Source organism: Proteus sp. STS61-E (genome assembly GCF_040932335.1).
In the GTDB taxonomy this organism is placed as follows: domain Bacteria; phylum Pseudomonadota; class Gammaproteobacteria; order Enterobacterales; family Enterobacteriaceae; genus Proteus; species Proteus mirabilis_B.
Genome location: NZ_JBFQGE010000003.1, coordinates 1 through 57,671, shown reverse-complemented (window position 1 = coordinate 57,671; position 57,671 = coordinate 1). Strand labels below are relative to the sequence as shown.

Sequence of the window (57,671 nt, the reverse complement as noted above, 5' to 3'; positions counted from 1 at the left end):
GCCCCTAGCGGAGATTGTGCATACACAACTCTGTCCCCTTCTTTTAGTGAAGTCACTTTAGCACCTGTTTTAATAACAATGCCTGCGGCTTCAGTACCTAATCCACTAGGGAATTGGCTTACAGGGTATAACCCGCTACGTACATAAGTATCAATATAGTTAATACCAATTGCCTTGTTGGCAACCTGAACTTCGTGATCACCAAGAGAAGCTGGTGTGAATGTTGCTAGTTCGAGAACATCAGCACTGCCATGAGCTGCAAATTGAATACGTTTAGCCATTGCTATCTCCTTATAGGATGAGAGGTTAAATAAGCGAGCTCTAAAGACCTTTAGAGATAATGACAAAGGATAGCTATTTCTACAAGGCACAGATAATTGGGTTAGCGTATACTAGAGCGTACTGACACTTTTTCGATTTTTATGCAGGATTTATGGCCAGAAATAAGACCACTGACAAGCTGATGTCTGATATCAAAGACCGACAAATGGAGGGATTAAAGCTACCTCCCCATTCGCTGGAAGCAGAGCAGTCCGTGTTAGGCGGTCTGATGATAGATAATGAACGTTGGGATAATGTTTCTGAACGTGTCACCGCAGAAGACTTTTATAGTCGACCTCATCGTACTATTTTCTCGCAAATGCAACGCTTGCTGGAATTAGGTAAACCTATCGACCTTATTACGCTATCAGAAGCATTAGAACAAAATGCCGAGCTAGACAGTGTGGGTGGTTTTGCTTATTTAGCTGAGCTTTCAAAAAATACGCCAAGTGCAGCAAACATCAATGCTTATGCGGATATCGTCCGAGAGCGTGCAGTGGTTCGCGATATGATAAAAGTCGCCAACGAAATTGCAGATGCCGGTTTTGATCCTCAAGGGCGCACCAGTGAAGATCTACTCGACTTCGCTGAATCAAGAGTGTTCCAAATTGCTGAAACTCGTGCCAATAAAGACGAAGGCCCAAAAGCGATAGAGGCAATTTTAGAAGAGACCGTTGAGAAAATAGAACAGCTCTATCAAAAACCTCATGATGGTGTCACAGGGGTTTCAAGTGGTTATCAAGATCTTGATAAGAAAACCGCAGGATTACAGAAATCCGATTTAATTATTGTCGCCGCACGTCCTTCAATGGGTAAAACCACATTTGCCATGAACTTATGTGAAAATGCGGCAATGACAGAAGAAAAACCTGTACTTATCTTCAGCTTAGAGATGCCCGGCAACCAGATCATGATGCGTATGTTGGCGTCATTATCCCGCGTTGATCAGACAAGAATTCGTACTGGTCAGCTTGATGATGAAGATTGGGCACGTATTTCAAGCACGATGGGTATTTTGCTTGAAAAACGTAATATGTATATCGATGACTCGTCGGGCTTAACACCAACAGAAGTACGCTCTCGTGCTCGTCGAATTTATCGTGAACATGGCGGTTTAAGCCTTATCATGATTGACTACTTGCAGCTAATGAGAGTACCTTCATTATCTGAAAACAGAACACTAGAAATTGCTGAAATTTCTCGTTCTTTAAAAGCGTTAGCTAAAGAATTACAAGTTCCCGTGGTTGCTCTATCACAGTTAAACCGTAGTTTGGAACAACGTGCTGATAAACGCCCTGTTAACTCCGACTTACGTGAATCAGGCTCTATTGAGCAAGATGCTGACCTTATCATGTTTATTTACCGTGACGAGGTTTATCACGAAAGTAGCGATTTAAAAGGTGTTGCAGAAATCATCATCGGTAAACAACGTAACGGCCCAATTGGTACGGTAAGGCTTACCTTTAACGGTCAATGGTCACGCTTTGATAACTATGCTGGCCCTGCTTACGACGATGAATAATCACTAACCTTGACTTAATTAAAGGAAGTATTGGAATAATATGAAAGCGGCAACCGCAGTGATAGATCGCCGCGCTCTGCGTCACAATTTTCAGCATGTGAGAGACTATGCCCCACATAGCCACCTGATAGCTGTCGTGAAAGCAAACGCTTATGGTCATGGGTTATTAGAAACAGCATATACCTTAATGGATAATGCTGATTGTTTTGGTGTTGCACGTATTGGTGAAGCATTAACCTTACGAAGTGGGGGTATTGTAAAACCCATTCTTCTGTTAGAAGGCTTTTTTGATGTCGTTGACCTACCGATTTTAGTCGTCAACCACATTGAAACCGTTGTTCATAGTCAAGAACAATTAGAAGCATTAGAACAGGCTGATTTAGATGAACCCGTTAAAGTATGGATGAAAATCGATACGGGTATGCATCGTTTAGGAGTACGTCCTGAAGACGCACAAGCCTTTTATTTACGGCTTTCCGCCTGTAAAAATGTACAACAACCTGTCAATATTGTGAGCCATTTTAGTCGCGCTGATGAACCTGAGGTTCCTGAAGCGACACAAAAACAAATCTCACTATTTCAAGATTTTATTCAAGATAAAGCCGGTGATAAGTCTATCGCAGCTTCTGCTGGTATTTTATTTTGGCCTCAAGTCCATTATCAGTGGGTTCGCCCCGGCATTATCACTTATGGTATCTCTCCTACTGGTGATGAAAGAACGGGTAAAGACTTTGGTTTAACCCCTGCAATGACGCTAAAAACAAGCCTTATTGCTGTTCGTAAGCATAAAGCTGGTGAGCCTGTTGGTTATGGTGGCACATGGATAAGTGAAAAAGACACTTATCTTGGTGTGATCGCGATTGGCTATGGTGATGGCTATCCTCGTAGCGCACCTTCAGGTACTCCTGTGTGGATCAATGGTCGAAAAGTGCCTATTGTTGGGCGTGTTTCGATGGATATGATCAGCGTCGATTTGGGCACTGAACTGATTGATAGTGTTGGTGATGAAGCTATTTTATGGGGAGATGTGTTGCCCGTAGAAGAAATTGCCAAATATAGTGGTATTAGCGCCTATGAGTTGATTACCAAATTAACCTCGCGCGTCATCATGGAATACCTAGACGAACAATAATACACACGATATTGTATCCCTATGACACACTAAAAGTGATTGGAGAAGAAGCCGTGTTTCAACAGGTTGAAGCGTTTCCGGGAGATCCGATTCTCTCATTGATGGATGTTTATAACAAAGACCCACGTCAGGATAAAATTAATTTAAGCATTGGTCTTTATTATGACGAAGAAGGCAAGACCCCTATTTTAGGAACAGTTTCAGTTGCACGTCAGCAACTCAATGCCATGACACCCACCGCAACACTTTATTTACCAATGGAAGGGCTGGCGCCTTATCGTAGCGAAATTCAAGATCTCCTTTTCGGTGCAGATAATCCTCTAATTGCAGAAAAGAAAATTGCCACAATCCAAACATTAGGTGGATCAGGTGCATTAAAAGTGGGTGCTGATTTTCTGCATCGCTATTTCCCAGGATCAGAAGTGTGGATAAGTGATCCAACTTGGGATAATCATGGTTCTATTTTTGCGGGCTCAGGTTTCAAAGTGAATCACTACCCTTACTTTGATCCTGAAACCAAAGGCGTAAAATTTGAAGCTCTGTTAGATTGCTTTAAAAAACTGCCTGAAAAAAGCATTGTATTGATGCACCCTTGTTGCCATAACCCAACCGGCTCTGATCTGACTAAAGATCAATGGGATCAAGTCACTGAAGTATTAAAAGCTCGCCAAGCAATTCCATTCTTAGATATTGCTTATCAAGGCTTTGCCGAAAATTTAGATGAAGATGCTTATGCTATTCGTACTATGGCAAAAGCAGGACTACCGATACTTATCAGTAACTCTTTTTCAAAAATATTTGGGATCTACGGTGAACGCGCAGGCGGATTATCCATTGTTTGTGAGAATGCCACTGAATGCGAACACGTACTGGGTCAGCTAAAAGCGGGTGTACGCCGTATCTATTCAAGCCCTGCAAACTATGGTGCACAAATTGTCAATAAAGTGCTATCAGACCAAGTTTTAACTGCACAATGGCAAAAAGAAGTCGCACATATGCGTGACCGTATTAAAGAGATGCGCGTGACTTTAGTCGAAGCTTTAAAAGTTGCCCTACCTGAAAAGAATTTTGATCATCTATTAACTCAACGCGGTATGTTTAGCTATACCGGCTTTACACAAGCACAAGTTGATAGATTACGTGACGAATTTGGTATTTATCTTGTCGGTACAGGTCGTGTTTGTATGGCAGGTGTTAATACAGGTAATGTTCAACGCATTGCTCAAGCCTTTGCCGCTGTAAGTATCTAAGCTAATCAACGTGATTTCATGATAAAAAAATACCTGCCTATTCTCATAAGCAGGTATTTCTTTTTACTGCATAACAACATCACTGTCGCTTTAGGTTTTCGCCTTTTATATATTGACAGCTTGCTTCTTTTCCCCAGCATTACGACGCGCTTTTTCTTCCATAATCTCAATGATTTGAATATCTGTATGTTGCATTGCACGGCTGGCTAATGCACAGAGATTCGCTATTGAGCTATCGACATCGTCACTGACAATACCATCAGTACCCGCAACACTTTGATTTTGCATCGCCATTAATACCGCTTTATAAGCACTCGCTGCACTACTTGATACTTTCATTGCACAGCTATTCGATGCACCATCACAGATAATGCCACTGATATCACCAATCATACTGTTGATAGACATACTGACAGTGGTGAAATCTTTTGTGAGTAACCATGCCATTCCTGCGGCTGCCCCCATTGAAGCGGTTGTTGCAGCACAAAGGGCGGAAAGAGGTGGAAAATGGCTATGAACATAGATTGCCATTAAGTGAGATAAAACCAACGCACGCAGTAAGGTTTCATCATCTGCTTTGATAAATTCAGCAACAACCATCACAGGCAATGTTGCGGCAATCCCCTGATTACCTGAGCCTGAATTACTCATTGCAGGTAATACCGCTCCACCCATGCGAGCATCAGATGCAGCGGATGCTCTGATCATGATTTCATTAAGTAAATCTTTACCTAACAAACCCTTCTCTTGTTGCAGAATTAAGGTACGACCAATGGCTAATCCATAGGTGTTTTGTAGCCCCTCTTCTGATAAAGCACCATTTAAACGAGCGGCATTGAGCATAAACTCAATTTCACTCACTGGCACATTAAGTGCAAAGTTGTAAATATCTTCAGCACAAACATCAGTAAAAGGTTTTTCATCAGTACATTCGCAATTATTGGTAAGCGCTGATTTATCTTCCTCAAAAACAACGTTACCGTTACATTCACAACGAACAACGTGTGTATGTTCTCTTGCGATACTGACGATGGCATAACCAGATTGGCTATACACTTTCGCTTCAGAGTAAAGAACATCTTCACAAGGTGCTTTTACACCCACTGTGACTTTACCTTGAGCAACCAGTGTCTTAGCTTGAGCAACTGCATCTGCGGATGCTTTTAACAAGACTTCCAGCCCTGCATCAGGATCTCCTCCTGTCGCACCCAATGCTGCTGCAATAGGTAGCCCAGCCATTCCCGTTCCCGGCACTGTTACGCCCATTCCGTTTTTCATCAAGTTTGGTGAAACCCAAGCTTCGACACGAACAACAGGCTCGCCTAAAAGTGCGGTTGCTTTCGCGGCTGCCAATGCTAATGAAATCGGCTCAGTACAACCTACTGCGGGCTTAACACCTTCACGTAACTGACGAACAAACTGTGACCATAAATGAGAATTTTTGTTCTGGCTCATAATCTAACACCTTGGATTAATTTAGTTTTTAAAAACAACTCCTAACTAGAACCGAAGTTGGCGACTATGAGAATGCCAAGAACGGAGAGATAACGAGCAGTAAACCGGTAAAGATAATCAGGTAAAGTGACGCACCTTTGTATTTATGTAACATCGGTACTTTGTACACTAAGTATGCAGGGATAAGACAACCCACCATACCGAAGATTGGACTACAAATTGAAGTGAAGCTCAGCACTGGCGCATTAAGGATGATTGCACCCCATGCCAGTAACACAGCGAAAATCATGATGCCGTTTTGTACCCATTTTTGGTTGATTTTCTCTGCTGGGATATAACGTTGCAGGATGTTCATCACAATCCCTTGTGTCGCTTCACGGAAACCTAAGTAGACACCAAAGAACGCAGTCATTACGGCGAAGATGTTCAGCATTACGCTTACAACCGTTACCCAACCACCAGGGAAGAATTTCGCAGCAATCGCTAATGCAGAGATATTTTGCTCATACGCTTTAACCGCTTCATCATGACCCATTGCTAATGTGAATGAGATTGCATAGAAGAAAACAGTACAGAACAACACACCGAAAGCGATGTTCATTGCACGTAGCGCTTTATGACGAGCAACTTCACGGTTTTTATTACGACCACGGTAAGAGATAACCATTGGACTTAATGTTTGGATAAACAGAATTGAAGTCAGTGTAAAAGGTAATGTAATGATTGCTTCTTTGATTAAACGTCCAGCTGGTGGTAATGCACCTACGTTATAAAGATGCCACATACCAATCATGGAGATCCCTAACGCTGCAACAACAAACAGTTTAGTCAGTACCATAAAGCTTGATACTTTAAACAGTAATTGTTCACCACGAGAAGAGATAGCCACTAACGCACAAATCAGGATCAAACCATAGAATGGGTTTTCTGACAGTAAACCTTCAGTAACACCAAATGTTTGTAAGTAAGAAGCACTGTCATTAGTGATAGCTGTTGAGTAAACAAACATCCAAATGACTAACATCACAAAGTAGAGCGCACCTAATAAGATACCCCAGTTTTTACCGAGATAACCGGTGATAACGCTTGGGTAGTCTTTACACTCTGGAGATTCAGCCAACGTATTAATAAATAGACGTTGGAAAAGGTACATAGCCGGATAACCAATGATCGAGGATAGTAGGAAAACCCATAATCCCATCAGACCCACCTGCACAGGCAAAAACACAATACCTGCACCGATAGCCATACCGATACTCATGATAACCCAGCCCACATCATTGCCGTCGAATTTAATTGCCGCACGCCATTCTTGTTCAGTCATACCTGCGCGGCGAGCGCCAGCACTAGTTGCGGGATAGCTTGTGGTCTCTGTTTTTGAGGAAGCCGTTTCCATATTAGTACTCACTTTTTATATTGTAATTGTTAATAGCAAAACGAATTTTTGGGGGTAAAAAAGTCTATCTAACATTGCGATGTCGAAATAGCCTTACTCTTTGCAGGTATTATTTATTATGGGGTAAATGATAGGGAATATTACGGAGAAAAAAGTTGTTATAAATCGTGATAGCCCGAAATGATTTGGAAAAAAATTCTATCGTAAGGAGAAAAGTAGGATTATCTGTTCAAAGAGCACAGTAAATAATAACCTTCCCTCTATTGTAACCTTCATAAAGATACAACGTGTTGATTAATAATGAAAAAGACCTATTGTTATACAATAATAGTCAAGTATAACAATTGAAACAAATCACCAAATAAACTGTGCTGTCCATCACGATATACTATGATAATCCTTTCTATTTAGCTTTGTTATCTCGTATTTGGTTAAAATACTGTTACAAAACAGCATAATTAACCATTTAATCTGCTTTTTATCAAAAAGAGCGATTAATAAGATAAAAATAGATAAGGAAGTGTATAACCAAAAGAGAATGCTTTTTTCGATAGAATTAAATTCTATCATCCTCCACAGATTTACTTTTCTTGAAGAAAGCGCGCTACAAACAGTAAAGCGTTTATTGTCTGTAGCGCTTAGATCATAAGGGAATAAGTGATGTAATCTTAATAACCACGCTCTAAGATTGGTTTTAAGAATCTTGCCGTATGTGAGCCTTCAAACTCAGCAACTTGCTCTGGTGTGCCTGATACTAAAATTTGACCACCACCACTTCCGCCTTCAGGACCCAGATCGACAATCCAGTCCGCGGTTTTGATCACATCAAGATTATGCTCAATAACAACAATGGTATTACCTTGGTCACGTAACTGATGAAGAACTTCAAGCAACAATTCAATATCAGCAAAGTGAAGCCCTGTTGTAGGCTCATCGAGAATATAGAGAGTCTGTCCCGTTCCACGTTTTGACAACTCTTTTGCTAACTTAACCCGCTGAGCTTCACCGCCCGATAAAGTCGTAGCTGATTGTCCTAAACGAATATAAGAAAGACCAACATCAATCAATGTTTGTAGTTTACGAGCTAATGCAGGTACGGCATCAAAGAACTCTCTCGCCTCTTCAATGGTCATATCCAACGTTTCGTGAATATTTTTTCCTTTGTATTTAACTTCAAGGGTTTCACGGTTATAACGCTGACCTTTACATTGATCACAAGGTACATACACATCAGGTAAGAAATGCATTTCAACTTTTAAGACACCGTCGCCTTGGCAAGCTTCACAACGACCACCTTTGACGTTGAAACTGAAACGACCCGGCGTATAACCACGAGTACGAGATTCAGGTACACCCGCAAATAACTCACGAATAGGTGTAAAGACACCGGTGTAAGTTGCAGGGTTTGAACGAGGAGTACGACCAATTGGGCTTTGGTTGATATCAATAACTTTATCGAAATACTCTAGCCCTTCAACATCTAAATAAGGCGCCGGTACACTATTTGTAGCCCCATTTAATTGGCGTTGGGCAATAGGGAATAACGTATCGTTGATAAGCGTTGACTTACCTGATCCTGAAACACCTGTAATGCAGGTAAATAAACCTACTGGTAATTTCAGATTTACATTCTTTAAGTTATTGCCTTTTGCGCCAAGGATAGTCAGCATTTTTTCGCGATCAACAGGTACACGTTGCTCTGGAATTGCGATACGCCGCTCACCACTTAAGAATTTCCCCGTTAATGAATTCGGGTTATTAATGATATCTTCAAGAGTCCCTTGAGCGACAATTTCACCACCATGAACACCTGCACCAGGTCCAATATCAATAACATGATCAGCGGCACGGATAGCATCTTCGTCATGCTCAACGACGATCACAGTGTTACCCAAATTACGTAAGTGGATCAGCGTTTCAAGTAAGCGATCGTTATCTCGTTGATGCAAGCCAATTGAAGGTTCATCCAGCACATACATAACACCAACTAATCCCGCACCAATCTGGCTTGCTAAACGAATACGTTGTGCTTCACCACCTGATAATGTTTCAGCTGAACGAGAAAGTGTGAGGTAATTTAATCCCACATTTACCAAGAATTTTAGTCGGTCACTAATCTCTTTTAAGACTTTTTCTGCAATCTTCGCGCGTTGACCGCTCAATTTCAGATTTTGGAAAAAGGTCATTGCATGACCAATGCTGTAATCGGCTATTTCTGGTAATGTTGTATTTTCAACATACACATGACGTGCTTCTCGGCGTAAACGTGTACCACCACAAGAGGCACATGAGCGATTACTAATATATTTAGAAAGTTCTTCACGCACCGCACTAGATTCTGTCTCGCGGTAACGGCGTTCCATATTATTTAATACACCTTCAAAAGGATGATGACGAACAACAACATCGCCACGATCGTTTGTGTATTTAAATTCAATATTCTCTTTGCCTGAACCCGTTAAAATGACTTTCTGGATATTATCTGGTAACGAATCAAATGGCGCTTCAACATCAAAATGATAATGTTCACCCAATGAGCGAAGCATCTGAAAATAGTAGAAATTACGACGATCCCATCCTTTAATTGCGCCACCAGCAAGAGAGATCTCTCTATTTTGGATCACTAATTCAGGATCAAAAAATTGCTGAACACCTAAGCCATCACAAGTTGGACAAGCACCAGCGGGGTTATTAAAGGAGAATAAACGAGGCTCTAGCTCGCTCATGCTGTAACCGCAAATCGGGCAAGCAAAGTTTGCAGAAAAAACAATATCATCTGCATTGCTATCATCCATATCAGAGATAACGGCGGTACCACCAGAAAGCTCTAATGCGGTTTCAAATGATTCAGCTAAACGTTGAGCCAGATCGTCACGAACCTTAAAGCGGTCAATAACCACTTCAATGGTATGTTTTTTCTGTAATTCTAATGTTGGTGGATCAGAGAGATCGCACACTTCACCATCAATACGAGCACGAATATAACCTTGAGCTGCAAGATTATTAAGTAACTTAATATGCTCGCCTTTACGCTCTTTCACCACTGGTGCTAAAAGCATTAAGCGCTTGCCTTCAGGTTGCTCAAGTACATTATCAACCATTTGGCTGACCGTCTGAGCGGCGAGCGGAATGTCGTGATCAGGACAACGAGGTTCACCAACACGTGCAAATAAGAGACGTAGGTAGTCGTGAATTTCTGTAATCGTTCCCACCGTCGAACGTGGGTTGTGCGACGTAGATTTCTGCTCAATCGAAATAGCGGGAGATAAACCTTCAATATGGTCAACGTCAGGTTTTTCCATCAACGAAAGAAACTGACGAGCATAAGCAGAAAGCGATTCCACATAGCGTCGCTGCCCTTCTGCATAAAGCGTATCAAAGGCTAAAGAAGATTTACCTGAACCAGAAAGCCCCGTAATAACAATCAGTTTATCGCGAGGAATGATCAAGTTGATATTTTTTAGATTATGGGTGCGAGCGCCCCGTACTTCGATTTTATCCATGAATATATCCCGGATTGAGAGAGTCGCCGAAAAAGAAAGAATCGGATAATTATGACACAAAGTTAACTGAATGGATATACAGTATATATAGTGAAATTGAATGGTGATGTAACTCTGTCATTTTGAGACAGAAAAATTTCGACAATGTTCACAATTGAGAAATTCATCACACGTCATATTCAAATTTTAGCGTACGTGATAAACTTATTCGCTTATGATTTCAAAAAATTTACTTTCGCAGGAGTACCTCACATGGCGAGCAGAGGCGTAAACAAAGTTATTCTTATCGGTAATTTAGGGCAGGATCCAGAAATCCGTTATATGCCAAGTGGCGGTGCAGTTGCCAACTTAACACTGGCAACATCAGAAAGCTGGCGCGATAAACAAACCGGTGAAATGAAAGAAAAAACCGAGTGGCACCGTGTGGTAATTTTCGGCAAATTAGCTGAAATTGCAGGCGAATATCTGCGTAAAGGTTCACAAGTGTATATCGAAGGTCAATTACAAACACGTAAATGGCAAGACCAAAGTGGTCAAGACAGATATAGCACTGAAGTTGTCGTTAACATCGGTGGCTCAATGCAGATGTTAGGTGGCCGTGGTGGTCAAGATGGCGCACCTTCTCAAGGCGGTCAAGGCGGTTGGGGTCAACCACAACAGCCACAAGCATCACAACAATTTAGCGGTGGTGCACAATCTCGCCCAGCACAACAACCTGCTGCGGCACCAGCGCCAAATAATGAACCACCAATGGATTTTGATGACGATATCCCGTTCTGAATGATATAAAGAAATTATTGTTAAGTAGCTTTTGAATTTGTTTATTTAGCTAATTGTTTTTTAAGTAAACGAGTGGAATGAAAAGCCCTTTGAGTGTGTAAACATTTAAAGGGCTTTTTTGTTTTCCTCAGCTTTGTTGTTATATAAAATCGTATAAATAATAATCTTGTAAAGATAGAGTTTCGTAGCTATTCTTATTTTGTAAATAAGGGTGGTGTAATGAAAATAGAGCTAATCACACACGAAACGGGCGAACAGATACCAATGATGCTGGATGATTCTGGTATGCCAGTTGTCTTACCTAATGAGTTTATTCTTGCCAGACGCTCACTCAGTACAAATACATTGGTTCGGAATTTGAGAGAGTTGTCAGTGCTCTATCATTGGCTGGATAAATCAAATTGTGACTTGCCTGCGAAATTGCTGGCTCAGAACTCATTCAACGAAGCAGAATTAAAAGGTAGTTTGGTCGAAGCGTTAAGAATCGATCAAGCAAATGGGCGTATAAGTGCAGTAGCGCCTAATACCTTCAATCAACGGTTAACAACTATCCGACAATTTTTCAGTTGGTGCATGGACGTTCTGACTAGTCAGCTGCCCCTATCTTCCTTAGACTATGAGCGTTTAAGGGAGCGAAAGTCATTTTTGCTTAAAATGCTTGATGGTAGCTTTATGTCTGCCACACCAATAAAAAAGAGTTTTCGAAAGGGCCTAAACGAGACAGAAGTTGATTTCTTGTTTGCGGTATTGAACCCCGATGCTGAGCAGGGTTATGGGCAAGATTCTGCTGTAAAATTTAGAAATTATGTATCTGTTGGGCTGATGCTATTTTGTGGTTTAAGGCCAGGTGAGCTGCTTAGCCTCAGGGTAGAAGATGTCCAGGTTGGTGCGATTTCGGCGATAAAGGTTGAACGTAGGCCAGCGGACCCACTAGATGTAAGACGACCGAGACCTCAAATAAAGCGCAATGGCCGAGTCATTCCGATTGAGAATAGGCAGCTTGCATTTGCTTTGAATGAGTACATTGTTACTTGGCGTGAAGTGCTTGAAAGTAAAAGCCAAGAGGAATCAGACTATTTAATCTTGAGTGATAAGGGTTCGCCTTTGTCTCAATCTTCAATTACACAGTTCTTTCAATTGTTGCGCTCGCAATACACTGACCATCTTCCTGAAAACTTAACGGCCAAGTCTCTAAGGCATGCATTCTCATCCCGGCTTGAACGGGTGTTACGTGTTTCAGGAATGGATGAGCAGCGCAGAAGAGAAGCCCTAGCCTTGCTTCGTGGCGATAGTAGTTTGGATTCACAAGATACTTACATAGCTCAGGAAGTGGAGGAGCAGGCAATCAAGTCACTGAAGCGATACCAGGCTGAAATAATGTCAGGGAGGATGCCGGAGTGAACACTAAATTATTGAAACTACAGGCCGTCGAGTGGCCTTGGCCTGAAATAGAGAAACTAATTACCCGTGAAGGAAAGGAAGTTGATATATCCGGTGATACTTGGAGATTGCCGTATTCTGCGAGGGATAATTCAACTCTGAATTTCACAAAGATAATTAACTCCGGAATCAGAGACGCGTTCAAAGAGCATGTTGCCGACCGACTCAAACGAATATCTACCCATGCGGGTTATGCTGCGTATCAGGATGTTTGGAGAGAAGTTCTGAGACATTGGGGGAACGCAGTATTTCAAGTTGATACAGAGTCGCACTTAATTGGTCTGTTTGAAACGGCTATCAATCGCGCCCGCTCACGAAAAAGGTTGTGGGCAATGTACAGGCCCATACAGTGGTACATTTGGAGTGCGGACAACAAGCCAGAATGTGGCTTTTCGGAAATTTATGCGCAAGAACTTGAGGCATTAGAGTTGCCAGGAAATCCGAAAGGTGAGGCTGTTCGGATGGAAGATCCTGAAAGTGGTCCTCTGCACAAGTCTCTTGAGCTACCTCTGTTAATCAATGCACTTAAATCGGATGAGGGGCGATCATTAGAGTATTTGCAACAGAGGGTTGTGGTTGCTCTCTCAATAGCATTTGGACGTAACCCAGCTAACTTAACTTTTCTGCGTGAGTCTGATTTTGAATGTCTGGCTCCTAGAAGTGAGGACCCCTGCTACATAATTCACATGCCGAGAATTAAAAAGCGATTTGTAAATCCGAGAGACGATCTTTTGGATGAATATCTCGATCCGCATTTTGGTGCCATGATTGAGCAGCTGATAGAAATCAGTAAGTTGGTACCGCTGAGCTTTGCAGATAGGACCTTTTTGAATCCGGAAGAGCGACCATTGCTTATTAACAGGAATGGAAACAAATCGGCCATTTTATCCAAAGACATTGATAACGTATTTAATCTGACAAGCAGCGATATAGCACGTTTGCTTAGTGCGTTCGTAAAACGTCACAACATTATCTCGCCGCTTACTGGCGAGTTAATGCGCGTTACGCCAAGGCGGTTGCGCTATACCTTGGCAACTGGTTTAGCAGCTGAGGGAATCAGTAAGCGTGAGCTGGCCAGAATTCTGGATCATACCGATACCCAGCACGTGAATGTCTATTTTGAGATGGCTGGTAGAATAGTTGAGCACCTAGACAAAGCAACCGAGAAAGGCTTCTCGAAGTACCTTAATTTTTTCAAAGGCAGGCTAATCGATAGTGATGAAGATGCCGTCAATGGTGAGCGAGATGACAAGCACCTAACGTTTGTAGATGATCAAAACCCTGCCGATCAAGCAGATATTGGTGTATGTGGTGAATCCAGTGTCTGCCATCTTGATCCCCCTTACTCATGTTATTTGTGCCCCAAGTTTCAGCCATATCGTCATGCCGATCATGAGCATGTCTTGGAGTGCCTGCTGGCCGGTCGCAAAGAGCGTTTAAAAAAGTACGAGAATGCGCGATTAGGCATACAGCTTGACGAGGTGATCGCTGCGGTCGCACAAGTGGCCAAACTCTGTGAGGAAGGGGGTCGCAATGTCTGATGGTCGCTCTAATCGTAAGGCCAAGGTCATCCCTTTCCTCGATCGTCTGGAGTGTGACAGGAATGAAAACCTAAAATCTTTAATCGACAAAGCAAAGCTAATGAAGCTTGAAGGGTTCGAGTCGGTTGTTTGGGATGACCCCGAGTGGCAAGTCAATGCAGGGCGCCTAATCAAGTTGACTGGTAAAAACACGGAATCAGCTTCTTTTGGTTTTTCGCTGTCACCGAGGCTGGGTTCTGAGCCACTAGTCGGTTGCTGGGAACTGGTTGCCAAAGCGTTGTTTGTTCTCAGGTTCCACAGAAAACATCAATCAGCACCGAATCAGCGCAATTTCATAACCACGCTTGGATATGTCTCATTTGCAGCTAAACAGTTAGGGCAGGAGTTAGTTGGGCTTACGCCAGAGGCTCTGGATAATGCGTCCGGTTTAATCTCAAAACACTACAGTGAAACCACCGCCTACAACCTTCACAAACATGTTGCAGAGTTCGCAGCGCATTGTGATTCGAATGGTCTATGTCGGGTTTTATTGCAGTACAAATACGCTAGGATGAGGCGGCCAGCGAGCACGGGAGGGATAAATCACAAAAGGTTGGATGATCCAGAGATTCTGGAGACGAAGTCGGACAAGCTTGTCGATTCCGCTGTGTTTCGAGTCATTGGTGAACTCTACTTAAACGTTCCCCAAGATCATAAGTATCGCTTCTATATTCTGATGTTGACGCTACTTGCTTGCACAGGCAGACGATTCAGTGAGGTTTCACTATTACCCAATCAGCAGCTGTCTCTTGATGAAGAGGGTAACGCCTATATCGAATACTTCCCGCGAAAGGCAAGTCGTGGTGACGTTTTCACACCTAAGCGTAGACTTTATTTGCCGTCAGAAGTGACCCCCATCGTTGGTGATGTGCTCGTTGAGTTAGCGGAAATTACATTTGAAGCGCGTTTAACAGCGGAAGAAATTCACAAAGTTGGTGAGCCTGATCTAAGGTTTCTGGATGGCATACCTGAAGATAAAAAGCTCTACGCGGCTGATTTAACTGAATTGGGGATAAGTCATACTGTTTTGAGCACAACTGGCTGGCTCAGGAAGCAAAACCTCGTTTGGCCAGATCATAGCGCATTAACCAAGCAGGGAATTAAGCCTGCAAACCCCATTTTTTACACTTACAAAAGTGGATTGGTTGAATACTGTTTCCGTGATTTCTCGGGAGCATATTTATCGGCTCTTCATACGGACCAATTTGGTAAAGAATACTACCTAAAAGATCTTTTATTCATTCGTTCTCTTGGACTTTCCAGCGGAAGCTACGCTCATTGGCTGGCCACAAGTTGTAGCCAGTCCATGTTTACTACATTTCTCCGCTATTTCCCTGCGCTCGCCGCCGAATACGCCTCCAGCAGTATCGAGGTAGACTTCACCAGTCATCACTTCCGCCATACGCTCAATACTCTGCTTGATGAGGGCGGGTTAAGTGACCTGCTGCAAACTGAATGGTTTGGTCGAACGAACCCAAGAGACACCAAAGCCTATCAGCATACATCCCGTGAAAAACGAGCACTGATGCTCCGTGAAGACATCAAAAAAGGTTTGGTTGGAGGTCAGTTAGCTGAGCAAATCAAAGTGGTTCCGGTAGAAGTACAGGATGCCATTCTGAAAGCACGAATTCAGGCCGTACATGATGTCGGTACAGGTATCTGCATCCACAATTTCTCTCAAACCCCCTGCGAGCGCCATTTGCAGTGTTCGGCGGACTGTAAAGACTACGTGTGGGCTAAGGATGATAAGGGTCGTCTGGACGAACAAAAACGCCAATATGCGCTTACTGCTCTAGCCCGAAAAAAAGCTGAACAGCAGTTGGATAGCACTAAGCCAAAAAAGAGTGCTGACTGGCTGGCACACAACGATAAAAAACTGAAAACACTGGCTGCCCAACTGGCCGACAACGGGGTGGAGCACTTTGATCCCGAACAATATTTACACGAGGTAGAGCATGGTTAAGCGCTTCAGACGCATGTCCGACAGTGACATCAATACAATCGTTGCCGATTTGGATCGCTGGGCGTTGGGTGAGCTTGGATCAAAACTCACCTGGGCTGTGCTAGAAGAGCGCTTTGGCTTTAGTCGCCAGTCGCTCCAAGCTAAATCTGAGATCAAGGCCGCCTATGACAACGCCAAGCGAGCATTGTCGGGCGGATTGGTGAAAACCAAAGAGCAGGCCACTAAAGAGGCCGAAGAGCTTCAGGTAGAGGTAGATCGCCTCAAAGCGGAGCTAGATGCCTACAAGCGAAAAGAAGAGCTATGGCTGCGCCGCTGGCAGCAAATCGCCTTTCATGTGCGGCAGAAAGGGATACAGATGGCTAGCGTTGATAAGGCCCCACCAGAAGGGGCTGAGCTGCCCTCAAACACTGAAACCGCGCAGATACTCCGGCCGTTTGATAAGGAAGTTCCACCTTCAGGGAGGGTTTAGTAGGCACTAGTCTGGAGATTTTAAACTTGACAAAACTTGACTGCGGCATATACTTCGCGCATGCAAAAAAGACTAAATACAGATAAAGCACAGCAGGCGATCGATAAGGCAGGGTTAACCCAAACTGCCGTCGCGGATGCTCTAGGCGTAACCAAAGAAGCCGTTTCCCAGTGGCTTTTGCACAAGTCTTTTCCCCGACCTAACAAGCTACTTCAGTTAGGCAAGTTGTTAAATCTCTCTTTTGATGATTTGGTCATCAAGGAAGATCCGCACGCCCCGAAAGTGGCATTCCGCAAAATGCGCGGTACCAAAACCAAGGATTACCATATCGAAAAAGCGCAAGAGATTGGTCGCTTTTTGCGTCACCTCGTGCCCTATTTGCCGTTTGACACCTTTGAAATGCCGCCGGTACTCAAGTCGCCGAGCTGTGATTATGACTATCTTCGAACGGTAACAGCAAAAGTCAGAGAAGATATTAATCTTGGCCCGGTGGAGTGTGTGGATTTCACGCATTTGATTCGCCGCTTCAGCGAACTACAGGCCGTTGTGGTCCCAGTTATGTGGGGAGCAAAGCAGCGTCATGAAAATGCAGTACACATACACCTTCCTGACTCGGGCAGCACATGGGTATACCTGAATCTGGATACCAATACCCATGACTTCAAGTTCTGGATGGCACATGAGTTGGGGCACTGTCTTTCGCCAAGCCTTGAGGGTGATGACGCGGAAGACTTCGCCGATGCTTTTGCCGCGAGCTTGCTTTACCCTCATGAATTAGCGGAGCAGGCCTACGAAGTGTTGGTTAAAAAGCCGTCGACTGCTGCAAAGATCAATACGTTAAAGCAGATGGCAGAGCAGCAGGTAATTTCCCCAAATACTATCCTTCAGCAAGTTAACAAGTACGCAAAGCGGCTTGATAGAGCTGAAATTATAATGGGTAATTCCTTCTTTGGTGCGGTAACCAAATTTAACCAGCAATTCCTAAATATCAGCGAAGCCCTGTTCGGTGATAATGAGCTGGACGAATACGGCAAGCCAAGCGCGCGCGACTACATCGAAAAAGTAGAAGGCGCTTTCGAAACTCCTTTCTTCGATATGCTTCGACAATATCTGAAAGAGCACGATAAAGGGCCGGGTTATGTTCAAACTGTGCTGGATATGCCACTCCTCGATGCACGGAGTATCCACGCAGAGTTGACCTGATGCCGCAATCGAAAATCCTCGTTGATACCAACGCCTACCTAAGGTTGGCCAAAACCGTACGCCCCTTACTGTTTGTGCCCTTTGGTGACAACGAGTATTGCCTGTACATTCTGCCTGAACTCAATGAAGAGCTGGCGGGTAGGAAGCTGCAAAGTAAGTTCCCTTGGGTAGATGACGAGGAATTCGCCGAGAATCGCAAACACTTCCCCCAAATCGGCAAAAAACAAAAGAAGTCCATTCAGCAAACCTTCGAATACGTGTGGGATCATGTGCAAACCGAGTTGCCGGGTCCGTTCAAGGTGGATACTTGGTATGTCGCCTATGCATTGGAGTTGGGTGTACCGGTGGTGACGGACGATCAGGATATGACTGATTTGGCCAAAGCCTTCGATGCGCAGGTCATGCCAACCTTAGAGCTGCTCAAAATCATGCTGGACTGTGGCCATACAGACATGAAGACCATCAATGGCCTGGTTGAGTACTGGAAGTACTTTGCAGACATGCCTGCCAACTTCAAGCCCGACTACCAGCGCCTGTTTGGTGATCAATAAGCCTGAAAGCTTTTCTTACTTGATCTCCCTCCCAGATCCTATATATTGACAGTCTTGTACTTTTTCGACACCTCCGACATAGCTGAGATACCTCGTCATGAGTGACCCCATATTGACCATCAAAGACGTGGCCGATTACCTCAAGGTGAATGAACGGACCATATACCGGTTGGCTGCAAGCAGCGAATTACCGGGCTTTAAAGTGGGTAACTCCTGGCGATTCAAACAGAGCGAGCTGGAGCAATACATCGCCGCCCAGCACAACCGCGCCGGTGTCAGCGAAGCAATGAAATCACCAAACAGTAAATCAGAAGATAACTAGGAATCCGGCCCCATGGCACAACTGGAAAACATCGAAGCAATTGAAAAACGCCTGTGGAAATCGGCTGATACCCTACGCGCCAACTCCGAGCTGGCCAGTAACGAATACTTTTTGCCGGTGATGGGGCTGATCTTTCTGCGCCATGCCTACAGCCGCTATCTGGCGGTGAAAGACGAGATTGTCGCAAACCTGCCCAGCCGTGGCGGTAAAACCCGCGAGCTTACAAAAGAAGATTTCTCTAAAAAGAGCGCCATCTATCTCAAGCCAGAAGCACAGTTCGACTACCTCATTGCTCTGACGGATGCTGATAATCGCGCCGAAGCCATTATTCATGCCATGGACTCCATCGAGGCCGATTACACCAACCTGCGCAATCAACTACCAAAACAGGAATACAACAACATTCCCAATGATGTATTAGGTATGTTGCTGCGTACGCTCAACCCAGAAGAGCTTAAAAAAGCCACGGGTGATATCTTTGGCCGTATTTACGAATATTTTCTCACCCAGTTTGCCGATCAAGGTGCGCACGATGGTGGTGAATTTTTCACGCCGGTATCGTTAGTGCAGTTGATTGTGAATGTGTTGGAGCCAGATCACGGCAAAATTTTTGACCCGGCTTGCGGTTCCGGAGGCATGTTTGTACAAAGCGCCCACTTTATGGAGCGTCACGCGCAAGACCCGCATGAACTCACCTTTTACGGCCACGAGAAAAACCGCGTTACAACCCGCTTAGCTAAAATGAACCTGGCCGTACATGGACTCGAAGGCAATGTAGAAGGTGGTGAAGCCGCCATTACCTACTATAACGATCCCCACGAAGGCCTGTTCGGTACAGTCGATTACGTAATGGCCAACCCGCCCTTCAACGTGGATGAAGTCGACGCCGATAAAATCAAAGGCGATAAACGACGCCTGCCGTTCGGCTTGCCGGGGGTTAACAAAAACAAAAAAGTCAGCAACGCTAACTATCTGTGGATTCAATACTTCTATAGCTACCTGAACGACACAGGCCGGGCGGGCTTTGTTATGTCATCCCAGGCTTCCAGTGCTGGGCGGGACGAAGCGAAGGTGCGCGAGCAGTTGGTCAAAACCGGTCATGTGGACATCATGGTCGATATTCGCGGTAACTTTTTCTATACCCGCACCGTGCCCTGCCAGTTGTGGTTTCTGAATAAAAACAAGCCCGCGCACCTGAAAGACAAGGTGTTAATGCTGGATGCCCGCAACGTCTACCGCAAAGTCACCCGCAAGATTTACGACTTCAGCCCAGAGCAGCAACAGAACCTGACTGCCGTGGTCTGGCTATACCGTGGCGAAGGCGAGCGTTTTGTTGAATTAGTTAAACACTACATCGACAAGTCGATTTTTGAGGCTCATAACTGTGAAAAGCAGGGTGAAAAATCTGAAGAGTTAGCCTGCGAGCCAATACCAGACTTTATCACTCAGTTGGGAAAATTCGGCCAAGCCTTTCAACCCTTTATGGACAAACTGGAGCAGGGCGGCGTTAGTGTTGAGCCTTATGTCGATTTTCTGAATGCCAAAGGCTCGGTCGAAGGCGGTTGGTCCGCGTTTCAAATCCTGACCAACGACCTGCAGAAATGGTGGAACGAATACGACTATAACGATGCTGCCAGCCTGCTGGACTTCATCGATAAAGATACCTGCCTAAAAGACCTGGCCGAACAAAGCCGCAACCTGATTAAAGAAATCGACCTGGCTTATAAGTTGGCAACCCGCGTGATTGAACTGGCCGAAGCCAATGGCGCAAAAGACAGCGAACTCTGGGATAACACGCTGTTAAATGGTCGTGGCCGTAGCAATTTAAAGAAAACCGCCGATGAAGCGCGCAAGCTGGCGGTGGAACAACTCAAGCAGGTGCGTTACTTCTACAAGCAAGCCCATTGGTTATTAAGCCGCTTCCCGGAAGGTAAGCTGTGTGATGTAGAAGGCTTGGTCAAACTGGTGGACATCAAAGACATTGAAGCCGCCGACTGGAGCCTAACGCCCGGCCGCTATGTGGGTGTGGCACCGGAAGAAGTGGATGAAGACTTCGATTTTGAAGAAGCACTGCGCGATATTCATATTGAGCTACAAGGTTTAAATGCCGAAGCCGCAGAGCTGGCCGAAAAAATTGCCCGTAACTTTGAGGAGTTGGGGGTATGAGTTGGTCTGAAAAATCATTAGATCAGCTAGGGTTTGTATCCAGAGGTCGATCTAGGCACAGACCAAGAGATGCCGTTCATTTGTATGGTGGTCAGTATCCGTTTGTGCAGACAGGCGATGTTAAGCACGCGGGGCTGTATCTGACAGATTACTCTCAAACTTATAGTGAAGAAGGCCTTGCTCAAAGTAAGTTATGGCCGGTTGGTACTCTGTGTATAACGATTGCTGCAAATATTGCTGATACATCCATTCTGGCTATTGATGCCTGTTTTCCTGATAGCGTAATAGGGTTTATCCCTGATCCAGAGAAAGCAGATGCCCGTTTCGTAAAATATCTTTTTGATGCTGTATTGAAGTTGCAGTATCGACAATTCACGCAAGGAGCCGCACAGGATAATCTGAGTCAGGCAAAGCTACTGGCATTGAAATTCTTGGTGCCAGACGACGTAATAGAGCAGACGAGAATTGCCGATTTTATTGCGACCTACGACGGCCTAATCGAAAACAATCACCGCCGTATTCAGTTGCTGGAAGAATCCGCTCGCCTGCTGTATCAGGAATGGTTTGTTCACCTGCGCTTCCCCGATCATGAGCAAGTTAAAATTAACGATGGTGTGCCTGAGGGATGGTGTCAATCGTCAGTTGGCGAACTCAGTTCTTATCTGAATCGTGGAATAACACCAAAGTATGATGAAGACGGAGAATTCGTTGTAATAAATCAAAAATGTATAAGAAATCGTATTCTTTCTTTGGAGCCAGCCAGAAAACAGTCAAAAGAGTTCAGTGATGAAAAAGAGGTAAGACTTGGTGATATTTTAATTAACTCAACCGGTACGGGTACCTTAGGTCGAGTTGCTCAGGTTTGGGATATATTAGAAAAAACCAGTGTTGATACACATGTGACAATTGTTAGGCCCTCTGATGAGATTCCATACTTGTGGCTGGGTTATACATTGCTTGGCATGGAGAAGCGATTAGAGGATATGGGTGAAGGAGCTACGAATCAAAAAGAATTGAAAAGGCAATATGTATCAGCTGTGCAATTATTAAAGCCTCCACACTCTTTGATGAAACTATTTCATGAAACGGTTCTGGAAAATACTAAGCAAATTCAGAATCTAATAAAAACAAATAAATCATTGGCGGAAGCCCGCGATCTGCTACTACCCAAACTTATGAGCGGCGAGCTAACCGTGTAAATCAAGGAGTGATCATGAACCGTTCCCAAGCCCAACAATTATTACAAACCGCGCTAGCTAATCCCGCCGCTGAGTTCCGAGATGGACAGTGGGAGGCCATTGATGCACTGGTGAATCATCGGCAGAAGCTGTTAGTGGTGCAGCGAACCGGTTGGGGTAAAAGCTCGGTTTACTTTATCAGTACCAAAATTTTCCGCGATCGTGGTATGGGGCCAACCATTATCGTATCGCCTTTGCTGGCCTTGATGCGTAACCAAATTGAATCTGCTGCTCGACTTGGCATAGTCGCCGAGACGATGAATTCAACCAATACTGATGATTGGCGTTCGGTAACTCAGCGGATTCTGAATAATCAAATCGACTGCTTGTTGATTTCCCCTGAGCGCTTGGCTAACGACAATTTTATCGAAACCGTATTACAGCCCATTGCCGATCGCATCGCCCTGATGGTGATTGATGAAGCGCACTGTATTTCCGATTGGGGTCATGACTTCCGCCCCGACTACCGTCGTATTGTGAATATTCTTCGCCAGTTGCCTGCCAATACGCCGGTGCTGGGCACCACCGCGACTGCCAATAATCGCGTAGTCGAAGACATTCAAACCCAGTTAGGAGATATCCAAATCCATCGTGGCCCGTTGATTCGCGAAAGCCTCGCCTTGCAAACCATGGTGTTACCGGATCAGGCATCTCGTTTAGCTTGGTTAGCGCAGGTGATACCCACGCTGCCAGGTACTGGCATTGTCTACACCCTGACGGTGCGAGATGCAGAACAGGTTGCTAAGTGGTTAAGTGCTAATGGCATAGACGCCAGGGCCTATCATGGCAGCGTTGAAGCTGAGGGTTTTGAAAACAGCAACGCCTACCGTCAACATCTGGAAGAATTGCTACTTAACAACCAATTAAAAGTATTGGTGGCCACCACGGCGTTGGGTATGGGGTACGACAAGCCGGATTTAAGCTTTGTAATCCACTATCAAGCGCCAGGCTCTATCGTTGCCTACTACCAACAGGTGGGCCGGGCTGGGCGCGGTATCGATCATGCTGTGGGCGTGCTGATGTCGGGTGTGGAAGATCAGGACATTCACGGTTTTTTTCGAGATTCGGCTTTTCCTTCAGAAGCTCACGTGAATGAGATCTTGTGGGTTCTGGAACAGAGTGATGGCTTGTCGATTCGCAGTATTGAAGAGCAAACCAACCTGCGTCATGGGCAAATAGAAAAAGTATTAAAGCTGCTGAGCGTGGAGAATCCGGCTCCTGTCATCAAAGACGGGAGTCGCTGGGTCAGAACCCCTGTTCGCTACCAGATGGATCATGCCCGAATTGCTCACTTAACCGGACAACGTGTGCAGGAATGGCAAGAGGTTCAAGCTTATCTGGAAGGTGCTGGCTGCAAAATGACCTTTCTGAGGCGTGCGCTGGATGATCTCGATCCTACGCCTTGCGGTAAATGTTCGTCTTGCCTGGGGCGGCCGGTGATCAATGAACCAGTTGATCCTGCATTGGCGCATCGCGCAGGCACCTTCCTCAAACATGCGGAAATGGTAATCGCCCCAAAAGCACAGGTGGCGGCCAATGCGTTTCTGGAATACGGCTTTCGCGGCAATCTACCCCAGCAACTTCGCGCACGGGAGGGCCGTGTTTTATCTCGCTGGGGCGATGCCGGTTGGGGGCGAACGGTTGCTGATAACAAACATGCAGGGCGTTTCAGTGATGAATTGGTCGAAGCCATGGCGGAAATGATTCTGCAGCGTTGGCAACCCAATCCTGCACCGCAGTGGGTGTGCTGCGTGCCATCGCGTAATCATTCTGAACTGGTACCTGATTTTGCTCGCCGGCTGGCTGCACGATTAGATCTACCGTTTGTGGATGCAGTTAGCAAAGTCAAAGATAACCAGCCGCAAAAATGCCAGCAGAATCGCTTCCACCAATGTCGCAATCTGGATGGTGCGTTTGCTGTGACTCAGCTTTATCAGGGGCAACCGGTTTTGTTAGTGGATGACATAGTGGATTCAGGCTGGACGCTGACGGTCATCGCAGCACTCCTACAGCAAGCAGGTAGCGGTGTGGTTTACCCCGTTGCGCTTGCTTCTTCTTCGGTAAAAGACTCATGAATGTATCCCGCTTTTCATCAGCTGATGGCTCTTTACCAGCTAACGGCTCTTTGTCGCCCATGGCGCAAGCGACCTTGCTGCTGACCAGTTACTTTTCGAAAGCCAGCAGCGAAAGCGCCAAGCCGCTTACTAACGCAGAGTGGGGGCGCTTTGCCTTATGGTTAAAAGAAAAGTCCACCACACCGGCCGACTTGTTGGTTGCCGATCCGAAAGCGTTGCTGCAAGGCTGGCATGATGTGCGTATCAGTGCCGAGCGAATCATTGAGTTGCTGAGCCGTGGTCATAGCCTCGCACTGGCCATGGAAAAATGGCAACGGGCTGGCCTCTGGGTGGTCACACGTTCTGACCCTGAATACCCAAGGCGCTTAAAACAGCGGTTAAAAACGGCTTCCCCGCCGGTGTTGTTTGGCTGTGGTAACAAAGCCTTGTTGAATGCAGGCGGGTTGGCGGTTGTTGGCTCGCGCAATGCCAGTGAGTCTGATCTGGCTTTTACCGACCAAGTGGGTGCCAAAGCGGCTTCAGAGGGCGTTGCCATTGTCTCCGGTGGTGCGCGCGGTGTAGATGAAGCGGCAATGCTAGGGGCTATGAAACAAGGCGGTGTGGTGATCGGCGTAATGGCCGATAGCCTGCTAAAAGCAGCGACCAGCAGCAAGTGGCGTAAAGGTCTGATGGATGGCCATGCAGTGCTGGTATCGCCTTTCTACCCCGAGGCGGGGTTTAGTGCGGGTAATGCCATGGCTCGTAATAAATATATCTACTGTCTGGCAGACAGCTCTCTGGTGATTCACTCCGGTAAAAAAGGTGGCACGCTCAACGGAGCAGAAGAAAATCTGAAAAAGGGATGGGTGCCGCTGTGGGTTAAACACACGACGGACAAGGATGCCGCCAATGCCGATTTGGTCACCAAAGGTGGCCGTTGGCTGGAGGCTGATAATACTCAAGCCTTCAAGATTGCGGAATTAATGTGCAATGAAAGGGGGCGTGTAAATCAGGTGAAAGAACAAATGGGCGATCTCTTTTCCATGCCTGCACAGCCCGAATTGTTTGCCGAGACTGAGTCTAATCCTGAGCCAGAAGCTGGGCCTAAAGAAGACGTTATCCAGTCAGTACGCGAGATACTCGTTAGCGAAGGCCAGACAGAGATTGAGGCTGTTCCAGAGCAGGCCACCGAAAGCGAAGCTGCCCCATCAAGCCCTGTCGATTTCTATCAGATGTTCATCTCCGAACTTCAACACTTGGCTGAAAAGCCAGTAACCGTTGATGCGCTGATTGAAAGCACACAGCTTCATAAGTCTCAGTTAACTGAGTGGCTGAAACGTGCTGTTGATGACGGGGTAGTGAAGAAGCTCAATCGCCCTGTACGTTTTCAAGTCAAGAACAAGAAATAGAAGGATTTGCTCATGGCCATGACAGAAGAAACCCTGGTTCAGGAAGTCACTGCAGACTACTTGCTGAATCAGTTGCAGTGGGATGAATCTATCCTGGGCATGTATGAAAAGCTGGGCAAGGAGGGTGATTTAGGGCGGCTTTCAGAGCAAGAAGTCGTGTTAACCCGCTATTTGGGCGAGAAACTGATAGAGCTCAACCCTGGCTTGCCGGATATCGCCTACCAAGAGGCGCTGCGCGTGGTTTGTGAGATGCCAGCATCCACCAATATTGTTGCGGTGAACAAGGAAAAGTATTCGCTGCACAAAAATGGTGTTGAAGTCAGTTTCTATAACGAAAAAGGCGAGCGGGTAAAGAAGCGACTTCGTCTGTTTGACTTCGATAATTACGAAAACAATCACTTCTTGCTGGTCAGAGAGTTTTGGATTAAAGGCGATATTTATCGTCGCAGGGCAGACCTTGTAGGTTTTGTGAACGGCATCCCCCTGTTGTTTATGGAAGTGAAAAGCGTTCATAAGGACATTCGTGCTGCCTACGAACAGAATCTTGCCGACTACAAAGATACGGTACCGCACCTCTTTTACCACAATGCCTTCATTATTCTGGGCAATGGCATTGATGCCAAGATCGGCTCGGTCTCCAGCAAATTTGAACATTTTAATGACTGGAAACGTTTGAACGAAAGTGAGCCTGGTGTGGTGGATATGGAAACCTTGTTGAAAGGTACCTGCTCCAAAGCCAATCTCATGAACATTTTTGAGAACTTCACTCTGTTTGACCAGAGCTCGGGCCGCCTGGTAAAGATTATTGCCCGCAATCACCAATATCTTGGTGTCAGCCGTGCCATTGATGCCGTGATTAATCGTGGCGAGCGGATGGGTAAGTTGGGAGTTTTCTGGCACACTCAGGGGTCTGGCAAGTCTTATTCGATTGTATTTTTCGCTCAGATGGTGCATCGAAAACTGGGTGGGAACTATACCTTTGTGGTGCTGACTGACCGAGAAGATCTCGATACACAGATTTATAAAACCTTTGCAGGCTGTGGCTTGGTCGACAACGATAAAGACCCGTGCCGCGCCGATAGTGGTAAAGACCTGAAAGAGCTGTTCGGCCAGCAAAAGGCGTTTGTATTTACCTTGATTCAAAAATTTAACGAAAAAGTCGACCCTAAAAAGCCTTATTCCGAGCGCGACGACATTATCGTCATCACCGACGAAGCTCACCGCACGCAATATGGCACCTTGTCGTTAAACATGCGCAACGCCTTGCCCAATGCCAGTTTTATCGGCTTCACCGGAACTCCATTATTTAAAGATGATGAGATAACCAAGAAGGTTTTTGGTGATTACATCTCTACCTATGACTTTCAGCGGGCTGTCGAGGATAAAGCGACAGTGCCCTTGTACTACGATGCCCGTGGTGAAGAATTGGTATTTACCGATGAAGATGGCAACGAGCATACGGTTGCGGACCCCAAAGGCATCAATGAGCGCATAGCGGAAAAGCTGGATGAGTTGGAAATTGAGGATGTAGACGTTCAGCAAAGGTTGGAGCGAGAGCTGAAGCGTGATTATCACATTATCACTGCAACCAGCCGACTGGATCAGATAGCACGTGACTTTGTGGCTCATTATGCCAACGCTTGGGAAACCGGCAAGGCGATGTTTGTGTGCCTCGACAAGATCACTTGTGTACGGATGCACAAATTGATCGATTTTTACTGGCAACAGGAAATTAAAACCAAAGAAAAAGCACTTTTGTCGGCTACGGATGAGCAGGATCTAGCTTGGCGAGAGCGGCAATTGGCGTGGATGAAAGAAACGCTGATGGCGGTTGTGGTCAGTGAAGAGCAAGGTGAAGTCGCCAAGTTTGAAAAATGGGGGCTGGATATCAAGCCTCACCGCCAGTTGCTTAAAGCAGGATTTGAACTGGCTGATGGCTCTCGAGTGGACATGGAAGAAGCCTTTAAATCCAGCGAACACCCTTTTAGAGTCGCCGTTGTCTGTGCCATGTGGCTGACCGGATTTGATGTGCCCACACTTTCTACCCTCTATTTAGACAAGCCTTTGAAGGCGCATACGTTGATGCAAGCTATCGCCAGGGCTAACCGAGTAGCGGAAGGCAAGAATAACGGTTTGATCGTGGATTACTGCGGGATACTGAAAAACCTGCGTAAGGCATTGGCAACCTTCGCCGGTGCTGGAGACGAGGGTCATGGCGGAGGTGAGGGCGAAAATGAACCCGCCAAGCCCAATGAAGAGTTGTTGGAAAGTCTGAACGAGTCGATCAGTTTTGTTGCTGAGTTTTTACGAAAGCATGATTTTGAACTAAGCCGGATTATTACAGAAACAGGTTTTGCTAAAAATGCAGCGATTGCTCAAGCCAAGGAAATCATCAATCAAAATGACGAAACACGGAAACGTTTCGAGGTAATGGCACGAGAGGTATTCAATAAGTTTAAAGCCTGCATAAACGTGCCGGGCGTTAATGGTTATCGTGATTTGCGCGATGCCATCAACGTACTTTATAAGAGTTTGCAGGCAGACAAAGAAAAAGCCGACATCTCCGACATCATGAAGGAGCTGTACGAGATTGTTGACGGTAGCATCGATACCACCCATAAAGTCAAAGAACCGAAACCGGATGGTGATCGAATTTACGATATCAGCAAGATCGATTTTGAACGGCTCCGCCAGGAGTTTTCTAGATCAGAGCGAAAGAATACTACAGTGCAATCGCTCAAGCATGCAGTTGAGAAGAAGCTAGCCAGGCTCATGATGCAGAACCCGTTACGTACCGATTATCAAGAGCACTACGAAAAATTGGTTAAGGAATATAACCAGGAAAAGGATCGCGTTGTTATTGAAAAAACCTTTGAGGCACTGTTAAAACTGAATGAAGAGCTTTCTCATGAAGAGAAGCGCGCAATCAGGGAATGCTTGGACGAGGAGTCTTTGGTATTGTTTGATCTCCTTAGTAAGCCGAATTTGCAGCCAAAAGAGATTGCCAAGATCAAACAAGTCGCCACTACGTTGTTGGCAACGCTAAAGGCAGAGCGGCTGAAAGTTGCGAACTGGCAGCAGAAAGAATCGACGCGCGACGCGGTTAAGCAGCAGATATTTGATTTTCTTTATGATGAAAGAACAGGGTTACCCGTTGAGCAATATGAAGAAAATGAGATTTCAGATATCACTGAAAGGGTGTTTCTTCACATATATCGGGCGTACCCCGAACTGCCATCGCCCATTTATGGGTGAAGAATTACGCGGAGTTACGCATGGTTTGCGTAATTACGCATATGATGCATAATTGTGCGTAATTTGAGGCAACTCTATCCCAAACCTCAAATAGGCCGGTTACCTGCCGGATGGTGCCTTGGTCTAATGAGCTCTTAGCCGGTGACGGCTTGAAAGCGGGTGTAAATACCAAGGTTTGACATAGAGTTGATGGCAAGAGCGGGAAATGGATTTTATTTCGCCGAGATCTTGCTAAAATGCGATTCAATGTTCGGTAGAAACAACCAGCCTTCCAATACCCGCCTTTTTGATTTTGGGTGTTGGAGCCGCCTGAGTTGATCAGGTGCTGTCGCTGAAAGTGTCAAGATTCTATCTTTACGCTTGGCGGCTAATACTTCCACAGTACCTGCCCAGGAAGTTGACAATATTGGGCTTAACTTAACAGCTTTGGCTTTCTTTATGATAAAAGCCAATATTTTCAATGGGCTGAATGGTTTGTTTGCTGCTTTATGTGAACTACCGTTCTGATCATATTTCGGAACAATTTATCTAAAATCATCTAAAAAATTAACCCAGCTTAGGCTGGGTTTTTTGTTACTGGTTATCAGTACTTATCATCATGAAAAACCATTTCTCCATATAAAACAATCTGGTTTACATAGAATAAATTCGCTCTACACAATAAACTTTTCATGTGTTTATCTCTCTTTCTAAAGACTCATTCTTTATATTGAAAGAAAACATGTTCTTTTATCTAACAACAGATACTTTTAAAAAAGGACGTAATGCCACAGTTATTTTCATAAAACCCCACTTTACACAAAGGTTTACTCTTGAAAAATATGATAGGATCTGTGTCATTAACAACGTCTGAGAGCATCTTATCCCCATGAATGAAGAGAAATTGCTCGCTCAGGCAGAAAAGATCTGCCAGAAACGAGGTGTTCGCCTGACTTCACAACGTCTGGCAGTATTACGTCTGATTATGCAGCAACCTTCTGCTATCAGCGCATACGATTTATTGGATTTATTACGCCAAGTTGAGCCACAAGCAAAACCACCTACTGTCTATCGCGGGTTAGAGTTTTTACTTGAGCAAGGATTTATCCATAAAATAGAATCCACCAACAGCTATGTGCTTTGCCATCATTTTGATGATGTTGAACATACGTCAGTAATGCTAATTTGTGACCGCTGTTTATCTGTCACAGAAAAGAATAGCCATAAAATCGAAGATGCAATTTCATTACTAGCAAAAGAGAGTGGATTTCATTTACGACATAGTGTCATTGAAATTCATGGATTATGTTCACAGTGCCACGAAGCACAAGAGTGTACACATCCTGAAGGTTGTCATCATGATCACAGTATGGATGATAATCTTAAACAGAAAAAAACCGGCGACTATAAGCCTCGTTGAGCTTATAAAAACAAAAAGCCAGCTAAATGCTGGCTAATACATGTTGTTCTTTTGAATTCTCACTTCAGCTAATGAATAAGCTTTACTCTCTTCACGCTTACCAACAGCAATAACTAAAATCACAACTTAAGAATCAATAACTTGCTAAACCAATCGAAAACCAGATGCTCGTAATTTAATCTTATAGCAACCCGTGAGATCACCTTTTAAGCGAGCTGACGACTCTATGACAGAAACTTCTGAGAAAGGTAATTTTTCATTTTCAGAAACATAACGTAGAAATAATCTTATGGCATCTGAAGGAGACAGGTTCATTTTTTCAAATACTTGATAAGCTTCTTTTTTGAGCTCATCGTCTACTCTAACTTGTATCGTTGTCATAAGCACCTCTGTAATTAAAACACATCATATTGTAATTACATTTGTAGTGCGATGGTGTTTTTTTATACAAATCAGAAATAAAAAATGCAGATGATTTTGTGGTTTTACACATCATCTGCATCTTTTTAAAATAAGTTGTATTGACTTACTTTGGTATAAATTACAGCCATTCGCCGTTACGAATAACCCCTACGGCTAAACCTTCCACAGTAAAGCTTTGTTCGCGTAAATCGACGATAATAGGTGAAAACTCTGGGTTTTCTGCATGAAGCTCAATTTTATTACCGCTTTTCTTAAAGCGCTTTACTGTCACTTCATCTTCAATACGAGCCACAATAACTTGCCCGTTGTGAACATCTTGCGTTTTATGCACAGCAAGTAAATCGCCATCCATAATACCAATATCTTTCATCGACATACCATTAACGCGCAATAAAAAATCTGCACTTGGTTTAAATAGCATTGGGTCAACTTGATAGTGGCTTTCAATATGCTCTTGTGCTAAAAGTGGTTCACCAGCAGCGACTCGCCCAATTAATGGCAGTCCTTCTGGCTCTTCTTCCATTAGCAAACGGATACCTCTGGATGCACCAGAGATAATTTCTATCACGCCTTTACGAGCAAGAGCTTTCAAGTGCTCTTCTGCCGCATTTGGTGAGCGAAACCCAAGTTGGGAAGCTATTTCAGCCCGTGTTGGTGGCATACCCGTTTGCGAAATGTGATCACGAACCAAATCGTAAACCTGCTGCTGCCTTGCAGTTAATGCTTTCATTCCGCCCCCTGTTTGTTTATACAGTCAGACTGTGAGTATATACAGGTATATGACGATTTGAAACCTTAAATGAATATAAAACACGCATCTTTGGATTATTTTTCGACAAAAATCGAATTTTTTAACTTTATGCGAAGAAATGCCCCCAAAGAATGGTTACCCAAGTAAATAATCCCAATATAATAGCAATCAGAACGGCGGCAGAACCCATATCTTTTGCACGTCCGGATAATTCGTGGTATTCAGATCCAATTCGATCGACGACGGCTTCTATTGCACTGTTTACCAGTTCCAAGATCACAACCAATACAACGGAACCAATAAGTAAAATGCGCTCTAGACCACTGACATCGATGAAAAATGAAAGGATAATTGCAACCAAGGTCACAATTGCTTCTTGTCTAAAAGCGGCTTCATTAATCCAAGCGGCACGAATGCCTTTGTATGAATAGCCACCAGCTTTGATGATTCGGGTAAGACCTTTATTTTGATTAGCCATAATAAACTCTATCGAAAACAAACGATTATTTTGCCACTTTTCTCTATTAATATTGTCACAGCACCACAGATCTACGAAAGACTTTCTGTTATGCTTTCGAAGTATTGCTAATAAGAGGCTACAACTATTTATGTCAGCTTGGCGTAAACTATATTATAACACATTGAATTTACCACTAAAATTACTGGTAAAAAGCAAACGAGTTCCGACTGATCCTATCACTGAATTAGGGTTAGATACGTCGCGATCTTTCCTTTACGTTCTGCCTTATCATTCAAAGGCGGACTTACTGACATTACGACAGCAGTGTCTTTCATTAGGGTTGCCTGATCCGCTGCAACCTATTGAGATCGGTGGAACTAAGCTTCCTGCGTATGTCTTTATTGATGACGGCCCAAGAGTATTCCGTTACTACTCGCCTGATCCTCGTAAAGATTCCGTGAAGACATTCCACGCTTATCTTGATGCACATCGTAATAACCCACATCTTGATATCGAGATGTTGCCGGTTTCCGTGATGTTTGGACGCTCTCCAGGTCGTGAAGGCCATAATGGCGTTCCACATTTACGTGTGCTTAACGGTATCCAAAAATTTATCGCTATCCTCTGGTTAGGTCGTGATAGCTTTGTTCGTTTTTCACCCACTGTTTCAATGCGTGAAATGGCGAACGAACACGGTACTGACACCAGTATAGCTCGAAAACTTGCGCGTGTTGCGCGTATCCACTTTTCACGTCAGCGTTTAGCGGCTGTTGGTCCAAAATTGCCAGCACGCCAAGATCTCTTCAATAAATTGCTCTCATCGAAAGCCATTGAAAAAGCGATTGAAGATGAATCAAAAGCGAAGAAAATCTCACTTGATAAAGCGCGTAAAAATGCCACAGATATCATGGAAGAAATTGCAGCTAATTTCTCATATGAAGCGGTGCGTATTAGTGATCGCGTATTAAGTTGGACATGGAATAAGCTCTACCAAGGTATCAACGTTTATAATGCCGAGCGAGTACGTAAACTCGCACAAGATGGGCATGAAATCGTTTATGTTCCTTGTCACCGTAGCCACATGGACTACTTACTGCTTTCCTATGTGCTTTATCATCAAGGTTTAGTACCGCCACATATTGCGGCAGGTATTAACCTCAATTTCTGGCCAGCAGGGCCTATTTTCCGCCGTTTAGGGGCTTTCTTTATCAGAAGAACCTTTAAAGGTAACAAGCTTTACTCCACCATTTTCCGCGAATATTTAGGTGAGCTATTTACACGTGGCTACTCGATTGAATATTTCGTTGAAGGTGGACGCTCTCGTACAGGTCGATTGTTAGATCCTAAAACAGGAACACTTTCAATGACGGTACAAGCCATGTTACGCGGTGAAACACGCCCTATCTCTGTTGTTCCAATTTACATTGGATATGAACACGTTATGGAAGTGGCAACCTATGCCAAAGAATTACGTGGCGCAACAAAAGAGAAAGAAGGCTTTATGCAGATGGTCAGAGGATTACGTAAATTACGTAACCTTGGTCAAGGCTATGTGAACTTTGGTGAACCGATTTCTGTTGTCCAATACTTAAATCAGGCTGTCCCACAATGGCGTGATGATATTGACCCAATTGAGCCACAACGCCCAAGTTGGTTAAACCCAACAGTAAGCACACTGGCAGACAACATTATGGTTCATATTAATAATGCAGCATCTATTAATGCGATTAACCTTGTTTCAACGGCCTTGTTGGCATCTCGCCAGCGTGCTCTCACTAGAGAGCAACTGTTAGAGCAAGTCGATTGTTATCTGCAATTATTACGTAATGTGCCTTATTCGACAGATATGATTGTGTCTGATAAAAATGCTGAAGCCTTATTAGAACACGCGTTGCAATCTGATAAATTCCAAGTCGAAAAAGACAGTCTGGGTGATATTGTGGTGCTCCCTCGTGAAAGTGCGGTATTAATGACTTATTATCGCAACAACACAATCCACTTAATGATTACTCCATCATTAATTGCAAGCATCGTCTTACATCATGAAAAAATTCATCGTGATGATTTAATGAAACAAGTTGAGCTAATCTTCCCTCTGATTAAAGCGGAACTATTTATTCGTTATGAGAAAGAAGAGCTCCCTGAAGTCATTAATACTTTGATTACAGAACTGTGCCGTCAGCGCCTGATTTGTTGTGATAGTGATGGCTTACTGCGTATTAATCCAGCGCGTATTCGTCCATTACAACTGTTAGCTGCCAGTGTCAGAGAAACATTGCAACGCTATGGAATTACGCTTTCCTTACTCAATTTTGCTCCTGAAATTAGCCGTGCATTATTGGAAAAAGAGAGCCGTATCTTGGCACAACGTCTTTCTGTCTTACATGGTATCAACGCACCTGAATTCTTTGATAAAGCGGTATTCTCTACCTTAGTTTCAACACTACGTGAAGAAGGTTATCTCAATGATAATGAAGATATCCTAAAAGCAGATGCATCTGCCCTTTACCAAGTGATTGCAAAATTAATGTCACCAGAAATTCGCTTAACCATTGAAAGCGTGGGGATCACTGAAGATAACAATTCAGTACAAGCTGTTGATGAAAAAAGTAAGTCTGAAGCTGATGAATAATCAGTAAACCGTGTAATTACTGAAATAGAAAAGGGATAAGCTCATTGCTTATCCCTTTTTGTTTCTACTCAATAGTAGAGAATACTTCAGCGTTTACTTATCTTAAAAATAACTAAATAAAATACCCGCAAATAAAACAAAGCCAACATAGTTATTATTCATAAAAGCTTGGAAACACGGTGCTCTTTCACGCTCTGCAATAAGCTTCTGCTGATAAATAAACAGCGCTGTTACTAACAATAGCGACCAGTAGTAGATACCTTTCAGATTCAGCAAAATACCGATACCCACCAATAATGCCAACATCACCAGTTGTAAAATACCGATAATAATTTTGTCATAACGACCGAATAGAATAGCGGTAGATTTAACCCCAATTTTTATATCATCATTACGGTCAACCATTGCATATTGCGTATCGTAAACAACAGACCAGACAATGTTGACAAGAAATAATAGCCAACACACTAACGGTAAGCTTTCAGAAACAGCAGCAAATCCCATAGGGATTGACCAGCCAAAAGCCATACCTAAAATAAGCTGAGGTAGATTACTAAACCGTTTAACGAAAGGATAAAACCATGCCAACGCAAGCCCTGCAACAGAGAGCCAAATAGTCATGGTATTAAGTGTTAGAACTAATGCAAAGGACAAGATTACCAAAACGATAAATAAAATTTTGCTCTCTTTTTCTGTCACAGCCCCACTAGGTAATGGTCGATTTTTAGTTCGTTCAACACTGCCATCAATTTTTCGGTCAGCAAAGTCGTTTATTACACACCCAGCGGCACGCATAGAGAACACGCCAATAGTAAAGACAATCAGAATATGCCAATCAGGAAAGCCTTTAGCAGCAATCCATAAAGCCCAATAAGTTGGCCAAAGTAATAATAGCGCTCCGATAGGTTTATCTATACGCATTAAACGGCTATATGCTTGCCATTTACTTTGCGTCATACTTCCCTCCAATTTTAGCTCCCCCTAATTACTTCTTATACACTGGTGATGCAGGTAGAAACATCTCGGTTAATAATAAAGGTTTATCTGAAAGCTGGAAACGAGAACGGCGTAGCCAATACCCATTTTGTTGCCCGATATGAATAAAATCGCGACTTAAGGTTGTTTCCTGAAACAGATAACGCCCAAGTGGAACGGTTCTTAGATTGACCAGTTTTCTATCTTCGCCTGTCAATGTCTCTTCTGGTACTAACGTTCGCCCTAATAACCAAGGAATATCGTCACCACACAATACCACTTCTCTTAACCAATAACGCTGACTTTTGGGTAAACACGCGCTTTCATCAGCGGATTCAATAAGGTCAATAAATCCTTCTTGATAAGGCATTACAGTGACTTTTTGGCAATGTTGTTCAAATCGCCGTGTCATTGAGCCTAATTCCATTAACCAACTTAATGTACTTTCTTGAATAGTTGCATGTTCCTCACTGGGTAGCCAATGGATAGGTGCAGGGGTAATTATTGATTTTTTGAACATTTATTCATCATCACGCTTTGATGATCCTAGCTTGTGTGAGTCATGATGCATAAGGATATCATGATGTGACTAATGGAAGTTAAAAGCTGATAACATTTCGCATAAATAATCTAAAAAAGCGTTAAAAGAAAATCAGATTGAGCACTAAACAATCAAAAAACAAAGGAGGTTATAAAAACCTCCTTTTTATCTAACCAACTACTTATATTCAGTTTATTCGATTAACGCCATGCTTTGTAACGGTTAATCAGATTATTTGTTGAGCTATCATGGCTATTAACACTTTCCTTACCTTTTAATTCAGGAAGGATACGGTTAGCCAGCTGTTTACCTAATTCAACACCCCATTGGTCAAACGTAAAGATGTTGAAAATAACACCTTGTACAAAGATCTTATGCTCATACATTGCAATCAATGCACCTAATGAATAAGGCGTAATTTCTTTTAACAGAATAGAGTTCGTTGGACGATTACCTTCGAACACTTTGAAAGGTGCAACATACCCCATGGTTTTAGGATCTTTTCCTGCTGCGGCAAATTCAGCATCAACTTGCTCACGTGTTTTACCAAAAGCAAGAGCTTCTGTTTGAGCAAAGAAGTTAGACATCAGTTTTGCATGATGATCTGATAATGGATTATGGCTAATTGCTGGAGCAATAAAATCACAAGGGATGATTTTGGTTCCTTGGTGGATCAGTTGGTAAAACGCATGTTGACCGTTTGTACCCGGCTCTCCCCAAATGATAGGACCCGTTTGATAATTTACTTTGTTTCCATCACGATCAATATACTTACCATTAGATTCCATATTGCCTTGTTGGAAGTAAGCAGCGAAACGATGCATGTATTGATCGTATGGCAGAATCGCTTCAGTTTCTGTGCCAAAAAAATTGTTATACCAAATGCCAATCAGAGCGAGGATCATTGGGATGTTATTTTCAGCATCTGCTGTTCTAAAGTGGTTATCCATAGCATGAGCACCTTCCAGCAATTGCTCAAAGTTGTCATAACCAACAGATAATGCGATAGATAAACCAATTGCTGACCATAATGAATAACGGCCACCAACCCAGTCCCAGAACTCAAACATATTGGCAGTATCAATACCAAATTTTGCCACTTCGGTACTGTTAGTTGATAACGCAACAAAGTGTTTAGCAACAAATGCACTCTCTTTCGCAGAGGCTAAGAACCAATCTCTTGCTGAATGCGCATTTGTCATGGTTTCTTGTGTGGTGAATGTTTTTGATGCGATGAGGAATAACGTTGTTTCAGGATCACATTTTTTCAGCGTTTCTGCGATATGCGTACCATCGACATTAGAAACAAAATGCATAGTAAGATGATTTTTATACGGGCGTAATGCTTCTGTCACCATATAAGGGCCAAGATCAGAACCACCAATACCAATATTTACAACATCAGTAATCGCCTTACCTGTATAACCTTTCCACTCGCCACTAATAATACGTTCACTGAACTTTTTCATTTTATTCAGCACAGCGTTAACTTCTGGCATGACATCCTTGCCATCAACGATTACGGGAGCATTGCTACGATTACGTAATGCAGTATGCAATACAGCACGATCTTCAGTACGGTTGATTTTTTCACCCGTAAACATGCTATTTATCGCACCTTCAACGTCACATTCCTTAGCCAAAGCCTGCAATTTCTCTAATGTTTCTTTCGTAATACGGTTTTTTGAAAAATCCACTAGAATTTGGTCTGAAAACGTCTTTGAAAATTGCTCAAAGCGTGATGGTTCCTGAGCAAACAGTGTTTTCATCTCGGTATCTTTGATAACCGAAAAATGGTTTTCTAATGCCTTCCAGGCTAAGGTTTGGGTTGGGTTTACATTTTTCATTCACAATACTCTCTTAAGATTACAATCCAATATTCTCAGATTGTAGCCTGACATTTAATAGTTACAGTCAATTCTTTCTCATTTGATGATATTGGTCAAAACCATTCAACAAATCTAGTACTAATTACTTACATAGGTAAAACCGATAATGCGGAGCTGATTATTAATTAAATTGATTATTCTTCACTCTGCATTGACTCTCTACTTAATAACCGATATTCCTAATTGTGTCCAACATCTCATTTTTGCCTAAAGGAATACGACAATGACTGATAATACTGCTACGCCTTCATCTTCATCATCACCATACACTATCGCTAAATTTGGTGGCACGAGTGTTGCTAACTATTCAGCAATGGAAAAATGTGCAGATATTATCCTGAAACAAAAGTCAGTTCGTGTCGTCGTCCTTTCCGCATCTGCTGGGATCACTAATCTACTGATTGAACTTGCAGCAGGTACTGATCCCTCACAACGAGAAGCTTTACTCTCACAAGTTCGTGATATTGAGTACGCAATTATCAACCAGCTTTCTCAACCAGAAATTATTTCTCAAGAAATAAATCGTCTGCTTGAAAATATTGAGATGCTTTCTGAAGCTGCTTCACTTGCCACATCAGACGCATTGACAGACGAATTAGTCAGTCACGGTGAATTAATGTCAACCTTGCTTTTTGTTGAATTATTGCGTGAAAAAGGCATACAGGCAGATTGGTTTGATGTTAGAAAGGTGATGAAAACGAATGATCTATTTTGTCATGCTGAACCTGATATGGCACAACTCACTGAACTCACAAAAAGCCTTATTCAACCTCGCCTAGAAGAAACGGTTATTGTCACACAAGGTTTTATTGGTCAAGAGCCAAAAGGCAGAACCACAACACTAGGTCGTGGTGGAAGTGACTATACAGCTGCCTTGATTGGTGAAGCATTGGGAATGTCTCGTGTCGATATCTGGACGGATGTACCCGGCATTTACAGTACCGATCCAAGAATAGTGCCAGAAGCACATCGTATCGATCAGATAGCCTTTAATGAAGCGGCTGAAATGGCAACCTTTGGCGCTAAAATATTACACCCCGCTACATTATTACCTGCTGTTCGTAGTGGCATTCCGGTGTTTGTTGGCTCAAGCAAAGCTCCCAAAGAAGGCGGTACTTTAGTTTGTGCACAAACAGAAAATCCACCTGTATTCCGTGCGATCGCACTGCGTAGAAAGCAAACATTGCTCACGTTACATAGCTTGAAAATGCTTCATGCACGTGGTTTCTTGGCTGAAATTTTCACCATTTTATCGCGCCATCATATTTCGGTTGATGTAATAACAACATCTGAAGTCAGTATTGCTTTAACCCTTGATACAACGGGTACAACAAATTCATCAGGCAGTTTATTAACGAATGCCTTATTAACCGAGCTTTCTGCATTATGCCGTGTTGAAGTAGAAGAAGATCTGGCGTTAGTTGCCGTGATTGGTAACTCTCTTTCACAGGTAAATGGTTTAGGTATTAAGATTTTCGGCACATTAGAAGATTACAATATTCGTATGATTAGCCACGGTGCAAGTACTCATAATTTATGTTTATTAGTTGATGGCAAAGATGCAGATAATATTGTGCGTAAATTACATGATACTTTGTTTTAATTAATAACCAATTATCAATATATAAAAGAGAGATAAATTTTTATCTCTCTTTTATTTTTTAACCTTGGGACTATAAAAGATAAAAGTTTTAAAGTCATTAACCTAGTACTCATTAAAATAAATACCTCATTAAATTAATAAGGTATTAAAAATGAAAATATATAACGATATTAGCCTCCTTAATGTTCTAAAGAATGCAGCAAGTGAAAAATCAATTTCAAAATCTGATTTAGAGAATTTAAGAACGAGCATCACCCATATCTATAATTTAGCAATAAGTATTGGAACATTATCGAAAGAACAAACAACTAATGTAATATATCAAATAGAAACGGGTGGAATAGTAAAAGACTTTATTCCATCTATGATAGATAAAGAGTGCATTAATTCAATAATTAATATTCATAACAAAGTAGATAATAAATCATCAAAAATCAAAGAATACACTATGATATTAAATCGCATTGAGACAGATAGTTATAAAATTAGAAATACAACAAGAGAAAATATAAATAACAATTAAATTAAGAATCATTGAATAAAACTAATAGTATTATAATTTAGAAAAATAGGCTTCTTTTTAGAAGCCTATTTTTTAATAATTTAATAAACCCGATAACCGCCATATTTCTTAGCAAATTGATTAAATTTACCAAAATCAATTAAAGCGATTTCTAAAGAACGATGTGCAAGATGAGACATTTTTGCAAGCTGTTCAACAAATACATGATTTTCTTCAAGTAGCTTTTTTGTCAATGTAGATGCGATTATTTCGCACTCTTTTGGCGTCACTATCCAACCATCATTTGTAGCAAATTTATGAATAGGAAGATTTCCTTCTTTCCCACTCTCTTTGGCTAATAACGCTTCTTCTTCTTTCATCGCCTGCTTAAATAAAATGATTTCTTCTTCAACCGGTTCAGGAGAAGTAGGAATTTTATGATAAATATAGTCACCAACCTCTTCAATTCGTGCTGGTGTCATTTCGGCTTTCAACCAAATTTTATCAAATGCTTTTTCATCTAAAATAGCATCCGTATCTAAGCTTCCTGTGAGTTGCATCAGATTTAAAAAAGCATTAATTAAAACCTCACTTAATAGATAATTTCCCTCGGCTAAAGAAGGAAACGGCACTTCAGCGCCAGCAGGTGGGGTTTTCTGAAGGTACAAAGTATAGTTCATTGTAATGTCCTTTTTTCTGATACAGGTTCACAGCTTAAACATCTTTAATGGGATCGACTAGTGAAAATAACAAGGGGATATTGCTATCCCCTCACTATTTATTACATTATTGAGATCTGAGAATAAAAATAAATTAAGACTCATACCCTAAATTAGGCGCTAACCAACGTTCAACTTCACTTATGCTCATTCCTCGGCGTTTAGCATAATCTTCAACCTGATCTTTTTGAATTTGAGCAACGGCAAAATATTTACTTTCAGGATGGCTAAAATACCAACCCGATACTGAAGCGCCGGGCCACATGGCATAAGCATCTGTCAGCTTCATACCAATGCGATTTTCAACATCGAGTAATTGCCAAATTTTTGCTTTTTCTGTGTGTTCAGGACAAGCAGGATATCCCGGTGCAGGTCGTGTTCCTTGATATTTTTCTCGAATAAGTTCGTCATTAGAGAGGTTTTCATCAGGGCTATAACCCCAAATTTTTGTTCTCACTTGTTGATGAAGGTATTCCGCAAATGCCTCTGCTAGTCTATCTGATAACGCTTTTACCATAATTTTATTGTAATCATCATGGGCATTATCATAAGCATTGGCGAGAGCATCTTCTTCTAATCCGCCTGTGACGGCAAAAGCCCCAAAATAATCAGCAACATCACTTTCAACAGGTGCAATAAAATCGGCTAAACAGTAATTAGGAAACTCATTTTTCTCAGTTTGTTGACGTAAATGACAGCTTTGCAAAAGTACTTGTTGGCGACTTTCATCTTGATAAATCACAATATCATCACCCAGACGATTGGCAGGGAAGATCCCCATAATTCCTTTAGGTGTTAATAATTTTTCACGGCTTAATTTATCCAGCATTGTATTTGCATCAGCAAATACACGTTTCGCTTCTTCACCAACCACGTCATCTTCTAAAATACGAGGATATTTACCCGCTAAAGACCAAGTCATAAAGAAAGGTGTCCAATCGATATATTCACGCAATATTTCGATGCTGGCGGTAATTTCCTGCACGCCTAATTGATTGGGCTTTGGCGGCGTGTAATTTTGCCAATCAATTTGTAGCGCATTATTTCGCGCAACCTCTAAAGAAACAGGAGGAGTACGAGGTTTTTTTCTGGCATATTGTTGCCGTACTACTTCATATTCACGACGCGTTTTAGCAACAAAATCGGTTTTTTGTGTTTCAGATAATAGTGCCGCAACAACACCTACGGTTCTCGATGCATTTTGTACATAAACGGTAGGATGGCTATAATTCGGCTCTATTTTTACTGCGGTATGCGCTTTAGAGGTTGTTGCTCCACCAATCATTAATGGTAAAGAAAAACCACGCCTTTCCATCTCTTTGGCAACATTCACCATCTCATCAAGTGATGGTGTGATCAGTCCAGAAAGGCCAATAATATCGACCTTTTCATCAATCGCGGTTTGTAGGATCTTGTCGCAAGGCACCATCACACCAAGATCGATGATCTCATAGTTATTACACTGCAAAACAACACCCACAATATTTTTACCAATATCGTGAACATCTCCTTTTACCGTAGCCAATAAAATTTTACCTGCCGAAGAACCTGCTTGCTTCGACGCCTGAATATAAGGTTCAAGATAAGCTACGGCTTGTTTCATCACTCTTGCTGATTTCACAACTTGAGGCAAAAACATTTTACCTTCGCCAAACAAGTCACCCACCGTATTCATACCATTCATCAATGGTCCTTCAATCACTTCAATGGGGCTTGATGCTTGTTGGCGACATGCTTCTGTATCTTCAACAATAAATTCAGTGATCCCTTTAACTAACGCGTACTCTAGGCGTTTTTCAACATCCCATTGTCGCCACTCAGCAAGTTGGTGATTTTGTTCATCACTTTTAGTGCCACGATAACGCTCTGCCAATGCCAATAAGTTATCTGTGCTTTCTTCGTGGCGATTTAAAATAACGTCTTCAACTGCATTACGCAGTTCATCAGGTAATGAGTCGTAAATAGCAAGTTGCCCTGCATTTACAATCCCCATATCCATACCATTTTTTACGGCGTAATAAAGAAAAACAGAGTGAATTGCTTCACGAACAGGATCGTTACCCCGAAATGAGAAGGAAACGTTAGATACCCCCCCAGAAATTAAGGCATAAGGTAGTTGAGATTTAATATCTGCACAGACTTCAATAAAATCAACAGCATAATTATTATGTTCTGCAATTCCTGTGGCGACAGCAAAGATATTAGGATCAAAAATAATATCTTCAGGTGGAAAACCTGCTTGCTCTGTTAATAATTGATAAGCTCGACGACAAATTTCAATTTTGCGTTCTCGAGTATCTGCCTGTCCGACTTCATCAAACGCCATAACAACAACAGCCGCACCGTATTTACGCACCAATTTAGCATGTTCAAGAAACGGTATTTCCCCTTCTTTCATCGAAATGGAGTTAACAATTCCTTTGCCTTGAATGCATTTTAAGCCTTCTTCAATCACTTCCCATTTAGAGGAGTCAATCATCACTGGCACTTTAGCAATATCAGGCTCACCAGCAATAAGGTTAAGAAAACGTGTCATGGCTTCAACAGCATCTAACATGCCTTCGTCCATGTTGATATCAATGATTTGGGCACCATTTTCAACTTGCTGACGTGCAACATCTAATGCTTCTTGATAATTACCATCCTTTATCAAGCGCTTAAATTTAGCAGAGCCTGTGACATTGGTTCGTTCTCCCACATTCACAAACAGTGAATTTTCATCAATGACTAACGGTTCAAGACCTGAAAGGCGACAGGCTTTTTTTAAGGAAGCTAATTTTCTTGGTGTAATACCTTCTACCGCTTGTGAAATGGCGAGAATATGCGCAGGTGTTGTTCCGCAGCACCCACCCACAATATTGAGAAAACCAGCTAGTGCCCACTCCTTAATTTGTTCAGCCATTTCTTGGGCATCTAAATCATAGCCTCCAAATGCGTTAGGCAACCCCGCATTAGGGTGAGCACTGACATAAGTTTCAGAAATTTGTGAAAGCGTTTGAATATATTGACGTAATTCTTTAGGACCTAACGCGCAGTTTAAACCAAATGAGAGCGCATCAGCATGACGTAAAGAGTGGTAAAATGCTTCTGTTGTTTGACCTGTTAAGGTTCTTCCTGACGCATCTGTAATGGTGCCAGAGATCATCACAGGCAATTCAATATTGAGCGATTCAAACTCACATTTAATCGCAAAAATAGCCGCTTTCGCATTTAGTGTGTCGAAAATAGTTTCGACCATAATTAAATCAGCACCACCTTTAATTAACCCGCGCGTTGCTTCTCGATAAGCTTCCACCAGCTTATCAAATGAAACATTACGAAAAGCGGGATCATTAACGTCAGGAGATATGGATGCTGTTCTATTTGTTGGTCCCAAAACACCCGCTACATAGCGGGGTTTATCCGGTGTTAAAGCACTCCATTTTTCTGCACAGGCTTTCGCTAATTTTGCTGCCTCTTCGTTCAGCTCAAAACAGAGCGATTCCATGTGATAGTCAGCCATCGCAATGGATGTTGAGTTAAAAGTGTTGGTTTCAACAATATCAGCACCGGCTTGAAAATAAGCATCATGTATATCTGCAATAATCTGAGGTTGTGTTAAGACTAAAAGGTCATTATTCCCTTTAACATCACAATCCCAATCTGCAAAACGCTCACCGCGGTAATCGGCTTCTGTAAGTTGATATTGCTGGATCATCGTACCCATTGCGCCATCAAGTACTAAGATACGTTTTCCTAATGCTTCCACCAGTTGTTGTTTTATGTTTGCCACGTTGTTTCCTCTTAATCGAGAATGCTTTTGTGCTTGTTTTTCTTCATTGTTATTTCGTTGTTTTTTTATCCTACCATATCTTTTTGCAAAGATTTCTAAGACGAAGATGAGAGATTTTCACTCAGTGATAAACGCTTTTAATAAATATTTCTTATCACACATTTTGTTTTGAAAAATGCAGTGATCGGAGGAGTTTTATTACACCAGATAGTTCATAATAGATATTAATATGGATAGCATTTCTGGAGTGTATGCATGACAGTTTCCCCTACAAATAAAAAAGTGCGTAAGACGAAAACAACTGCCACTCAAAGCACCGCACAAGGAGGCCCTGTTCAGTCGTTAAGTCGTGGACTGACATTATTGGAATATATTTCCGAATCTCCGGGTGGTATCGCCCTAACAGATCTTGCCTTTCAAGCCGGATTACCTAATTCCACAACACACCGCCTACTCACCACACTTCAACAGCATGGTTTTGTCCGCCAAGTCGGGGATTTAGGCTTATGGGTTGTGGGTACACACGCCTTTATTGTTGGTAGTAGTTTTCTACAAACTCGTAATCTTTTGGTCATGGTGCATCCTATTTTACGTCAATTGATGGAAGACTCTGGCGAAACCGTTAATCTGGCTATTCTTGACCAAATTGAATTTGATGCAGTGATTGTCGATCAAGTGCAATGTAATGCACTAATGAGAATGTCAGCACCTATTGGTGGTAAATTACCAATGCATGCATCTGGTGCTGGTAAAGCGTTCCTTTCTACTTTGCCAGAAAATAAATTACTGCCTTTGCTCCAGAAAAAAGGCTTAATGGCTTATACACCTCACACCCGAACACTCCCTTCATCTCTAAAAGAAAACTTAGAGCAAGCTCGTAAACAAGGTTTTTCTTTCGATGATGAAGAACATGCTTTAGGCCTACGTTGTATTGGCGCTTGTATTTATGATGAACACCACCAGCCTTTTGCGGCTATTTCACTTTCGGGGCCCGTTTCCAGAATGACAGATTCACGTATCACTGAATTAGGTGCGATGGTTATCAAAGCAGCAAAACAAATTAGCCGTGAATACGGTGGTGTAAAAAGTTAATCCTATTTTTGCCTTCCTTGTCATCAACAACAAGGAAGGTATTTTCCAAAATAAAACGATTCAGCTTTGTAAAAAACCAACTTTTCCCTCTTTATTCCCATCAAATATTAAAAAACTGTTATTTATCACCTGAAAAAATTGATGTCGATCACAGATGTTGTTTAAGACGTATTAAGAGTATTGCAACTCTTCTTGTTACCCGTAACAATGTTACCGGTAACAAATACTATGGCGAATTTAAATATTCTTTTTCTAAAGCTAATAGTAACGCTCATCACCCTTGTGTGAATTAAGGAAGCATCATTATGAACCCTAAAAATCATGACCCAATTCAGAACGACTTTGTCCCTCTTAACGAGACAGTAAAACAGGTGACTGAGCGCATTATTGCTCGTTCACAAGCGACTCGTCGTGCTTATCTGAAAAAAATTGAAACAGCAAAAAGCCAAACCGTGCATCGTGCTCAATTGGCTTGCGGTAATTTGGCTCATGGTTTTGCTGCTTGTCAGGCTGAAGATAAAAATCGCCTGAAAAATATGGTTCATAATGATATTGCCATTATCACTGCTTACAATGATATGTTGTCAGCTCATAAGCCGTATGAAGATTATCCTCAAAAAATTAAAACGGCATTACATGCTGTTGGCGCAGTAGGACAAGTAGCAGGTGGTGTTCCTGCAATGTGCGATGGTGTCACTCAGGGTCAAGATGGTATGGAGTTGTCGCTCCTTAGCCGTGATGTTATTGCAATGTCAGCGGCTGTCGGTTTGTCCCATAATATGTTTGATGGCGCGCTCTATTTAGGGATCTGCGATAAAATTGTTCCTGGGCTGACTATGGCGGCTCTCTCTTTTGGTCATCTTCCTGCTATTTTTGTTCCAGCAGGTCCTATGACTAGCGGTTTACCGAACAAAGAAAAAGTTCGTATTCGCCAACTTTATGCCGAAGGTAAGGTTGATCGTAATGCTTTATTAGAAGCTGAAGCCGCATCTTATCATAGCATTGGAACCTGTACTTTTTACGGTACAGCAAACTCTAATCAAATGGTCATGGAGATGATGGGATTACATTTACCCGGCGCTTCTTTTGTCCATCCAGATACACCACTACGTGATGCATTAACAGATGCGGCAGCAAATCAAATTGTACGCTTAACAGAAAACTCAGGTAATTATCTTCCTATCGGCCAATTAGTTGATGAAAAAGTTATTGTTAACGGCATTATTGCGCTGCTAACAACCGGTGGTTCCACTAATCTAACCATGCATTTAGTCGCAATGGCACGAGCAGCGGGTATTATTATTAATTGGGATGATTTTTCTGAACTGTCGCAAGTTGTTCCTCTTATTGCTCGCATTTACCCTAATGGCCCTGCCGATATTAACCAATTTCAAGCAGCCGGTGGTATTGCACTGATTATTCGTGAGCTACTGAAAAAAGGCTTAATTCATCGTGATGTGAACACTGTTGCAGGATTTGGTATTGAGCGTTATACCTTAGAGCCTTGGTTAAATGACGGTAAACTTGATTGGCGTGAAGGCGCTATAAGCTCTTTAGATAAAGATGTGATTGCGGATATTAATACCCCATTCTCATCACATGGTGGCACACAAGTGATGCAAGGTAATTTAGGTAGAGCCGTAATGAAAACCTCTGCAGTACCTGATGATAATAAAATTATCGAAGCCCCAGCTGTTGTGTTTAATAGCCAACATGATATTGCCGCTAAGTTTGAAGCTGGCGAGCTAAATAAAGATTGTGTGGTTGTTGTGCGTTATCAAGGACCACAAGCGAATGGTATGCCTGAATTACATAAACTTATGCCACCTTTAGGTGTATTAATGGATAAAGGCTATAAGGTAGCATTAGTTACAGATGGCCGACTTTCAGGAGCCTCAGGTAAAGTACCCGCTGCAATTCATGTTACTCCAGAAGCTGTAAATGGTGGTTTACTATCCAAAGTGCGTGATGGTGATATCATTCGCGTTAATGGTAAAACAGGTGAGTTAACGTTGCTTGTCGATGAGCTAACATTAAATGCTCGCCAAGATGAAATTCCTGATTTAAGTGCCAATAATACAGGCTGTGGTCGTGAGTTATTCGTTAATTTACGCCGTCATTTATCAGGTGCTGAACAAGGTGCTTGTTGCATTGATTTTTAATGTAGGCAAGTTTTGAGGCTTAACGAGGAGCAGATTAAATTTATTTGCTCACCACTTTCTGATTAGGAAATACAATCATGGATCATTGGAATACTAGTGCAGAGTCTGTACTAAAATCAGGGCCTGTTGTTCCTGTTATTGTTATCAACCATATTGATGATGCTGTCCCTGTTGCAAAAGCTTTAGTCGCCGGTGGTGTAAAAGTTTTAGAAGTGACATTACGTACAGAATGCGCAATTGAGGCGATCCGCCGTATTGCTAAAGAAGTTCCTGAAGCCATTGTGGGTGCAGGTACAGTAATTAATCCTCAACAATTGGCTCAAGTCACTGAAGCAGGTGCTCAATTTGCTATCAGCCCAGGATTAACAGAAGCGTTACTCAAATCAGCCGTTGCAGGAACTATTCCTTTAATTCCGGGTATTTCGACAGTGTCTGAATTAATGCTGGGAATGAGCTACGGGTTAAATGAATTTAAATTTTTCCCAGCTGAAGCTAATGGTGGCGTGAAGGCATTAAAAGCAATTGCAGGACCATTCTCAAAAGTCCGCTTCTGCCCAACAGGCGGTATTTCACCAGACAACTACCGCAATTACCTTGCACTTGAGAGTGTGCTTTGCATTGGTGGCTCTTGGTTAGTGCCTAATGATGCAGTAAAAGCAGGTGATTTCCAACGTATTACTGAATTAGCTAAAGAAGCCGTTGCTGGCACTCAGCGTTAATTATTTCTGTATAAAAATAGATTCTATCCAATAAAGGTAGGTATCCCCTTGTACCTATCTTTATTTTTATCTTTTCTCAGGGCTATTTATTAAATAAATCGCTTCGATTGAGAATAGGCATAAACATCTTCGATATATCCTTCTTTAATTTTTTGCTGTTGCTGTTGCCAATATTCTGGTGATAAAAGCTCATGATGTTGAGCTTCAAAATAGTGGCAAACTCGCTTATCACTACATAGAAAATAGCGAAATTCTTCAGGAAATACATCATTGAGCGCAACGCTATACCAAGGCTCGCTCGATAATTCATCTTCAGGGTAACGAGCTGGCGGGATAGCGCGAAAATTCATATCTGTCATATAACTAATTTCATCGTAGTCATAGAAAATCACACGATGGTGCCGAGTCACTCCAAAGTTTTTAAACAGCATATCGCCGGGAAAAATATTTGCAGCAATAAGCTCTTTCAACGCTTGCCCATAATCTTCAACAACCGCTTGAAGTTCATTTTCATCGCACTGCTCCATATAGATATTTAGCGGTATCATTCTACGTTCCATATAAAGATGGCGGATCAGTATTTTATCACCTAGATCTTCCAACTTATTGGGGATCTCTTGTTTAAGGATCGTCATTAATTCAGGACTAATTCTTTTCTTATCGATCACAAAGTTCTCAAACTCTTGGGTATCTGCCATTCGTCCAACACGATCGTGTTCTTTAACCAACTGATAGCACTCTTTTACTCGCTCTGCAGTGATCGTTTTTTGGGGTGCAAACTTATCTTTGATTACTTTAAAAACACGATCATACGTTGGTAACGTAAATACCAACATCACCATACCTTTTACACCCGGCGCTTCAATAAATTGCTCTGATGAAAAATTCATAAAGGCAAGATATTCACGGTAATATTCTGTTTTTCCGTGCTTTTGGCATCCAATAGACATATAAAGCTCAGCAATAGATTTACCCGGTAATATATCTCTTAGCCAAGCAACTAATGCCGCAGGAAATGGGGCATAAACCATAAAATAAGAACGCGCAAAACCAAAAACAATACTCGCTTCATCCGCAGAGATAAGGCAGGTATCAATCAGTAATTGCTGCTCAATATTATGAATGGGCAATAAGAACGGAATATATTGATCATCAATCACTATTTTGCCTATTAACCAAGCCGCTTTATTACGATAAAAAAGTTCGTTTGCAATATGAAATACCGCATTGTGCAATTGTTCAGAAGAAAACTGAGCAGTAAGTACATTACAAATAGAGTGAATATCGCGTTGTTTATTTTGCCACGGTAGTCGCAAAGGTAAGCGTGACAAAATATCTTGCAGTAATGTCGGTAAATCACTTTGAATAACAAACTGCTTTGATAACGGTCGAGGCGCTTGTGTAAAGCGATAAGCCGGTTGTGATGAGAAAACAAAAAGATTCTTTTTATTCAATTCACGATGGTAAAACAGACGGCAATAAACAGAATTAAAAAAGCTTTCGGCAATCTCAAATCGCGGGTAATTGGGCAATAATTGCGTATAATTCTTTTTCACCTGTTGTAGAAAAAGACTTTCTTTATCAATATCATGTCGAATACATTTAAGTTGCTCAACCACTAATCCAACATGATTGTCGTATAAACGGATGCGCTCTTTCATCGCTATTTGGACACCATGCCAATCTGCTTGCTCAAAACGATATTGTGCCCCTGACGTTATCTCCAGAAAGCGACCATATTGGGCATCAAAGCCTTGTAAAATTGTTTGAGCAATCAAATCTTCTGGCGTCATTAACAACCTCACGAAAAAGAGGAGCATCCTGCTCCTGAATTATCACCACAAAAACAGATAATGATATTTTGGGATCTTAGAATTGTTGCTCTTCAGTTGAGCCTGTTAGTGCTGTTACAGAAGACATACCACCTTGAATGATCGTCGTTACTTTATCGAAATACCCAGTTCCCACCTCTTGTTGATGCGATGAGAAGGTATAGCCTTGATTAAGTGCAGCAAACTCTTTTTCTTGTACTTTCTCAACATAATGTTTCATACCTTCGCCTTTAGCATAATCATGTGCCAGATCGAACATGTTGAACCACATGCTGTGAATGCCAGCCAAAGTAATAAACTGGAATTTATAGCCCATCGCAGAAAGCTCATCTTGGAAATGCGCAATCGTGCGATCATCAAGATTCTTTTTCCAGTTAAAGGAAGGCGAACAGTTATAAGCCAGCATTTTTCCGGGAAATTTATCATGAATAGCTTCTGCAAACTTCGCTGCCATTTTCAGATCTGGGAGTGATGTTTCACACCACACCAAATCAGCATAAGGTGCATAAGCAAGACCACGACTAATAGCTTGATCAATCCCCGCATGAGTACAGAAGAAACCTTCAGGCGTACGTTCTCCAGTTAAGAACGAGCTATCATAAGGATCGCAATCTGAAGTTAAAAGATCGGCAGCATCGGCATCTGTTCTTGCAACCAACAGAGTCGGCACATCAGACACATCAGCCGCTAAACGTGCAGCGACCAGCTTTTGTACTGCTTCTTGGGTTGGAACTAATACTTTTCCTCCCATATGTCCGCATTTTTTTACCGCCGCTAGCTGATCTTCAAAGTGAACACCCGCAGCTCCAGCTTCGATCATCGCTTTCATTAATTCAAAGGCATTTAATACGCCACCAAAACCTGCTTCAGCATCAGCCACAATGGGAAGGAAAAAATCAATATAATCTTTATGTTGAGGACCAATACCATTTGACCACTGAATTTGATCAGCTCGTCTAAACGTATTATTGATACGCTGAACAACATTAGGAACAGAATCGACTGGATATAAAGATTGATCAGGGTACATACTTGCTGCGGTGTTAGCATCAGCTGCCACTTGCCACCCTGAAAGATAAACAGCTTCTAATCCTGCCTTTGCTTGTTGCAACGCTTGTCCACCCGTTAAAGCACCTAATGCATTAACATAACCTTTCTTCGATTTTCCATTTAATGATGACCAAAGCCTTTGAGCGCCACGTCTTGCTAAGGTATGTTCTGGGTTAACCGAACCTCTTAATTTAATGACATCTTCAGCGCTATAAGGACGGGTAATGCCTTTCCAGCGAGGTTGTTCCCACTCTTTCTCTAATTGGGCGATTTGCTCTGATCTACTAATAGTCATAAAAACAGCTCCTATAAATACGGTAGTAGTGATGATGTTTGCAGTTTATAAATACGTTTTGACGTATCTTTTTTAATTTAAAAGTTGGTAACCCGGTAAAGTCAGAAAATCGACTAATTCATCTTGGGTTGTGATCTTATCCATCAAAGAAGCCGCTTCTTTAAAACGACCTTCTTCAAAACGGGTGTCACCGACTTCTTGGCGTATGACTTCAAGCTCTTCTTTCAGCATGTTACGAAAGAGATCTTTCGTCACGACTTGCCCATCAGACAGTGTTTTTTGATGGCGAATCCATTGCCAAATAGAGGTACGCGATATTTCTGCTGTTGCAGCATCTTCCATTAATCCATAGATAGGTACGCAACCATTACCCGAAATCCAAGCTTCGATATATTGCACAGCAACGCGGATATTAGCTCTCATGCCCTTTTCTGTACGTTCACCTGTACAAGGTGCTAATAACATTTCTGCTGTTATTTTTTCATTACGTTGTACATCGAGTTGATTTGAGCGAGCCCCTAATACGGCATCAAAAGCAGACAATACTGTTTCAGCAAGACCAGGATGAGCAATCCAAGTACCATCATGGCCATTTGTTGCTTCAAGCTCTTTATCATCAAATACTTTTTTCAAAATAATGCCGTTTTGCTCTGGATCTCGACTTGGAATAAACGCAGACATTCCACCCATCGCAAAAGCACCACGTTTATGGCAAGTCTGGATCAGTAAACGCGAATAAGCACTTAAGAAAGGTTGAGTCATCGTGATCCCTTGTCTATCGGGTAATACACGATCAGGATAATTTTTTAGTGTCTTGATATAACTAAAAATATAATCCCAACGACCACAGTTAAGTCCAACAATATGCTCTTTCATATGGAATAGAATTTCTTCCATTTGGAAAACAGCAGGTAAAGTTTCAATTAATACCGTGGCTTTAATGGTTCCTACTGCTAAACCAAAGCGCTTTTCAGTGAAATGAAAAACATCACTCCACCATTTAGCCTCTTGCCATGTTTGCAATTTAGGAATGTAAAAATAAGGACCACTCCCTTTTTCTAATAAGGCTTTGTGGTTATGGTAAAAATACAGAGCAAAATCAAATAATCCCCCTGCTATAGGTTTGCCTTGCCATAACACATGTTTTTCAGGAAGGTGGAGTCCTCTTACTCTTGCAATCAATACAGCAGGTGACGCTTTAAGCTGATAACATTTACCTTGTTCATTGGTATAAGAAATGGTGCCTTTTACGGCATCACGCAAATTGATTTGGCCATCAATCACTTTGTCCCATGTAGGCGCTAAGGAATCTTCAAAATCTGCCATGAAGACTTTTACATTGGCATTTAATGCATTGATAACCATTTTGCGATCTACTGGTCCTGTTATTTCAACACGACGGTCTTGAAGATCTTTTGGTATAGGATTAACTTTCCATTCCGATTTTATAATGGAATCTGATTCCGAAATAAAATTAGGAAGCTCGCCATTATCAACTCGGTGTTTCCAACTATCCCTTTCAGCTAATAAAGTATGGCATCTATCTGAAAAGTGATTTACCAAATCAGTTAAAAACGATTTAACATCATGATTTAATACCTCTTTTTCCTGATCACCAAAAGATTGCGTAAAATTTAATTCTTCTGTAGTTAACGATTGTGACATTCTGCATTCCCCTAAAAGCTTTTGCACACCTGATTAAGACTAATGCAGTTTTTACAAAAATCAAAAATGAATTCCATTTTTATTTAAATAAATTTTAACAATGTGATTACATCGGTGTTTTTTTATTGTACAAAAATCAAAATTTCAAAAATAACTCGAGGGATCTGGAAGAGATCGATAATAAACAGAGAAAAGGAATGTTAATGCTTGATGATTTTGGCTATATAGCTTTTTCTTATATGAATATTCTTCATACACAACATGAAGACCTCGACATTCAAAAGGTTATTAGCTAAATTTAGGCTTCTAGATGTCTAGATGTTTTTTAGAGGTTATTGAAATGCCAATTAGAGTACCCGATGAGCTACCCGCAGTCAGTTGTTTACAAAAAGAGAATGTCTTTGTTATGACATCCAGTAGAGCGAGTATTCAAGACATTCGCCCTTTAAAAGTGCTTATCCTTAATTTAATGCCAAAGAAAATAGAAACAGAAAATCAATTTCTGCGATTGCTTTCGAATAGCCCTCTTCAAATTGATATTCAATTATTGCGTATTGACTCGCGTATTCCTAAAAATACGCCTGTAGAGCATCTCGATACTTTCTATTGTGATTTTGACCAAATTAAAGAGCAAAATTTCGATGGTCTTATTGTCACTGGCGCACCTTTAGGATTAGTTGAATTTGAAGATGTGGCTTATTGGGATGAAATAAAAGAAGTGATCACATGGGCTAAAGAGCATGTTACTTCTACACTCTTTATTTGTTGGGCGGCTCAAGCAGGATTGAATATCTTATATGACCTACCTAAATACACGCTCGAACAAAAAATTTCAGGCGTATATAGTCATAACACTTGCTCACCATTATCACTGTTAACACGCGGATTTGATGAGACTTTCTTTGCTCCACATTCTCGTTATGCTGGTTTTCCTATCGACTTTATTCAAAATAATACTGATTTGGAGATCCTTGCAACTTCAGAAGAAGCAGGCGCTTATTTATTTGCATCAAAAGATAAGCGAGTTGTCTTTGCAACGGGGCACCCTGAATACGATCCCAATACACTAGCAGATGAATATCATCGTGATGTTAAAGCAGGACTAGATCCTCAATTACCAGAAAACTATTTTCCTAATAATGATCCGAGTAAAAAACCTATCGCTTCTTGGCGTAGTCATGGGCATTTATTGTTTGCTAATTGGTTGAACTACTATGTTTATCAGATAACACCGTTCGATCTTACCCAAATGAATCCAACATTAGATTAAAGAAAAACCCCAAAATCTATTTGGGGTTTTAAGATAATTATTTGCCAAGCTAAGAATTATTTATAACGATGAGCCAATGCGTTAGCTGCAATCATTGCATTATAAACATCTTCTTCAGTCACTTTCATTGGCATATTGCCCATAGTGTCACCTTCAGCACAGGCAATTTTAGCAACAGTGCGCCATTCGTTTTCAATGAATTCTTTCATGCCCATATCTTCAAGTGTCAGTGGTAATTCTGCCGCTTTAATAATACGGATCACTTCATCAATCTCTTCTTGTGGTGCATTTTCTAACACTAATTGAGTTAATAAGCCAAATACGACTTTTTCACCATGTTGGACACGGTGTAAAGACTCAACTGCAGACATGCCATTATTTACTGCGTGAGCTGCTGCTAAGCCACCTGCTTCAGCACCAACACCACTAAGGTAGATTGTTGCTTCAATAGTTTGCTCTAATGCAGGAGTGGTAATTTTATGGCGAATAGCATCCATTGCTTTATCAATATTTTCACTTAGCATTTCAAAGCAAAGTTCTGCTAAACCAAGACCTGTACGTGATGGACGTTGATTGACTAAATTTAAGCCATCAGCTTGATAACAAGCGCGAGCTTCAAAGTAAGTTGCTAGTGCATCACCAACACCCGCTGAGAAAAAGCGTTGTGGAGCTGATGCGATAATAGCGGTATCTGCGATAACAACATCGGGGTTTTGTGGTAAGAATAAATATTTATCAAACTCACCATTTTCTTTATATAGTACAGACAATGCAGTACAAGGTGCATCAGTTGAAGCGATAGTTGGAAATAAAATAACAGGAATGTGCTGATAATAAGCAACAGCTTTAGACACATCTAATGTCTTACCGCCCCCAATACCAATAATAACATTCGCTTTATTTTCAACGGCAATTTTACCTAGGCGATTAACTTCTGCCTCAGTACATTCATAATTAAATTTTTCAACCAGTGAGACAATGCCATTTTCTTTTAGAGAAGGAACTGCTTCTTTAGTTACTTTTTCTAAAAAAAACTCATCACTAATAATAAATGCGTTATCACCAAAATCTTTTACATATTTACCGACAGAAGACAGTAATTGGCTACCAATAAAGAATTTTTTTGGCGAAGTTACAGAGCGAGGTAATATAGATGACATAACTAAATTCCTTTATTTTAGATTTTGCTACAAACAGTAGCAGAATTAGTATTTCATCTTACCTCTCATCATAATATGAATCTAGTAAACTCTCTGATAGTCATTACCTAAATCATTTTCGTTCATTATATTTAATTCATATAAAACAAATGGTTATTTTTAAATAATTTTAAAAAAGCAGATTATCTACGTATTTATTACTATAATAAAGGCATCATTTTACAACTAAAATAATATTATTTAGGATCATCTATGACTCTTATACGAGAAAAGCTCATATTACCTGCAAATGCAAATAAGCTTTTACTACACTCTTGCTGTGCTCCTTGTTCTGGTGAAGTCATGGAAGCATTACAAGCTTCAGGTATTGATTACACTATTTTTTTCTATAATCCCAATATTCATCCCCAAAAAGAGTATTTAATTCGTAAGGAAGAGAATATTCGTTTTGCTAAAAAACATAATATTCCTTTTGTTGATGCTGATTATGATACTGATAATTGGTTTGAAAGAGCTAAAGGAATGGAAAAAGAGCCTGAACGTGGCATTCGATGCACAATGTGTTTTGATATGCGCTTTGAAAGAACTGCACTTTATGCCGCTGAAAATGGTTTTTCCGTCATTTCCAGTTCGCTTGGGATCTCACGCTGGAAAGATATGAAACAGATAAATGGCTGTGGTGAAAGAGCCGTAGCGCCTTATTCTAATATGGTTTATTGGGATTATAATTGGCGTAAAAAAGGGGGCTCTGCCAGAATGATCGAAATAAGTAAACGCGAACAATTTTACCAACAAGAATATTGCGGCTGTATTTATTCATTAAGAGATACAAATAAGCATCGCAAATCACAAGGTAGAGAACTTATTAAGATTGGTGTTCAATATTATACCCCTTAGATCTTCCTTTCCTTTTATTCTAGGCATCATTCCTGTGATGCCATAAAAAGAACAACACAATAAATCGTTATTTGATATACAGTCATGTTATATTCACGCTATAACAATATATTATTTTATTAAGGTGATTTTTTGTGGAAGACGCTGTCATTCTCGTAGATAAAAATGATAATGAGCTGGGAACAATGCCAAAGCTTGAAGCTCATATTGTAGGCGCCTTACATCGAGCCTTTTCAATATTTATTTTTAATTCAAAACAGCAATTACTTATTCAGCAACGTGCAATATCTAAATATCACTCTGGTGGTTTATGGGCAAATACATGTTGTAGTCACCCGCTTCCAAACGAATTACTTTCTGATGCCATTCATCGTCGTTTAGATGAAGAATTAGGTATGAAATGTGATATGCAATCTATTGGAACCATTCTGTATAACGAAAAAGTGACAGATGATCTGATAGAGCATGAATTTGATCACCTATTTCTTGGGTTTAGTAACGAATTACCACATAGCAATCCAGATGAAGTGATGAATTATCGCTGGATCTCTCTCGATTCTCTTTATCAAGATATTGAAGAGAATGCACAAAATTACAGTGTTTGGTTTCGTTATATATTAAATCGAATGGGAATTGAGCAATTTTCTCGTTGGAGCCAAGGTATTATTTAGCAATTATCTTATTAATAGCCTAAATATAAAACAAGCGACTTATATTTTTGGACTTTTAAGCTATAAAAAACCCCAAACGCAAAAAAGCCAACCCATTGGGTTGGCTTTCTCGTCTTATTTAATGCCTGGCAGTTCCCTACTCTCACATGGGGAGACCCCACACTACCATCGGCGCTACAACGT

General features: G+C 42.0%; 42 protein-coding genes (1 of these 42 running past the window's edge). 26 read left to right on the top strand and 16 right to left on the bottom strand.

The features are described 5' to 3' along the window. Positions 1–281, bottom strand: partial view of a quinone oxidoreductase gene (locus AB4J89_RS08595; protein ID WP_311755231.1) — the 5' end (the start) only. The gene continues 703 nt to the left of window position 1, outside the view; only the first 281 of its 984 coding nucleotides appear in the window; its start codon is at positions 279–281; its stop codon lies off the left edge, out of view. A 152-nt stretch (positions 282–433) separates the two neighbouring features. Between AB4J89_RS08595 and dnaB the strand changes: the two genes are divergently transcribed. From dnaB to AB4J89_RS08580, 3 genes are read left to right on the top strand one after another with little or no spacing between them, the layout of a single operon-like run. Continuing rightward, entirely contained in the window at positions 434–1,843 is a 1,410-nt protein-coding gene (dnaB, locus tag AB4J89_RS08590; RefSeq protein ID WP_036934568.1) for a replicative DNA helicase, read from the top strand. A gap of 40 nt (positions 1,844–1,883) precedes the next feature. After that, positions 1,884–2,975 (top strand): alanine racemase, encoded by a 1,092-nt coding sequence (alr, locus tag AB4J89_RS08585; RefSeq protein ID WP_311755230.1) that lies wholly within the window; start codon positions 1,884–1,886, stop codon positions 2,973–2,975. A 53-nt stretch (positions 2,976–3,028) separates the two neighbouring features. Then, positions 3,029–4,225 carry an amino acid aminotransferase gene (locus tag AB4J89_RS08580; protein WP_088494421.1) on the top strand — a complete coding sequence of 399 codons (1,197 nt, stop codon included), beginning with the start codon at positions 3,029–3,031 and terminating at the stop codon, positions 4,223–4,225. 105 nt (positions 4,226–4,330) lie between these two features. Here AB4J89_RS08580 and AB4J89_RS08575 read toward each other — a convergent pair whose 3' ends face one another. The 3 genes from AB4J89_RS08575 to uvrA all read right to left on the bottom strand — a co-directional run bounded on the left by AB4J89_RS08575 (position 4,331) and on the right by uvrA (position 10,579). After that, positions 4,331–5,680, bottom strand: a complete 1,350-nt coding sequence (locus tag AB4J89_RS08575; RefSeq protein ID WP_088494420.1) for a serine dehydratase subunit alpha family protein — start codon at positions 5,678–5,680, stop codon at positions 4,331–4,333. Between the two features lie 64 nt (positions 5,681–5,744). Beyond that, entirely contained in the window at positions 5,745–7,076 is a 1,332-nt protein-coding gene (locus AB4J89_RS08570; RefSeq protein WP_088494419.1) for an amino acid permease, read from the bottom strand. 668 nt (positions 7,077–7,744) lie between these two features. Continuing rightward, a complete protein-coding gene (uvrA, locus tag AB4J89_RS08565) occupies positions 7,745–10,579 on the bottom strand; it encodes an excinuclease ABC subunit UvrA (protein ID WP_088494418.1) in 2,835 nt (944 codons plus the stop codon). A gap of 252 nt (positions 10,580–10,831) precedes the next feature. Between uvrA and ssb1 the strand changes: the two genes are divergently transcribed. The 14 genes from ssb1 (at position 10,832) to zur (ending at position 30,408) form a co-directional block, all read left to right on the top strand. Then, entirely contained in the window at positions 10,832–11,359 is a 528-nt protein-coding gene (ssb1, locus tag AB4J89_RS08560) for a single-stranded DNA-binding protein SSB1 (protein WP_088494417.1), read from the top strand. Between the two features lie 219 nt (positions 11,360–11,578). Beyond that, positions 11,579–12,760: a tyrosine-type recombinase/integrase gene (locus tag AB4J89_RS08555; RefSeq protein WP_368468922.1), complete on the top strand. Its 1,182-nt coding sequence runs from the start codon at positions 11,579–11,581 to the stop codon at positions 12,758–12,760. Next, on the top strand, positions 12,757–14,340 hold the full coding sequence (locus tag AB4J89_RS08550) for a tyrosine-type recombinase/integrase (RefSeq protein ID WP_368468920.1): 1,584 nt from the start codon (positions 12,757–12,759) through the stop codon (positions 14,338–14,340). The genes AB4J89_RS08555 and AB4J89_RS08550 overlap by 4 nt, the downstream gene beginning before the upstream one ends. Beyond that, positions 14,333–16,342, top strand: a complete 2,010-nt coding sequence (locus tag AB4J89_RS08545) for an integrase (RefSeq protein WP_368468918.1) — start codon at positions 14,333–14,335, stop codon at positions 16,340–16,342. The genes AB4J89_RS08550 and AB4J89_RS08545 overlap by 8 nt, the downstream gene beginning before the upstream one ends. Next, positions 16,335–16,811 (top strand): protein kinase, encoded by a 477-nt coding sequence (locus AB4J89_RS08540; RefSeq protein ID WP_196556265.1) that lies wholly within the window; start codon positions 16,335–16,337, stop codon positions 16,809–16,811. Before AB4J89_RS08545 ends, AB4J89_RS08540 begins: the two co-directional genes overlap by 8 nt. 60 nt (positions 16,812–16,871) lie before the next feature. Further along, entirely contained in the window at positions 16,872–18,014 is a 1,143-nt protein-coding gene (locus AB4J89_RS08535; RefSeq protein WP_196556264.1) for a helix-turn-helix domain-containing protein, read from the top strand. After that, positions 18,014–18,565 (top strand): DNA-binding protein, encoded by a 552-nt coding sequence (locus AB4J89_RS08530; RefSeq protein ID WP_196556263.1) that lies wholly within the window; start codon positions 18,014–18,016, stop codon positions 18,563–18,565. The genes AB4J89_RS08535 and AB4J89_RS08530 overlap by 1 nt, the downstream gene beginning before the upstream one ends. A 97-nt stretch (positions 18,566–18,662) precedes the next feature. Beyond that, positions 18,663–18,887: a helix-turn-helix domain-containing protein gene (locus AB4J89_RS08525; protein WP_001283160.1), complete on the top strand. Its 225-nt coding sequence runs from the start codon at positions 18,663–18,665 to the stop codon at positions 18,885–18,887. A 12-nt stretch (positions 18,888–18,899) separates the two neighbouring features. Continuing rightward, positions 18,900–21,053: an N-6 DNA methylase gene (locus AB4J89_RS08520; protein ID WP_368468915.1), complete on the top strand. Its 2,154-nt coding sequence runs from the start codon at positions 18,900–18,902 to the stop codon at positions 21,051–21,053. Then, positions 21,050–22,252, top strand: a complete 1,203-nt coding sequence (locus AB4J89_RS08515) for a restriction endonuclease subunit S (RefSeq protein WP_368468913.1) — start codon at positions 21,050–21,052, stop codon at positions 22,250–22,252. Before AB4J89_RS08520 ends, AB4J89_RS08515 begins: the two co-directional genes overlap by 4 nt. Before the next feature lie 14 nt (positions 22,253–22,266). Beyond that, positions 22,267–24,366 carry a RecQ family ATP-dependent DNA helicase gene (locus AB4J89_RS08510; RefSeq protein ID WP_368468911.1) on the top strand — a complete coding sequence of 700 codons (2,100 nt, stop codon included), beginning with the start codon at positions 22,267–22,269 and terminating at the stop codon, positions 24,364–24,366. After that, positions 24,363–25,754, top strand: coding sequence for a DNA-processing protein DprA (locus AB4J89_RS08505; RefSeq protein WP_196556259.1), 1,392 nt, complete (start codon positions 24,363–24,365; stop codon positions 25,752–25,754). Before AB4J89_RS08510 ends, AB4J89_RS08505 begins: the two co-directional genes overlap by 4 nt. Before the next feature lie 12 nt (positions 25,755–25,766). Continuing rightward, the gene (locus tag AB4J89_RS08500) at positions 25,767–29,009 is read left to right on the top strand and encodes a type I restriction endonuclease subunit R (protein WP_368468909.1); all 3,243 of its coding nucleotides are present in this window, start codon (positions 25,767–25,769) and stop codon (positions 29,007–29,009) included. Between the two features lie 868 nt (positions 29,010–29,877). Then, on the top strand, positions 29,878–30,408 hold the full coding sequence (gene zur / locus AB4J89_RS08495; RefSeq protein WP_088494416.1) for a zinc uptake transcriptional repressor Zur: 531 nt from the start codon (positions 29,878–29,880) through the stop codon (positions 30,406–30,408). A 144-nt stretch (positions 30,409–30,552) separates the two neighbouring features. Here zur and AB4J89_RS08490 read toward each other — a convergent pair whose 3' ends face one another. The 3 genes from AB4J89_RS08490 to AB4J89_RS08480 all read right to left on the bottom strand — a co-directional run bounded on the left by AB4J89_RS08490 (position 30,553) and on the right by AB4J89_RS08480 (position 32,060). After that, the gene (locus AB4J89_RS08490) at positions 30,553–30,789 is read right to left on the bottom strand and encodes a type II toxin-antitoxin system RelB/DinJ family antitoxin (protein ID WP_109408449.1); all 237 of its coding nucleotides are present in this window, start codon (positions 30,787–30,789) and stop codon (positions 30,553–30,555) included. A 160-nt stretch (positions 30,790–30,949) separates the two neighbouring features. Next, the gene (gene lexA / locus AB4J89_RS08485) at positions 30,950–31,561 is read right to left on the bottom strand and encodes a transcriptional repressor LexA (RefSeq protein ID WP_072070935.1); all 612 of its coding nucleotides are present in this window, start codon (positions 31,559–31,561) and stop codon (positions 30,950–30,952) included. Between the two features lie 127 nt (positions 31,562–31,688). Continuing rightward, positions 31,689–32,060 carry a diacylglycerol kinase gene (locus tag AB4J89_RS08480; protein ID WP_006536373.1) on the bottom strand — a complete coding sequence of 124 codons (372 nt, stop codon included), beginning with the start codon at positions 32,058–32,060 and terminating at the stop codon, positions 31,689–31,691. A 130-nt stretch (positions 32,061–32,190) separates the two neighbouring features. Between AB4J89_RS08480 and plsB the strand changes: the two genes are divergently transcribed. Beyond that, the gene (gene plsB, locus AB4J89_RS08475) at positions 32,191–34,674 is read left to right on the top strand and encodes a glycerol-3-phosphate 1-O-acyltransferase PlsB (RefSeq protein ID WP_088494415.1); all 2,484 of its coding nucleotides are present in this window, start codon (positions 32,191–32,193) and stop codon (positions 34,672–34,674) included. A 102-nt stretch (positions 34,675–34,776) separates the two neighbouring features. On the opposite strand, the gene ubiA is transcribed toward plsB, so the two are convergent. The 3 genes from ubiA to pgi form a co-directional block, all read right to left on the bottom strand. After that, positions 34,777–35,631, bottom strand: coding sequence for a 4-hydroxybenzoate octaprenyltransferase (gene ubiA, locus AB4J89_RS08470; RefSeq protein WP_368468905.1), 855 nt, complete (start codon positions 35,629–35,631; stop codon positions 34,777–34,779). A 28-nt stretch (positions 35,632–35,659) separates the two neighbouring features. Then, on the bottom strand, positions 35,660–36,169 hold the full coding sequence (gene ubiC / locus AB4J89_RS08465) for a chorismate lyase (protein ID WP_088494413.1): 510 nt from the start codon (positions 36,167–36,169) through the stop codon (positions 35,660–35,662). Between the two features lie 221 nt (positions 36,170–36,390). Beyond that, a complete protein-coding gene (gene pgi, locus AB4J89_RS08460) occupies positions 36,391–38,037 on the bottom strand; it encodes a glucose-6-phosphate isomerase (protein ID WP_088494412.1) in 1,647 nt (548 codons plus the stop codon). 265 nt (positions 38,038–38,302) lie between these two features. Between pgi and lysC the strand changes: the two genes are divergently transcribed. Together lysC and AB4J89_RS08450 are read left to right on the top strand one after the other, a co-directional pair. Then, complete coding sequence (gene lysC, locus AB4J89_RS08455) at positions 38,303–39,682, top strand: lysine-sensitive aspartokinase 3 (RefSeq protein ID WP_368468902.1); 1,380 nt, start codon at positions 38,303–38,305, stop codon at positions 39,680–39,682. A gap of 151 nt (positions 39,683–39,833) precedes the next feature. Further along, positions 39,834–40,205: a hypothetical protein gene (locus AB4J89_RS08450; RefSeq protein ID WP_368468900.1), complete on the top strand. Its 372-nt coding sequence runs from the start codon at positions 39,834–39,836 to the stop codon at positions 40,203–40,205. An 80-nt stretch (positions 40,206–40,285) separates the two neighbouring features. On the opposite strand, the gene AB4J89_RS08445 is transcribed toward AB4J89_RS08450, so the two are convergent. Both AB4J89_RS08445 and metH read right to left on the bottom strand, forming a co-directional pair. Next, positions 40,286–40,864: a hypothetical protein gene (locus AB4J89_RS08445; RefSeq protein ID WP_227718967.1), complete on the bottom strand. Its 579-nt coding sequence runs from the start codon at positions 40,862–40,864 to the stop codon at positions 40,286–40,288. Positions 40,865–40,997: 133 nt separating this feature from the next. Beyond that, a complete protein-coding gene (gene metH, locus AB4J89_RS08440; protein ID WP_368468898.1) occupies positions 40,998–44,675 on the bottom strand; it encodes a methionine synthase in 3,678 nt (1,225 codons plus the stop codon). 255 nt (positions 44,676–44,930) lie between these two features. On the opposite strand from metH, the gene iclR reads away from it, so the two are divergent. The 3 genes from iclR (at position 44,931) to AB4J89_RS08425 (ending at position 48,648) form a co-directional block, all read left to right on the top strand. After that, on the top strand, positions 44,931–45,767 hold the full coding sequence (gene iclR / locus AB4J89_RS08435; protein ID WP_075673076.1) for a glyoxylate bypass operon transcriptional repressor IclR: 837 nt from the start codon (positions 44,931–44,933) through the stop codon (positions 45,765–45,767). A 305-nt stretch (positions 45,768–46,072) separates the two neighbouring features. After that, positions 46,073–47,929 carry a phosphogluconate dehydratase gene (gene edd, locus AB4J89_RS08430; protein WP_311755225.1) on the top strand — a complete coding sequence of 619 codons (1,857 nt, stop codon included), beginning with the start codon at positions 46,073–46,075 and terminating at the stop codon, positions 47,927–47,929. A 77-nt stretch (positions 47,930–48,006) separates the two neighbouring features. Further along, positions 48,007–48,648 carry a bifunctional 4-hydroxy-2-oxoglutarate aldolase/2-dehydro-3-deoxy-phosphogluconate aldolase gene (locus tag AB4J89_RS08425; RefSeq protein WP_088494407.1) on the top strand — a complete coding sequence of 214 codons (642 nt, stop codon included), beginning with the start codon at positions 48,007–48,009 and terminating at the stop codon, positions 48,646–48,648. An 89-nt stretch (positions 48,649–48,737) separates the two neighbouring features. Here the strand turns inward: AB4J89_RS08425 and aceK are convergent, their stop codons facing one another. From aceK to aceB, 3 genes are all read right to left on the bottom strand, one after another. Then, positions 48,738–50,441: a bifunctional isocitrate dehydrogenase kinase/phosphatase gene (gene aceK / locus AB4J89_RS08420; RefSeq protein ID WP_368468897.1), complete on the bottom strand. Its 1,704-nt coding sequence runs from the start codon at positions 50,439–50,441 to the stop codon at positions 48,738–48,740. Between the two features lie 76 nt (positions 50,442–50,517). Next, the gene (gene aceA, locus AB4J89_RS08415) at positions 50,518–51,825 is read right to left on the bottom strand and encodes an isocitrate lyase (protein WP_368468896.1); all 1,308 of its coding nucleotides are present in this window, start codon (positions 51,823–51,825) and stop codon (positions 50,518–50,520) included. 72 nt (positions 51,826–51,897) lie between these two features. Beyond that, a complete protein-coding gene (aceB, locus tag AB4J89_RS08410; RefSeq protein ID WP_368468894.1) occupies positions 51,898–53,490 on the bottom strand; it encodes a malate synthase A in 1,593 nt (530 codons plus the stop codon). Between the two features lie 340 nt (positions 53,491–53,830). Between aceB and metA the strand changes: the two genes are divergently transcribed. Beyond that, entirely contained in the window at positions 53,831–54,760 is a 930-nt protein-coding gene (gene metA, locus AB4J89_RS08405) for a homoserine O-succinyltransferase (RefSeq protein WP_088494404.1), read from the top strand. A 56-nt stretch (positions 54,761–54,816) separates the two neighbouring features. Here the strand turns inward: metA and AB4J89_RS08400 are convergent, their stop codons facing one another. After that, the gene (locus AB4J89_RS08400; protein WP_102949448.1) at positions 54,817–55,920 is read right to left on the bottom strand and encodes a glycerol dehydrogenase; all 1,104 of its coding nucleotides are present in this window, start codon (positions 55,918–55,920) and stop codon (positions 54,817–54,819) included. A gap of 252 nt (positions 55,921–56,172) precedes the next feature. On the opposite strand from AB4J89_RS08400, the gene AB4J89_RS08395 reads away from it, so the two are divergent. Both AB4J89_RS08395 and idi read left to right on the top strand, forming a co-directional pair. Beyond that, a complete protein-coding gene (locus AB4J89_RS08395) occupies positions 56,173–56,817 on the top strand; it encodes an epoxyqueuosine reductase QueH (RefSeq protein WP_368468891.1) in 645 nt (214 codons plus the stop codon). Positions 56,818–56,951: 134 nt separating this feature from the next. Beyond that, positions 56,952–57,488 carry an isopentenyl-diphosphate Delta-isomerase gene (idi, locus tag AB4J89_RS08390; protein ID WP_088494403.1) on the top strand — a complete coding sequence of 179 codons (537 nt, stop codon included), beginning with the start codon at positions 56,952–56,954 and terminating at the stop codon, positions 57,486–57,488. Positions 57,489–57,671: the final 183 nt, after the last annotated feature.

Bases quoted from the DNA above. Each gene is read 5' to 3' on its own strand.
- aceK (WP_368468897.1), bottom strand. From the start codon at position 50,441: ATGACGCCAGAAGATTTGATTGCTCAAACAATTTTACAAGGCTTTGAT.
- uvrA (WP_088494418.1), bottom strand. From the start codon at position 10,579: ATGGATAAAATCGAAGTACGGGGCGCTCGCACCCATAATCTAAAAAAT.
- metA (WP_088494404.1), top strand. From the start codon at position 53,831: ATGCCAATTAGAGTACCCGATGAGCTACCCGCAGTCAGTTGTTTACAA.
- AB4J89_RS08535 (WP_196556264.1), top strand. From the start codon at position 16,872: ATGCAAAAAAGACTAAATACAGATAAAGCACAGCAGGCGATCGATAAG.
- AB4J89_RS08575 (WP_088494420.1), bottom strand. From the start codon at position 5,680: ATGAGCCAGAACAAAAATTCTCATTTATGGTCACAGTTTGTTCGTCAG.
- AB4J89_RS08505 (WP_196556259.1), top strand. From the start codon at position 24,363: ATGAATGTATCCCGCTTTTCATCAGCTGATGGCTCTTTACCAGCTAAC.
- AB4J89_RS08545 (WP_368468918.1), top strand. From the start codon at position 14,333: ATGTCTGATGGTCGCTCTAATCGTAAGGCCAAGGTCATCCCTTTCCTC.
- pgi (WP_088494412.1), bottom strand. From the start codon at position 38,037: ATGAAAAATGTAAACCCAACCCAAACCTTAGCCTGGAAGGCATTAGAA.
- alr (WP_311755230.1), top strand. From the start codon at position 1,884: ATGAAAGCGGCAACCGCAGTGATAGATCGCCGCGCTCTGCGTCACAAT.
- AB4J89_RS08490 (WP_109408449.1), bottom strand. From the start codon at position 30,789: ATGACAACGATACAAGTTAGAGTAGACGATGAGCTCAAAAAAGAAGCT.
- ubiA (WP_368468905.1), bottom strand. From the start codon at position 35,631: ATGACGCAAAGTAAATGGCAAGCATATAGCCGTTTAATGCGTATAGAT.
- edd (WP_311755225.1), top strand. From the start codon at position 46,073: ATGAACCCTAAAAATCATGACCCAATTCAGAACGACTTTGTCCCTCTT.
- AB4J89_RS08520 (WP_368468915.1), top strand. From the start codon at position 18,900: ATGGCACAACTGGAAAACATCGAAGCAATTGAAAAACGCCTGTGGAAA.
- AB4J89_RS08400 (WP_102949448.1), bottom strand. From the start codon at position 55,920: ATGTCATCTATATTACCTCGCTCTGTAACTTCGCCAAAAAAATTCTTT.
- AB4J89_RS08510 (WP_368468911.1), top strand. From the start codon at position 22,267: ATGAACCGTTCCCAAGCCCAACAATTATTACAAACCGCGCTAGCTAAT.
- AB4J89_RS08450 (WP_368468900.1), top strand. From the start codon at position 39,834: ATGAAAATATATAACGATATTAGCCTCCTTAATGTTCTAAAGAATGCA.
- AB4J89_RS08425 (WP_088494407.1), top strand. From the start codon at position 48,007: ATGGATCATTGGAATACTAGTGCAGAGTCTGTACTAAAATCAGGGCCT.
- ssb1 (WP_088494417.1), top strand. From the start codon at position 10,832: ATGGCGAGCAGAGGCGTAAACAAAGTTATTCTTATCGGTAATTTAGGG.
- AB4J89_RS08570 (WP_088494419.1), bottom strand. From the start codon at position 7,076: ATGGAAACGGCTTCCTCAAAAACAGAGACCACAAGCTATCCCGCAACT.
- ubiC (WP_088494413.1), bottom strand. From the start codon at position 36,169: ATGTTCAAAAAATCAATAATTACCCCTGCACCTATCCATTGGCTACCC.
- iclR (WP_075673076.1), top strand. From the start codon at position 44,931: ATGACAGTTTCCCCTACAAATAAAAAAGTGCGTAAGACGAAAACAACT.
- AB4J89_RS08530 (WP_196556263.1), top strand. From the start codon at position 18,014: ATGCCGCAATCGAAAATCCTCGTTGATACCAACGCCTACCTAAGGTTG.
- lexA (WP_072070935.1), bottom strand. From the start codon at position 31,561: ATGAAAGCATTAACTGCAAGGCAGCAGCAGGTTTACGATTTGGTTCGT.
- AB4J89_RS08500 (WP_368468909.1), top strand. From the start codon at position 25,767: ATGGCCATGACAGAAGAAACCCTGGTTCAGGAAGTCACTGCAGACTAC.
- dnaB (WP_036934568.1), top strand. From the start codon at position 434: ATGGCCAGAAATAAGACCACTGACAAGCTGATGTCTGATATCAAAGAC.
- plsB (WP_088494415.1), top strand. From the start codon at position 32,191: ATGTCAGCTTGGCGTAAACTATATTATAACACATTGAATTTACCACTA.
- aceB (WP_368468894.1), bottom strand. From the start codon at position 53,490: ATGTCACAATCGTTAACTACAGAAGAATTAAATTTTACGCAATCTTTT.
- AB4J89_RS08395 (WP_368468891.1), top strand. From the start codon at position 56,173: ATGACTCTTATACGAGAAAAGCTCATATTACCTGCAAATGCAAATAAG.
- AB4J89_RS08515 (WP_368468913.1), top strand. From the start codon at position 21,050: ATGAGTTGGTCTGAAAAATCATTAGATCAGCTAGGGTTTGTATCCAGA.
- AB4J89_RS08480 (WP_006536373.1), bottom strand. From the start codon at position 32,060: ATGGCTAATCAAAATAAAGGTCTTACCCGAATCATCAAAGCTGGTGGC.
- lysC (WP_368468902.1), top strand. From the start codon at position 38,303: ATGACTGATAATACTGCTACGCCTTCATCTTCATCATCACCATACACT.
- zur (WP_088494416.1), top strand. From the start codon at position 29,878: ATGAATGAAGAGAAATTGCTCGCTCAGGCAGAAAAGATCTGCCAGAAA.
- AB4J89_RS08540 (WP_196556265.1), top strand. From the start codon at position 16,335: ATGGTTAAGCGCTTCAGACGCATGTCCGACAGTGACATCAATACAATC.
- aceA (WP_368468896.1), bottom strand. From the start codon at position 51,825: ATGACTATTAGTAGATCAGAGCAAATCGCCCAATTAGAGAAAGAGTGG.
- AB4J89_RS08525 (WP_001283160.1), top strand. From the start codon at position 18,663: ATGAGTGACCCCATATTGACCATCAAAGACGTGGCCGATTACCTCAAG.
- AB4J89_RS08555 (WP_368468922.1), top strand. From the start codon at position 11,579: ATGAAAATAGAGCTAATCACACACGAAACGGGCGAACAGATACCAATG.
- AB4J89_RS08445 (WP_227718967.1), bottom strand. From the start codon at position 40,864: ATGAACTATACTTTGTACCTTCAGAAAACCCCACCTGCTGGCGCTGAA.